Here is a 56,197-nt window from a genome sequence, read left to right on the forward strand (position 1 = left end):
GAAGATGTCCGCCACGGTGCCCTCTCCGTTCAGCGCTCGCTGCAGCGCGGGTGTGAACACCGTCTCGAGGATGGGTCCGCCGGCAGCGATCCCCGGCATCAGCACGCGTGCGCTGTCCGCCACATCGGGAGCGCCGAAGATCGCGGGATACGGGCTCTCGGTCACCTGGTCCGCGACGTCCGCGCGCGTGGGCGGAAATCCGGAGCCGTTGGCCCACGTGATCTGACCCTCGGGCGAATTCCAGAAGGCGAAGAACTCGTAGGCAGCGTTCTTGACATCCTCACTTGCATTCGACGGCACTCCCATCGAGACCACGTCTGCCAGCACGGCGTCGTCGCTGGGGCCGGCGAACGGCTTCGCGAGACCGTAGTTGAGCCCTGCCTCGTCGAATCCGGTCGTCATCCACGGGCCCACGATCTCGATCGCCGCCTTCCCGGTCTGGAAGAGCTTGTCGGCGTCCGCGCCTGACAGCCCGATGGGGCTGGCCTGCTGCTCGGTGACGAGCGAAACCCAGAACTCCAGTGCCTCGATCGTCTCGGGGTCTCCGAGGGTGGATGTCGAGCCGTCCTCCGACACGATGCCGCCTCCGGTGCCCCACAGCAGCGACGGGAAGATCGGCACGGTCTCGTGGTCCGCGAGCGCGATGGCGTACTGCTCGGGCTTGCCGTCGCCGTTCTCGTCCTTCGACAGCTGCGGCACCATCGCGGCGAACTCGTCCCAGGTGGCGGGCGGCGCCTCCGGATCCAGGCCAGCGGCCGTGAACAGATCCTTGTTGTAATACATCATCATCGGTGCGTAGTTCACCGGGACGCCGTAGTTCTGACCGTCGTAGATCGACGCCTCGACAGCGGCCTCGGCGAGAGCGGCCGAATCGTTGTCGGCGTTCTCGTAATAGTCGTCGACGGGCATGAAGAGGCCTTCGTCCGCGAATTGCGGAATACGGGATGCCGACATCGCGATGATGTCGGGGCCACCGTCGCTGGCCACCGAGGTGAGCACCTTCTGGTACAGGGTGTCCCACGGCATGATGTTGGTCTTGACCTCGATGTTGTCCTGAGACGCGTTGAAGTCATCGACCACCTGCTGGAGCGCCGGGCCGTCGGGGCCGGTGAAGCCGTTCCAGAAGTCGAGCACGATCTTGCCGTCGGCGTCGGTGTCGTCACCGCCCCCGGCGCCCTGACCGGCGCAGCCGGCGATCGTCAAGCCGACGAGCGCGAGGCCCGCCGTCGTTTCCAAGAGAATGCGGGCGCGGCCGCGCCGTGCGACCCGGGGCCCATGCTGTGTCGTCATCGATCTTTCCCCTTCGAAGTACCGTTCAACGTTGAACGAACGGATCGATTACTGTTATACATGACCGGTAATCGTTGAACAAGACACGAAGTCGTGACATTGTGAGCGACGCGATGACGCGAAGGGAAGGACGACGATGGCTCGCACCACGTTGAAGGATGTCGCGGCCCGCGTCGGGGTCTCGGCCAAGACGGTGTCGAACGTGGTCAACGGAACCGGCTGGGTCACCGAGGAGCTTGCGACTCGCGTACGGGAGGCCCTGGTCGAACTCGGATACCGGCCGAACGCCGCGGCACGGCAGCTGCGCAGCGGCCGCAGCGGGATGATCGCGCTCGCTCTGCCCGAGCTCAGCCAGCCGTACTTCGCCGAATTGGCGTCGGAGCTCGTCCGAGCGGCGCAGGAACGGTCGATCACCGTGCTGATCAACCAGACGGACGGGCGAGCCGACGCGGAGCGTCGCATCAGCGACGGCATCGACGCCCCGGTGATGGACGGTCTCATCCTCAGCCCCTTGGCACTGAGCGCCCGGGATCTCGAGGGCCGACTCGACTCGACTCCGCTCGTTCTCCTCGGCGAGCACATCGGCGACGGAGTGTTCCCTCACGTCACCGTCGACAACACGGCCGCGGCCAAGAGCGCGGTCGAGCACCTGCTGTCGCTCGGCAGGACCCGCATCGCGGCGGTCGGCGCGCAGCATTCCGGGCCCAACGAGACATCACAGCTCCGCCTCGCGGGCTACCGGTCCGCGCTCGAGGAAGCCGGGATCGAGGTCGACGAGCGCCTGATCTTCTCGGTCGACGAGTTCCATCGCGGTGACGGGGCGCGGGCAGCGGAGTTGATCCTCGAGTCCGGCGTACGTCCCGACGCCGTCTTCGCCTTCAACGACCTGCTCGCACTCGGAGCGATGCATGTGCTGGTGACGGCCGGGGTGCACGTGCCGGACGACGTGGCCGTGATCGGCTTCGACGACATCGAGGAAGCCCGGTACAGCACGCCGGCGCTGAGTTCTGTTTCGCCGGACACCGCCGCGCTGGCGCGCAAGGCGATCGACCTTGTATTCGAGCAGCCGCCTGCCCCCGGCATCCATACTGTCGGCTTCACCATCGCGCATCGCGCGAGCACGAAAGGACCCACTCAATGACCTCCCTCGAAGGAGCCGTCGACGCCACCCGCCAGAATGGTGGATACCCGCGTCCGCAGATGGTGCGCGCTGCGTGGCACGACATGTCGGGGGACTGGGATTTCGCCCGTGACGACGAGATGACGGCAACACTCGGGAACGTCCACTTCGACCGGTCCATCGTCGTGCCCTACCCGCCCGAGTCGCCCGCATCCGGTATCCATGAGGCAGGCTTCCTTCCGTGTGTCTGGTACCGCCGCGTCTTCGGTGTGGACGAGCTCCGCGCCGCCGGGTTCAGCTCGGAGCGCACGCGCACGCTTCTTCACTTCGGGGCCGTCGACCACGCCGCACAGGTCTGGGTCAACGGCGAGCTCGTCGCCACGCACGTGGGCGGACAGTCGCCGTTCACCGCCGACGTGTCGAACGCGCTGCGCCCGGGATCCGACAACGTCGTCGTCGTCCGCGCGGTCGATCTGCCCGACAACGTGTCGGTGCCGCGCGGTAAACAGGACTGGCGCGAAGAGCCGCACTCGATCTGGTACCACCGCACGACGGGCATCTGGCAGCCGGTCTGGCTGGAGTGCGTGCCTCGCTGCGCGATCGACTCTGTCACCTGGAGCAGTGACATCCCGTCGGCGACGGTGGACCTCGCCGTGCGTCTGCAGGGCGACGTACCCCAGAACTCGTGGATACGTGTCGTGCTCGAGCACGAAGGCGAACTGCTCGCCGAGAGCCGAGTGCGCACGATGAGGGAAGGCTCGTGTCGAATCCGCGTCGTGATCCCGCATCAGCTCAACGGCCAGCAGTACGAGGAACTCTTGTGGTCGCCCTCGAACCCCACGCTGATCTCAGCGACGGTGGTTCTGGAACAGGCCGACGCATCACCGATCGACGTCGTATCGAGCTACCTCGGTCTGCGCAGTGTCGCCGTTTCGACAGAGCACCTGCTGCTCAACGACCGTCCCATCGCGGTGCGCGCGATTCTCGCCCAGAACTATTGGCCAGAGACCCACCTCGCAGCCTCCGACGAGATGCTGCGGCGTGAGGTCGAGCTCATCATCGAACTCGGATTCAATACGGCACGGGTTCACCAGAAGGCGGAAGACCCCCGGTTCCTGTACTGGGCCGACCGGCTGGGCCTCATGGTGTGGGCCGAGACCGCCAACGCGTACGCCTTCGACGCACAGGCCGTGAGCGCGCTGATGCAGGAATGGACCACCATCGTCCAGCGGGACCTTTCACACCCCTCCATCGTCGTGTGGGTGCCGCTCAACGAGAGCTGGGGTGTTCAGCACATCTCGCACGATGCGCGACAGCAGGCATTCAGCCGTTCGATCGCCGATCTCACCAGGGCCCTGGACGGGTCACGTCCGGTCGTCTCGAACGACGGCTGGGAACACACCGCTTCGGACATCTGGACGATCCACGATTACGAGTCCGACCCCGAGGTCCTGACCGACCGGTACCGGGACGATCGCCGGCTGCGAACGATGCTCGAGGGATTCGGGCCCGCCGGCCGCCGCATGACAGCGACCGGCCGGCCGGACATGCTGCCCGTCATGGTCACCGAGTTCGGCGGGGTGAGCCTGAGCACCGGGAGCGAGGGCGACTGGGGATACTCCACCGAGACCGACCCCGCGGCGTTCGAAGCGCGGGTCACCGCCATCATCCGAGCCGTGGGCTCGGCGCGCCCCCTCGCGGGATTCTGCTACACGCAGCTCACCGACACCGGTCAGGAGACGAACGGGCTCCTCTACGCGGATCGCACACCTAAGGTCCCCATCGAGCGGATCCGGACAGCCGTGCACGGGAGCGCGTAACCTGGCCGCCGCCCACGATCTCCGCCCTCAGGAGGATGTGGGCGTCACAACGGCCGACCCACCATGGGCGGATGGAGATCGGCGAGGTCGTGATGTGGGGGTTCCTCGCGATGCTCGTCGTGCTGCCGGTCTCGATGATGTGGATGGCCTTCGACACGCACCGCAGGCGGCGCCGTGGCGAGGAGGTGAGCCATTCGTCGGGCGGGCTCCTGGGGATGGACGAGATGTGGCATCCGAGCGCTGAGAACGCGCGCGCGGTGTGGGACGCGGAGCAGATCATCCCTGCGCCCGCGCCCCTTCCCGGCGACGGCCCCGGGGTCATCGACGGCAACCGGATCGTGATCGAGACCGGCCTGCGTCATACCGCCTAGCCTGTCGGCCGAGCGGCCGGCTCGCTCACTGCATCCACGAGGCGCTGGGGGCATCGTCCTCGTGCGGGCGAGGACCGACGCCGATCGCGATGTCGGCGACGACCGGGTAGTGGTCGGACGGCGGCATGCCGTCAGTCTCGTCGCGCACGATCCACGCGCGAGTGGCGGCGGCTCCCTCCGACCCTGGCAGGTACAGGATGTGGTCGATACGCCGGTCGTACTGGTCGTGAGCCTCCACCGGCGCAAAGCGGTTCGTCGCGCTGAGAGTTCGCGGGTCCGCACCGTCGGGCGCCGCGGTCCACGCGTCGTGCAGGTGCAGTCCGGCGAGCGGAGGCTGCGACGGGTCGTAGTTCAGATCGGCGAGCAGGATGCTTGGCCCCGGACGCAGCGAGTGCCCATCCCTGGTGAGTCGCTGCAGCTCCTGGACTTGGAGTGCCGTCTCTTCGATCCGCTCCGGTTCCCAGCTCGTCGCACCGACCACCACACGCACGGCTCCGACCGGATGGGCGATCGTCGCCACGAGGGCGGCGTTTCGCCGGCCGTCGGAGGGCAGGTCGATGCTCTCAGCCGACTCGATCGGCCAGCGGCTCACGAGTCCGAGCCCCATGACCGCTCCGCTCTGCGTCTCTTCCTCGACGGGGTCGGGCGCAGGCGGCAGTCCGACCTCGATGAAAGCCGCGTGAGCGTCGAGCGCTTCCGCGAACACGTCGGCCTGCGTGCGATCCGGCGCTCCCCAGCACTCCTGGATGCCGACGACATCGGGCGCGTTGCGCCGCAGCACCTCCAGCAGTCCTGGCTCACGCTCTCGCCAGTTGCCGCCGAACCGCCACCACACGTTCCACGTCATCGCCCGGATTCTGTCCACATCGCGAAGCTAGACGTTCCCGCCGTGACCGGACAGGGCGTTGACAACGAGGTCTTGGACGATCCCGGCCGATTGCGGTGCCACGCACAGGATCGGAGCTGCCGCGGTACGTCGGCTACGGCGTCCGTTCAGCCGCGTGCCGGGTCGGCGCTCCGATTCTCTGCACGTGCCCGGCGCGCACCCCGCACGAGCGCGGCGACGAGTCGCCAGCCCACGAGCGCGGCGAAGAGGATCACGCAGGCCACGATGACGAACGGGACCGCGGTCCCCTGGCCGGATGTCGCACGCAGGAGCATCCCGACAACAATGGTCGCCGCCCATACGCCCAGCCCGGTGCGCATCGGTGCGGCCGGAGCGCGCCACGCGAGGGTCGCCACCCAGCCGACAGCCAGTCCCACAAGGAACGGCCACGCCGTCTGCCCGAGTCCGGCCCAGATGTCGGAGTCGTGGCTGGCGCGGCCGATCGCGGCGAACGCCACCACCAGTGCGGCATCGAGGACGACGGCGAGGACGATCGCCCCGGTCGACGTGCGAGGACGAGGATCGGAGGTCATGCCGCCTCGGAGCGCGGTGACAGGTCGGGCGCGAGAGCCTCGCGCCCGTCGAACACGAAGCACTCGCCGGTCCAGTGGGCACCGCCGACCTGTTCGAAGTAGCCGAGGATGCCGCCGTCGAGCTGGAAGGCTTCGACGCCCACCTCACGCAGGTAGAGGGCGGCCTTCTCGCACCGGATTCCGCCGGTGCAGTAGCTCACGACCGTCTTGGCCCGAAGATCGGCAGCTGCTGCGGCCGCGGCATCCGGAAACTGGGTGAATCGCTCGAGACGCCAGTCGAGGGCACCGGCGAACGCGCCGTAGTCGACTTCGAACGCGTTGCGCGTGTCGAGCATCACGATCTCACGACCGTCGTCGTCGCTTCCCCGATCGAGCCAGCGCCGCAGTGTGGCGGGATCCACTGCCGGGGCGCGCCCGGCCTCCGGGCGGATCATGGGGTGGTCCATGCGGATGATCTCGCGCTTGACCCTCACGAGCATGCGCCCGAACGGCTGGCGCGGCGACCAGCTCTCCTTCGTGGAGAGCTCCGCGAACCGGGGGTCGTCCCGCAGCCCGTCGATGAATCCGCGCACCTCGGCCGGGTCACCGGCGAGAAAGAGGTTGATGCCCTCTTCCGCGAGGAGGATGGTTCCCCTCAGCCCGGCCGCAACGGCGCGCTCGCGCAGCAGCGGGCGCAGACCGTGGGGGTCCTCGACACGGGTGAACAGATACGCCGAGACGTTGAGAACGGATGCCACGGCCTCCAGCCTACGCGGGGCCCGTCACGTGCCACCTGGCCCGCTACCTCGACGCTTGAGCGGGGTCAAGGGCCTCGCGTCCGCGCGGTGATCGGCGCAGGCTCAGATCCATGACTGATCCCACCCTGCCCCAGCCCTCACCAGGCGAGATGCCTCCGGGACCCGGCACCCCCGGCGCACCCGACCTGCCCGGAACTCCCGGCACTCCTGATACGCCGACACCGGCTCCCGAACGTCCCGGCGGTCCCGACGAGCCTCTCGCCCCGTACCCCGACGAGCCGCTCGCGCCGCATCCCGAAGAACCCACCTTCCCTGCCCCACCAGAGACCCCCATCCCCTGAAGCGTCGCCGCCGAAAACACATGATGAGATCAGGTTTTGCCCAGGACTTCCTTCAGTGCGACCGAGAAGTGGCGGTTCTGAGGGGATCGAGGCGAGCGGGGCCAGGATCGGGTACTTCCCCCGAGAGATGAGAGTCCCCTAACCTGCGGTGCAGTGCTGTCCCAGCAGCCACCATCGCGGCTCCCCAGGGTCGCGAGACGCCTCTGCATTGGAGTGAGATTGCCTAATTCGCTGTGGTCATCCTCGGTAGCGCCGAATGCGAGAGGGGGTGAGAAGCAGCGGAAGCGGGGAGTCCTCCCCACTGTCGCGGCGGGAGTGACTGCAGGGCTCGTGCTCGCACTGTCGAGCGGCGGGGCCGCACTGGCGGCACTGGACGACCGGGCCGAGGCCGAGGGGCTCTTCCTCTCCGGCGGCGGACTGGTCAACCTCGACACGATCGCGGCACTGGCCGGGCCCTATGAGGACTTCCCGCCCGGTGGAGCGACAAGTTCTCCGATCGACCTCACGGCGCTCAGTCTGATCAATCTCGGGCTGGGCGTCGAGCTATTCGGCGGCAACGATGTGCTGACGCTCGGCGCTGTGGGCCAGTATGCGAGCGCAGACGCCGGCGGCGCCTTCGCGTCGTCCGGCCTCATCGGATCCGACGGCGCGATCCAGGTCGGCACCGGCGCGCCGGGCGAGAACACGACCCTCGACCTCGGTCCCGTGCTGTCGGCTCTCGACCTCGAAGAGGTGATCGAAACGTTGTCGCTCGAACTCGGTGCGGTCTCGGCCTCCGCGGAGATGACACGCGGCGACACAGTGACCCTCGCCAGCGACTACCAGATCGCCAGCGGTGAGCTGATCCTCACGTCGCCGGTGCTCGCAGACGTCGCTGCGAGCTTGGACACGACGCTCACCACCTCGAGCACCGAAGTGAATGCGCTCGCGGCCGATGGGGGACCGATCGACACCACGGTGAACGGTCTGCTTGACGGAATCGAGGACATTCTCGACAGTCTCCTGCTCGGCGCGGTGGGTCTTGACGACCCGTCCGTGACCACGACCCTGTCGCTCGACCTCGGTGCCGCGCTTGATGCCGTGTCGGATGATGAGTTCGTCTCTGGTCCCATCTCAATCACGCTCGGCACCGGACAGATCGTCATCGACCTCGATGAGCTGTACGCGCTGAACAACATGGCTCCCAACACGACACTGCTCTCGGACGGCGGGCTGAACCCGACGATCGCCGAGGCGCTCAGTGACATCCTCACCGTGCAACTGCCGGCGGCCCTCGAGACAGCCATCACGAACGTGCTCAACACCACGAGCCTCGACATCGCCATCAACGCCGGCGTCAGCGTGCTCGTTCCGCTCGGCACCCTCGCGATCGGCATCGACGGCACCGTCGGCGGATTCCTCGGCACCGCGGGCTCGACGCCGCCGACGACGTCGCTGGCCGGTACGGAGATCGCCGGCCTGCCGGTCGGAGATCTGCTGGAGCCGATCACCGACTACGTGGTCGCCAACATCCTGCCAGCCGTCGGAACACTCGTCGACGACGCACTCGACCTCGAAGCACTCGAGGCTGCGCTCACCGCGACGCTGACCGGTGCGATCACCGCCCTGCAGCCCGTTCTCGCGGCGGTCAACCAGGTCGTCACGATCACCGTCAACGTGCAGGAGAACCCGGGAGAGTTCCTCGACCCCAACGGTCTCGACACCGGATCGTTCACTCAGCGCGCGGTGAGCCTCGTGGTCGCACCCGGGGTTCCCGGAGGAGCCATAGCGCTCGACCTCGCTTCCGCGACCGTGCGCGCCGTGCCGCTTGCCGCCCCCGCGGGCCTGACCATGACCCCCGTACGCGGTCCTGTGACCGGCGGGACCGAAGTGACGATCTCGGGCGAGAACCTGACCGACGTCACCGAGATCCTGTTCGGTGCGGTTCCGGTGGGTTCATTCACGGTCGAGCCCGACGGTGACATCGTCACCACCACGCCGCCGCAGGCCGAGCCCGGGCTGGTGACCGTCACGGTGACGAACCCGGACGGGTCGAACACGACGCTGAGCTTCGAGTACTACAACGTCACGCAGGTGACCACGATCGAGCCCGACAGCGGCACCACTGCCGGCGGCGACGTCATCACGATCACCGGCGAGTGCTTCACCGGGGCGACGCAGGTGCTCTTCGACGGCGTTCCGGGCACCGGATTCACGGTCGTCAGCGACACAGAGATCGAGGTTACGACGCCCGCGGGCGCGGCGGGCCCGGTCGACGTGACGATCGTCAACCCGACCGAGTGCGGCGATGCCACCGTTCCCGACGGCTTCACCTACGTCGCTCCCGGGGCACCGGTCCTGACCGCACTGGATCCCGACCGGGGTCCTGAGACGGGCGGCACCGTGGTGACCATCACCGGTGACGACTTCACCGGTACCACGTCGGTCACCTTCGACAGTGTCGAAGCGGCTTTCGAGGTCATCAGCGACACCGAGATCCAGGCGACCACGCCGGCGCACGCCCCGGGCGTAGTCGACGTCATCGTCACGAACGGGACCGGCGCGTCCGCCCCGCTCGACTTCGAGTACTACAACATCGCCGACATCACGGGCGTCACGCCGGACTCGGGACCGGAGGCAGGCGGCAACACCGTGACCATCACGGGCGACTGCTTCACGGGCGCAACGGGTGTCCTCTTCGGGGACACCGCGGCGTCGAGCTTCACCGTCGTCTCCGACACACAGATCACCGCGGTCGTCCCCGCCGGAGCGGGCACGGTCGATGTGACGGTGCTCGGCGCAGGCGAGTGCGGCACGGCTGTGGCCGAAGACGCCTACGAGTACATCGAGGCTCCGGTGGTGACGGATCTGGATCCTACGTCGGGTCCGGAGACCGGTGGCACGGTGGTCACGATCACCGGTGAAGGGTTCACCGGTGCCACGGGTGTGGACTTCGGCGACGAGCCGGGCACCTCGTTCACGGTCGTCTCCGACACCGAGATCCAGGTCACCAGCCCGCCGGGCGTGCCCGGTGTGGTGCCGGTCACGGTGCTGCACCCGGGCGGGAACGTCGACGCGGGTGACTTCGAGTACCTCAACGTGCCGACCGTGACTGGAATCGACCCGACCCAGGGACCCGAGGACGGCGGCACGGTGGTCACCATCACCGGTGAAGGGTTCACCGGCGCGACCGCCGTCACCTTCGACGGGATCGACGGTGACGACTTCACGGTCGTGTCCGACACCGAGATCCAGGTCACCACGCCCCCACACGCTCCCGCCACCGTCCCGGTGATCGTGGAGCACCCCGTCGCGGATGCCGACGCAGGTGAGTTCACCTACCTCGCCGGCACCGAGATCGACTCCGTCGATCCCCCGGCCGGACCCGAAGCAGGCGGCAACACCGTCACCATCACCGGAGTCTGCTTCACCGGCGCCACCGGCGTGCTGTTCGGAGACACCCCCGCGACCAGCTTCACCGTCGTCTCCGACACACAGATCACCGCGGTCGTGCCCGCAGGAACCGGAACCGTCGACGTCACCGTCACCGGCTCCCCTACCTGCGGAACCGACACCCTCCCCGACGCCTACGAATACACGAATGAGCCGGTCATCAGCTCGCTTGCGCCTTCGTCGGGTCCGGAGACGGGCGGCACTGTGGTCACGATCACCGGCGCGAACTTCAGCGGAGTGACCTCGGTCACCTTCGATGGGGTCGCGGGCACCGGTCTCACCGTGGTGAGCGACACGGAGCTCACGGTGACGACGCCCCCCGGCACGCCGGGACCGGCGGTCGTCGTGGTGACCAGCCCTGACGGCGCGAGCGATCCCGGCACGTTCGAGTACCTGCCGGTGACCGACGTCGACGGCACGGACCCGGGCACAGGCCCGACCGGCGGCGGAACGGTGGTCACCATCACCGGGCAGTGCTTCACCGGCGCGACGGCGGTGCTGTTCGGCGGAGTCGCCTCGCCCGACTTCGAAGTCGTCAACGACACCACCATCCGGGCGGTGACCCCCGCGGCCGCCCGTCCCGGAGCGGTCGACGTCACGGTGGTCGGCGCCGGAACGTGCGGCACCGGCGTCCTCGACGACGGCTTCACCTACGTCGCCGGCCCGGCAGGCGGCGGGTCGCTCCCGGCGACGGGTGCGACGGTGGATGCCGCTCCGTGGACTCTGCTCGGAGCCCTGTTGCTGCTCGCAGGAGCAATGGCAGTGATCTGGCGTCGACGGATGGCCTGATCCACACCCGCGAGCGCGCGGCGTCACCCGGTGGCGTCGCGCGCTTGCGTGTGTGTCGACGCGTATCGCTCGACTCGGGTGTCACCCCAGCGGACCCGGTGCCGCCGCCGGCAGAGGCATCCGCTCCACGCGCGACTCGACGTCGCGGGCCGCGGCGAAGACGATGTTCTCACCGAACATCGGCCCGATCAGCTGCACTCCCGTGGGCATGCCGTCGCCGCCCAGGCCAGTGGGCAGGGCGAGAGCCGGCAGACCCAGGAAGTTCGCCACGACGGTCAGTCGCAGGTCATACCAGGCACGGTCTGCGGCATCCGTCCCACCCAGGTCGTAATCTGGCTCGCGCATGCGCGACGTCGAGACAGGTCCGAGGATCAGCGGAACGTCGACCTGCAGCCGTCGCCATTGGGCCGCGATCACGGCATGCCGGGCCCAGGCCGTCGCGTAGTCGCTGGCCGACTCATACGGCCTGGCAGCCGCCGTGCTGTCCCGCAGGAACCTCGTCGCCGATCGGCCGAGCGGCCGGCCCAGCGCCTTCGGGTCGAGCGAGACGAGCATGTCGGTGCACGACAGCCGCCGCCACAGCACGGCGGCCTCCTCGAGCATGGGCGGGTCGAGGTCGACGACTTCCCATCCGGCGTCGACGAGGGATGCCTCGGCGCGAGCGATCGCGGCCGTGACGTCTGCAGCGACGCTACCGCCGAGTGGGGCGCGCAGCACGCCGACGCGTCGAGGCACGTCCTCGAGCCGGACGCGCGGAGCATCGATCGACACCGGATCGTCGGCATCCCACCCCGCCATGACACGCAGCGCGAGAGCGAGGTCGTCGACGCTCCGCGCGAGGGGGCCGTTGACCGAGAACTGCTGCAGCGTGAGGGCGACCGGATGCCGCTGCACCGCCGCCCGCGGAACCCTCCCACGCGACGGGCGCAGGCCGAGGGCACCCACCGCATAGGCGGGCAGCCGCAGTGAGCCGCCGAAGTCGTTGCCGAGCCCGATCGTGCTCATGCCCGTCGCCACCGCGACGGCGTCACCCCCACTGGACCCGCCCGCACTGCGTGACAGGTCCCACGGGTTGAGGGTGCGGCCGAACAGGTCGTTGTCGGTGTCCCATCGCATGCCGAAGTCGGGCATGTTGCCGCGGCCGATCGGCACGGCTCCCGCATCGCGCACGCGCCGCACGATGGCGGCGTCGCGGGCGGGGATCGCGCCGGCCAGACCCTGCCAGCCGTTCGTCGTCGCCGACCAGGTCAGGTCGATGTTCTCCTTGACCGAGATCGGCACCCCCGCGAGCGGGCCGGGATCACGGCCGTCCGCCACCGTCGCGTCGACGAGATCGGCCGCCTCGTGCGCACGATCGGCGAAGACCACGGTGAGCGCATCGACCGTCGGATTCACTCCCGCAATCCGCGCGAGGTGGGTGTCGACCACCTCCGACGCCGTGATCTCACCACGCCGCACGGCGGTGGCGATCCCGACGGCGGAGGCAAGCGCGGCGTCTTCGTGGCGGAGGGTTCGGTCGACTGACATGACGGTCCTATCCCACCACGTCCCGCGGCCAGCAGGTCCCGGCGCCGGCATCCGTCCACAACGGCGCATCGGACTAGCACGTCGAAGACGGGAGGGCAATCCCCGGGCGCGAGACCGGCGACGTCGCTAGCCTCTGGAGCATCCCACGAAGGAGCGACAGTGGCCCCCACCACGGCGAAGAAGAGCACGGCCTCGAGCAGCAGCACGGCGACGAAGAAGACCAGCACGCGTTCACCTACGGCGAATTCCGGCATGCGCCGAGCCGCGCGCGGCGGCGCCGGCGCGGAACTGACCCGGGAGCAGAACGCCGAGCGCGGCTTCACGGCCTCCGAGACTCTCAGCGAGAACCTTCAGAAGGTGCTCGTCGATCTGATCGAGCTGTCGCTGCAGGGAAAGCAGGCCCACTGGAACGTCGTGGGCCGCAACTTCCGCGACACCCACCTGCAGCTCGATGAGATCATCGACGCCGCACGCGGGTTCGCCGACGACGTCGCCGAGCGCATGCGTGCGCTTCACGCCCTTCCTGACGGGCGCAGCGACCAGGTCGCGCAGACCACGACGCTCCCCGAATTCCCTCAGGGTGAGATCGCGACCACCGAGGTGATCGATCTCATGACCGAGAGGCTGGATGCCGTCGCCGGCACGTGCCGAGACGTGCACGACGCCGTCGACGAAGAAGACCCCACGAGTGCCGACATCCTCCACGCGATTCTCGAACGCGTCGAGCAGCTCTCGTGGATGGTGAGCGCGGAGAACCGCACCCCCAAGCGGTGATCCCTGGCGCCCTGACGCTGCCCGCCCTCCCCCCGGACCGGCGGGCAGCGCCATGTCCGGCACCGGACGGAACGCGCGCCCACTAGGCTCAGGCGCATGTCATCACGCTCGCAGCAGCGGAAGGACGAGCCACAGCTCCATGGCGGCGTCCTCTCCGGTAACGGCAGCCCGGCCCTGTGGGGTTCGCTGGTCGGACTCATCGTCTTCGCGTTCGTCGCGGTGCCGATCTCGGCAGCGGTGCGCTATGCGACCCATCCGCTGTCACAGCAGCTCTTCGGCGGACGCCTCTCCGAGGCGACGACCGCGGGCTACGTCACGTTCTGGTGGATCGTGGCGATCTTCCTCCTCGCGCTCCCGTTCCTTGTCGGCTGGGCAGTGGCGAAGCTGTCGGGCAAGACCCTCGCGATCGTCGCGGCGATCGTCGGACTGTTCTTCATCGCGACGATGGTGCTCGGGCAGCTCTTCGTCTTCTGAGGCGACGTCAGCCGGCGGCGCTTCAGACCTGGAGGCTGGGCTCTCGCACGCGGTCGGGACGCGAGTACAGGTTCATCGACGGACCTCGCACGAACCCGGCGAGGGTGAGCCCGGATGCCGTGGCCAGCTCGACCGCCAAGGACGACGGTGCAGACACCGCCGACAGGATCGGGATGCCGGCCATGACGGCCTTCTGCACGAGCTCGAAGCTTGCCCGACCCGACACCTGCAGCACCGTGCCGGTGAGGGGCAGGCGGTCCTCGAGCACGGCCCATCCGACCACCTTGTCGACGGCGTTGTGCCGGCCGACGTCTTCGCGCAAGACGAGCAATTCGCCGCTGCTGGCATCGAACAGCGCCGCCGCATGCAGTCCGCCGGTCTTGTCGAAGACCGCCTGGCCTGCGCGCAGCGCGTCGGGAAGGCCGGCGACCAGCGCGGCGTCGACCACGACCTCGTCAGCGCCGACGTCGTACTGCGACTGCTTCTCGATCGCCTCGATCGACGCCGTGCCGCACACACCGCACGAGCTCGTCGTGTAGAAGTTGCGCGCGATGTCGGTGGAGGGCGCCTCGACGCCCGGCGCGAGGCTCACGTCGAGGACGTTGTACGTGTTCTCGGTCGACGTGATCCCGATCGCGCCGGTGCCCGGACCGCCGCAGTGGATGGCGGAGCGGAAGTGCCCACCCGCCGAGATGACGCCCTCCGACACGAGGAAGCCCGCGGCGAGCTCGATGTCGTGACCGGGCGTGCGCATCGTGACCGTGAGAGGCTCCCCCGCGAGACGGATCTCGAGCGGCTCCTCCACAGCGAGCGTGTCGGCGCGGCGTCGCACTGCGGCACCGTCGTCGCCGAGCGTGATGCGCGTGACGGGACTGCGCGAGGTGATGCGCCCCATATCAGCCTCCGATCGCATTCATGCCGCGCGCAGGCTGCAGGAAGGAGGGGTCGTTGATCGCGTGGCCCGGGAGCTTGCCGCGCACGCAGGCGCGCAGCATCCCGTCGATGTCCTGCTCCCACTCGCCCGAGGTGCCGCGCAGGATCGGCAGCAGGTCGTACTCCGTGGTAGAGAACAGGCAGTTGCGCAGCTGGCCGTCGGCGGTGAGGCGCAGCCGGTCGCAGTCGCCGCAGAAGGGCGCCGTCACGGACGCGATCACGCCCACCGTGTGGGGGCCGCCGTCAAGCGTCCAGCGCGCCGCCGGCGCACCGCCGCGACCGGGGACCGGCGTCAGCTCCCAGCGCTGGGCCAGGGCGCCCAGGATCTCGTCTTGCGTGACCATGCGCGAGCGGTCCCACGTGTGGCCGGCGTCGAGCGGCATCTGCTCGATGAATCGCATCTGCGCGTCGTGCGCGATCGCGAACTCGACGAGGTCGACAAGCTCGTCGTCGTTGACGTCGCGCATCGCGACGGCATTGAGCTTGAGAGGACGAAGGCCGGATGCCGCGGCTGCGGCGATTCCCTCGAGCACATCCTCGAGCCGATCTCTGCGGGTCAGCTCGTGGAACCGGTCGCGGCGCAGCGTATCGATCGAGATGTTGAGGCGTCCGAGGCCTGCGGCGGCGAGCCCGGGAAGCACCTCGGGCAGCCGGATGCCGTTCGTGGTCATGGCGATCTCGACCGGTCGTCCGTCGGGCCCCTCGATCGCCGCCAGGCGGCGCACGATCTCCACGATGTCGGTGCGCAGCAGCGGCTCGCCGCCGGTGAGGCGGAACGTGGTGATGCCGTCGGCTGCGGCGACCCGCGCGATGAGCTCGATCTCGTCGAGGGTGAGGATGCTCGTCTTGGCCAGCCATTCGTTGCCCTGCTCCGGCATGCAGTAGGTGCAGCGCAGCGAGCAGCGATCCGTCAGCGAGATGCGCAGGTCGCGGTGCACGCGTCCGTGCGTGTCGACGAGGGGTGAGCCCGCAGGCACGGGCGTCGAGTCGAGCGACAACGCGGCGCGTCGACCGATGGTCACCGGGATCGCGCTCATGTGCGCAGCCCCGGTGCCGCTGCCGCCGCGTCGCTCGCCATGCTCTCGAGGGTAGTCGCGCCATCGGCCATCGGCTCCGCGGATGCCGTGCTCGGGTGGAAATCGACGCTGGCGCCCTGTGGTCCGACCACATGTTACTGTGGTCAGACCACAGGCATTCAGAGCGATCGGAGAACGCATCGTGGATCTGCTGGACCCTCTGCTGCTCGCCCGCTGGCAGTTCGGCCTCACGACGCTGTACCACTTCCTGTTCGTGCCGCTCACGCTCGGCATGGCGCTCACGGTCGCGATCTTCCAGACCGCATGGTTCCGCACGGGCAACGTGAAGTGGCTGCATCTCACGCGGTTCTTCGGCAAGATCTTCCTGATCAACTTCGCAATGGGCGTCGTCACGGGCATCGTGCAGGAGTTCCAGTTCGGTATGAACTGGTCGTCGTACTCCCGCTTCGTCGGCGACGTCTTCGGCGCCCCGCTCGCCTTCGAAGGGCTCATGGCCTTCTTCTTCGAGGCCACCTTCATCGGCCTGTGGATCTTCGGGTGGGACAAGCTTCCGCGCGCCCTGCACCTCGCGAGCATCTGGATCGCGACGATCGGCGCGTGGTTCTCGGCGTATTTCATCCTCGCGGCCAACGCGTTCATGCAGAACCCGGTCGGCTTCCGCATGGCAGAAGACGGCTCGCGTGCCGAGATGACCGACTTCTTCACCGTGCTGTCGAATCCGGTCGCCGTCGCCGCGCTCCCCCACACGCTGTTCGCCGCGTTCATGATGACCGCCGGGGTTATCATCTCGATCTCGGCCTGGCACCTGCTGCGCAAGCAGAACATCGAGATGATGCGCTCGTCGCTGAAGTACGGGCTGTGGGGCATGATCGTCGCGTTCGCGGGCGTCGCGCTCTCGGGCGACCAGCTGAGCCTCGTGATGGTCGCCACACAGCCGATGAAGATGGCGGCGGCCGAGGCCATGTTCGACAGTGCGTGCGGAGCGGATGCGTCGTTCTCGATCTTCACGCTCGGCACGCCCGACGGCACGAGCGAGCTGTTCTCGATCCGCGTGCCGTATCTGCTGGCGTTCCTGTCGACCCACAGCATCGACGGCTGCGTCGAGGGCATCAACGACCTCAACATGCAGTACACGACCGAACTGTTCCCGCAGTTCGCCGACCAGGTCGACGGCAACTTCGCCCCGATCGTGTGGGTGACCTACTGGGCGTTCCGCTGGATGATCGGCCTGGGTGGCGTCGCGGCCTTCACCGCCGTGGTCGGACTGTGGCTCACGCGCAAGCGTGCGAAGCGCGACGTGCCGGCGTGGGCCTGGAGTCTGGCGGTGTGGGCATGGCCCGCGTCACTGTTCGCGATCCTCGTCGGCTGGGTCTTCACCGAGATGGGGCGGCAGCCCTGGATCGTGTTCAGCCTGATGCTCACCGAGGACGGCGTCTCGCCGAGCGTCCCCGGCTGGAGCGTGCTGGTTTCGCTGCTCGCCTTCACGGCGATCTACGCCGCGCTGGCCGTGGTCGAGTTCGGCCTGATCATGAAGACGGCCAAGACGGGCCCCGACCCCCTGCCCGGCCCCGACGATCCCGATCCGCGCGACCTCGCGGTCGAGCACACCCCGACGACGGTCTACTAGGAGCTCGAGATGGACCTTGCCTACCTGTGGTTCTGGATCGTCGGATTCCTGTTCGTCGGTTACTTCGTGCTCGACGGCTTCGACTTCGGCGTTGGCATGTCGCTGCCCTTCCTGGGCAAAGACGACGTCAGCCGCCGCCAGGTGATCAACACCATCGGTCCGGTGTGGGACCTCAACGAGACGTGGATCATCGTCGCCGGCGCCTGCCTGTTCGCCGCCTTCCCGCACTGGTACGCGACGCTGTTCAGCGGCTTCTACCTCGCGCTGCTGCTGATCCTGCTGGCTCTCATCCTGCGCGGCGTCTCGTTCGAGTACCGCCACCAGCGCGACAGCGTGAAGTGGAAGCGCGGCTTCGACCGCATGATCGTGATCGGCTCGGCGCTGCCCGCGCTGCTGTGGGGCGTCGCCGTCGCGAACATCGTGCAGGGTGTCCCGATCGACGAGAACATGGAGTTCACGGGCTCGTTCCTCACGCTGCTAAACCCGTACGGCCTTCTCGGCGGCATCACGATGCTGCTGTTGTTCTTCACGCACGGGGTGTACTTCGTCGCGCTCAAGACCGACGGTCAGGTCGCCGCCGATGCCCGCCGCCTCGCCGGGCGAGCAGGGCTCCTCGCGATCGTGGCGGGTGCGGCTTTCCTGGTGTGGACGGTGGTGATGGCCTTCGCGCAGGGCAGGGATCTGGCCATGATGACCGCAGTCCTCGCGGCGGTGGCCGCCGTGCTGCTCATCGCGTCGTGGATCTCGAACGCCCGCGGGCGCGAGGGCTGGGCATTCGGATTCGGCGCATTCACGATCGTGTCCGCCGTGCTGGCGCTGTGGTTCGCGCTGTTCCCGTACGTCATGCCGTCCACGACCGCTCCTGAGTTCTCTCTGACGATCGAGAACTCCTCGAGCACCGACTACACCCTCACGATCATGTCGTGGGCCGCCCTCATCTTCCTGCCGCTCGTGCTGGCCTACCAGGGCTGGACCTACTGGATCTTCCGCAAGCGGATCACCCGCGCTCGGATCGAGGCCGCGTCGGCCGCGGTGCACGGAACGTGAGCGCCCCGCCTGCCACCGGCATCCGTCCGGTCGACACCCGGCTGCTGAGGTACGCCCGCGCCTCCCGCGGGTTCTTCGTGGCGATCGGCGCGATCTCGGTCGCGCAGACTGCAGTGGTCGTCGCGTTCGCGTGGCTGCTGACGCGCGCGATCACAGGAGCGATCGACGGGATGCCGGTACCCGAGCTGACGACCACGCTCGCCGCGCTGGCGGTCGTGGTCGCACTGCGCGCCGGGCTGGTCTGGGCGCGCGAAGCGGTCGCGATCCGTGCGGCCGCCCGCGTGCAGTCGCAGTTGCGCGCGGCGCTCGTCGAAGCCGTCGGCACGCTCGGGCCGGAGTGGCTCGATGCTCGCAATTCCGCCCAGCTGGCCGTCACCGCAGGTCGCGGGCTGGACGCGCTCGAGGCCTACTTCGGCCGGTACCTGCCGCAGCTCGTGCAGACCGTCGTCGCGACGCCCTTGATCCTTGCCGTGATGTGGTGGCAGGACTGGGTCTCGGGACTGACCGTGCTGCTCACCCTCCCCCTCATCCCGGTCTTCATGGTGCTCATCGGTCTGGCGACCCGTGCGGTGCAGCAGCGGCAGTGGCAGACGCTGCAGCGGCTGGCCGCGCGCTTCGCCGACACCGTCCGGGGCCTGGCGACCCTCAAGGTCTTCGGGCGCCAGCACCGGGCTGCGGCATCCATCGAACGCGTCACCGACGAGTACCGGCGCGAGACCATGCGCGTGCTGCGGGTCTCGTTCCTCTCGGGCTTCGCGCTGGAGTTCCTCGCGAGCATCTCGGTCGCGATCGTGGCCGTGTCGATCGGCTTCCGGTTGATCGACGGTGCGCTCACCCTCGCCGTGGGTCTGTTCGTGCTCCTGCTCGCGCCCGAGGCGTACCTTCCGCTGCGTCAGGTGGGCGTGCAGTTCCACGCCGCCGCCGAAGGCGTCGCGGCGACCGAGGACGTCTTCGCGGTGCTGGATGAGGTGCGGCCGGCGGCTCGTGCTTCGCACCCGCCGCTGCGCGGGATCGTCCTCCGGCGTGCGTACCCGGCCGCGTCGACTTCGTCGGCGGCGCCCCGCCAGTCCCGAACCCGCACGCTCTCCGGACGAGCCCGCTCCGCTGGTTCTGCGGAGGGTGCCGCGTCGGGTGTGAGGCGAGATGGGGAGCTGAAGCTGCGAGGCGTGCGGGTGCAGCGGGGAGAGCGGCTTCTCCCTGCCGTGAGCATCGCTGCGCGCCCAGGCACCGTGACCCTGCTCGAAGGGCCGAGCGGCACTGGCAAGTCGAGCGTGTTCGCGGCGCTGCGCGGCGCCGCCGCGTTCGAAGGGACCGCGATCTTCGACGGCACCGACGTGCGCGAACTCGCACCGTCGGACTGGCTCGCGTGGGCGGGCCAGCAGCCGGGACTCCTCACCGGCAGCATCGCCGACAACGTCGCGCTGGGAGACCCGGCGCCGGATGCCGCGACCGTCCGCCGCGCTCTGGACCTCGCCTGCGGCGAAGCGCTGGATCCCGTGCTCGAGCTCGGCGTGCAGGGCGCCGGCCTCTCGGGTGGGCAGGCGCAGCGGGTCGCCGTCGCCCGGGCCGTCTATCGGCACCTGCGGGGCCGCCCACGCGTGATCGCCCTCGACGAGCCCAGCTCGGCCCTCGACCCCGACACCGAGGCTCGGCTGTGGCGCGGCATCCGTCAGCTCGCCGACGCCGGCGCCACGGTTCTGCTCATCTCGCACCGCGAGTCGGCCCGCGACATCGCCGACGCCGTCGTGCGCCTCGAGGCGAGCGAGGTCCTCGCGTGACCACTTCGCGTGACGTTCGAGCCCGCGCCGGTGCGACGGCCTCCTGGACAGGCCCCGTGACGGCACGGACGGTGCTCCGGGGGGCTATGCCGCCGGCGCGGCGGTTCTGGTGGGCGCTCGCGGCGGGCTTCGCCTCGGAGGCATCCGCGGTCGCCCTGCTCGCGGTGAGCGCATGGCTCATCGTCCGAGCGAGCGAGCAGCCACCGGTGCTCTACTTGTCGGCGGCTGTCGTCGGGGTGCGCTTCTTCGCGCTCTCCCGCGCCGTCTTCCGCTATCTCGAGCGCCTCACCGGTCACGACGCCGCGCTCCGCCGGCTGGCCTCGACGCGGGCAGACCTCGTCCGGCGGCTCGTGCCGCTCGCACCCGACGGACTGGCACGCACGCGCCGGGGCTCGGTGCTCGGCGCGCTCGTCGACGACGTGGACGACCTGCAGAACCTCCCGCTGCGTGTCGTGCAGCCGCTCGTCTCGTCGGCGCTCGTGGCGATCGCTGCCGTAGTGCTCGTCGCTGTCGTGTGGTGGCCCGCCGCGCTGACCCTGCTCGTGTGCCTGGTCGCCGCGGCGGGCATCGCCACCCTGTGGGGCTGGCTCGCCGGTGCACGTGCCGAGCGATCCATCGCGCCGCTGCGCGCGCGGCTCGCCGACGCGATCCTCGACCATCTGGGCAGTCTCGACGTACTGGCCGCGTTCGGCGCAAAGGAGCAGAGCCGCGCGCGCATCGCCGACGCAGACGCGCGGCTGCGCCGCGCCGTGGTCCGTCGCGCGGGCGCACAGGCGGGGACGACCGCTCTGGTCTCGCTGCTCGCGGGTACCGCGTCGATCGTGGCCGTGCTGGCCGCGGCTCCGGGCATCGCGACCACAGGCCTCAGCGGGCCCGCTCTCGCGGTTGTGGTGCTCGTGCCGATGGCCGTGTTCGAGGTGTTCGGCGCCGTGCCCCTCGCCGCCGCCGCATGGCGTCAAGTTCGCGCATCGGCCGGGCGGATCGCGACGGCGCTCCCCTCCGATCTTCCCCCTGGACTCGTCCACGAGAGCGTCGCCCCCACCGGCATCGCACCCGTCCTCGGCGACGGCATCCGTCTGCGGGGCGCCTCCGTGCGTTGGCCGGCCACGACATCGGCGTCGCTGCACGACATCGACTTGGACATCCGCCCTGGCGAGCGGCTCCTCGTGGTCGGCTCCAGCGGCGCGGGCAAGACCACCCTCGCCCACGCACTCGTCCGCTTCCTCGAGACCGACGGGGCGTACGAGATCGGCGGACGTCCGGTGCACGAGCTCGCGGGCGATGACGTGAGGCTCACGGTCGGCCTGTGCGAACAGCATCCGATGCTCTTCGACGAGGACATCCGTCAGAACCTGCTCTTCGCGCGCGAGACGGCGACGGATGCCGAGCTCGAAGCCGTCCTCGATCGAGTCGGGCTCGGCGCCTGGCTGCGCGAGCGCGGCGGACTCGACGCGCGTGTCGGCGAGCGCGGCGCTCTCGTCTCGGGTGGTCAGGCGCAGCGCATCGCGCTCGCGCGGGCGCTGCTGCGCGGCTTCCCGGTGCTCGTGCTCGACGAGCCGACGGCGGGGGTCGACCCCGAGGCATCCGACCTGCTTCTCGCCGATCTGCTCGACGCGGTGCGCGACGACCAGGCGGTCGTGCTGATCTCTCACGTCACCGTGCCGGAGGGCCGCATCGATCGGGTGGTCCGCATCGACGAGGGGCGCATCCGGGCGTAGCCCCGTGGCCTGCTCGCTGGCAGGCTGAGCGCATGACGAGCGTGGTCCGGGTGCGGGAGGCGACGCGCGACGATGCCCGCGCGATCTCGCGCATCCGGGTCGAGACATGGCGCGCCGCATACGCCGGCCTGATCGCGCAGGAGGTGCTCGACCAGCTCGACGTCGAGTCCGAGTCCGAGCGGCGAGCGTTGAGCTGGATCCGGCGTCATGCCGACGCGCGCACGCGCGACCTGATCGCCGAGCGCGACGGCACCCCGATCGGATGGGCCGCCGCGGGCCCCTCGGACGATCGCGAGCGTCCGCACGACGGCCAGATCTACGCGCTCTACGCGCTCCCTTCGGAATGGTCGCGAGGCGTCGGCCACGCCCTGCTGCTTGCGGCAGAGGAGGCGCTCCGCGGGGCCGGCTTCCGTCACGCGCACCTCTGGGTGCTCGAGGGCAACGAACGCGCCGCCGGCTTCTACGAGCGCCACGGCTGGCACGAGGACGGCGGGGTGATGGTGGACGAGCGCGTCATCGGCGGGCACACGGCCTTCGCGCTGCATGAGCGCCGCCGTGTGCGTGACCTCGCCGAGGTGCTCCCCGAGCGGATGGAGCGGCCCGCGTAGGCTCGCCCCATGGCTCCGTCGAACGCCAAGCCCGTTCTCGAGGGCCTCGACGCGCAGCTGCGCCGCGCCGACCGGTTCCGCGACAGCGTCGACCCGGTCGCGGCACTCGTCGCGCGGCGCACCCTGTCGGACTTCCTCGCCCCGCGGGTCACCGACCTCCGCGCCGCGGCGGGCCTGCCGCAGCAAGGCACACGCGCCGACGGACGCGACATCGCCGCGCGTGACGGCGCCCGTGTCGACCGCGATGCCCTGCAGCTCTACACGTTCTGGAACTCGCCGCTCGACCAGGCGCCGCCTCTGGTGCAGGCCTGCATCGCGGACCTGCGCCGGCACCATCCGGATCTGCATGTGCTCGATGGCCGCACGGCACGCGAGTTGGTGGAGATCCCGGATGCCGTCGCCCGACCACTCGAGAAGGACCATCCTGCGCACTTCTCCGACTTCGTGCGCGTGAGCGTGCTCGATGAGCGGGGCGGCATCTGGGTGGACGCGACCTGCTGGGCGCCCCGGCCGCTTCCGGCGGCGGTCGAACCGCTGCTGTCGGCCGGCGCCCTCTATCCCCGCTGGACGCACCGCCAGATCGGCAACTGGTTCATCGCCGCGGTAGCGGGCACCCCGCTCATCCGGCTGCAGCGCCTGGCCCTGAAGGCGTGGTGGACCGAGCACGGGGGCATCCCGGACTACTTCCTCTACCACCGCATCTTCGATGTGCTGCAGGACCTCGTACCCGAGATCCGCGGGCAGTGGGACGCCGTGCCGGCACTGTCCAGCGCCGCGAGTCACCTGCTGCAGCTGGGCATGATGCAGCAGTGGAGCCCAGAAGCGATGGAGTTCGTGGCGGATGCGTCGATCGTTCAGAAGCTCAGCTACAAGTACGACCCGGATGCCGTGCCGCAGGGTTCCGTGCTGGAACGTCTGGTGTCGGACGTACCGCTGATCGGGACGTGAACGGTCAGAGCACCTTGCCGAAGGCCTGGGTGCCATCGGGTGAGGCCAGCGGCTCGAATCCCACTCTCGGGTAGAACGCGATCGCTCCGCTGTTCTCGGCGGACGCGACCAGGTGCAGTCCCCTCACGCCGGCACCGCGCAGGGCCAGCTCGAGACGCGCGATGAGCTGCCTGCCGAGCCCCATGCCCTGCGCCTCGGGGAGCAGGTCGATGTGCAGATGAGCGGGGTACTCCTCACCGAAGGGTTGCGCTTGAGCACCGCGCCGCCCGTACGCGTAGCGGAGGATGCCGGCCTGTCGCGAGTCGTCCGCGCCGGGCTCGGGCCAGCGCGCCGCGTGCCGCGGCCACCACTGCGTCTCGAACCACGCCTCGAACGCCGCGGTGTCGGGCGCGGACACGATGTAGCCGACGACCCGCCCGTGCTCAGCCTCCACCACGAATGCGAAGTCGGGATGACGCTCGACGTAGGGGAGCACGAAGATCTCGGCCCACAGATCGTCGTCGTCGAGGACGCCGCTCGCGTCGGCCCCGGCATCCGCCGTCCTCAGGCAGACCTCGGCGAGCGCCGGCTCGTCGCCGGGGTGGAACGGGCGGATGCGTGTCACCGGGCGAGTCTATTCCGACACGTGAATGGCGGGCCGGCGACGTGACGATGCGCATGTCACACGAAGCGTACGGCGCCGGGTGCGACCGAGAGCCGCACAGCGGTGCCGGGGGTCAGGTCGAGCGCGGCCGCGCGGTCCGCCGCGATGTCGGCGGCGACGTCGGGTTCGCCGGTGCGCACGCGCACGCCGGCGGGCGTCTGCTCGAGCCGCGTGACCCGCGCGATCCACTCGCCGTCCCGCCCGGGCCGGTCGTGCGGCCCGTCGTCGCCGAGAGGTGCCAGCGACACCGCACCCGGGGCGAAGACGGCGGCCGGCGAGCCCGTCGGCGGGACGGATGCCGCGTCCCCGACCGCGCGGGTCAGCGTCAGCGCACCGCTGCGCCAGCGGTCGCCCTCGAGGTGAACCTCCACACGGTTGAGTCCGGCGACGGCTGCCGCGAAGCGGGTCGCGGGAGCCGCGAGCACGTGCCGAACCGGACCTGCCTGCGTGATCCGTCCCGCCTCGAGCACGACCAGGCGAGTGGCGAGTGAGACGGCGTCCACGGCGGCGTGGGTCGCGATGACCGCAGTCGTGCCCGTCGCGACGAGCTGCTGATGCACGAGCGCGCGCACGTCGGCCGAGGTCTCGGCGTCGAGCGAGGTGAGAGGTTCGTCGAGCAGCAGCACGGCCGGGGTCGTGGCCAGCGCTCGCGCCAGCGCGACCCGCTGCTGCTGGCCGCCCGACAACCGTGCGGGGCGCCGGTCCGCCACGCCTGCGAGGCCGACGCGCCGCAGCCACTCGTGGGCGGCCGTTGCCGCCTCGGCCTTCGTGGCGCCGTGCACGTGGAGGCCGAAGGCCACATTCGCGTGCGCCGTGAGGTGGGGGAACAGTCGAGGATCCTGACCGAGCAGCACGATCCCTCGACGTGACGGCGCGACGTGCGTGCCGGCGGCATCCAGCGTCCGCCCGCCCAGCCGCACATGCCCGTCGTCGAGAGACGTCAGGCCGGCGAGCACGCCGAGCAGCGTCGACTTGCCGGCCCCGCTCGGGCCCATCAGGGCGACCACCTCTCCGCGCGACGCGCGCACCGCGGCATCCAGTCGGAATCCATGGCGCTGCACCACGACTCGAGCGTCGAGCCCTGCCGCGCCGGCCGCGCTCATCGGGGCGGCTCCGCGCGCCACGCGCGCACGAGCAGCAGCACGGCGACCGCCGTCACCAGCAGCAGCAGCGACAGGGCGACTGCGGTGCCCTGCGAGACCCCGGCGCCGTTGAACGCGGTGTAGATCGCCAGCGGCATCGTCTGCGTCACGCCGGGCGCGTTGCCGGCGAACAACGCCGTCGCCCCGAACTCGCCGATGGCCCGCGCGAAGCACAGCACCACGCCCGTGATGAGGCCCGGGGCAGCCAGCGGCAGGGTGACACGGCGCAGGATCGTCCAGCGCCCGGCACCGAGTCCGGCAGCGGTCTGCTCGTACCCGACGCCGGTCGTGCGCAGCGACCCCTCCAGCGCGAGCACGAGGAACGGCAGGGCGACGAACGTCTGCGCGAGGACGACGGCCGCCGTGGTGAACGGCACGCGGATGCCCCACTCGGCGAGCATGCCGCCCACGGGGCTCGTCCGGCCGAACAGGAACAGCATGGCCACTCCCCCGACCATCGGCGGCAGCACGAGGGGCACCGTCACGACGGCACGGAGCACGGCCGCCGTGCGGTCGGCGCTGCGCGCGATGAGGAGCGCGAGCGGCACCCCGAGCACGACGCACACCGCTGTGGCGACGAGACCGGTCGCCAGTGAGAGCCCGAGCGCCGACATCGCCTCGGGTGAGGTGACGTCCGGCCATAGGGTGTCCCACTGCACGCGGAACACCAGTGCCCCGAGGGGAAGGACCAGCAGGGCCAGTCCGAGCACCGCGGGCAGAGCGAGCAGGCGCGGGACGAAGCCGCTGCGATCCTCACGACGGCCGCGGCCCGAACGCGTCCCCGAGCCATGCGGCGCCGTGATCGCCGTCTGCGGCGCGGTCACGGCGACGCGAACCCGAGAGATGCGAGCACCGCCTGCGCCTCATCGGACCGTACGTAGGCGACGAACGCCTCGGCCGCTGCAGTGTTGGCGGCCTCGCGCATCGGGGCGATCGGATAGTGGTTGACGACACGCTCTGCCCCTGCCGCGGCGACCGTGCGGACGCCGTCGCTGGCGAGAGCGTCCGTCGCGTAGACGAGGCCGGCATCGGCCTCCCCCGCGGCGACCTTCGTCAGCACGGCCGTGACGTTCTGCTCGAGGCTCGCGGGGGCCACCGAGACGCCGTTGTCGGCGAGAAGTCTCTGGGCCGCGGCACCGCACGGCACCGCCGGCGCGCACAAGACGACGGTCGTGCCGGGCCAGCCGAGGTCTTCGATCGTCTTCACCCCGCCAGGGTTGTCTTTCGGGACGGCGATCACGAGGGTGTTGCCCGCGAACAGCACGGGCTCAGAGGCGAGTCCGGCGTCGACCACCTGCTGCATCGTCCGCTCGTCGGCCGCCGCGAACACGTCGGCGGGAGCGCCTTCGATCAGCTGGGTCGCGAGGGTGGCCGAGCCGTCATAGGCGATGGGGAGGACGTCGACGGACGGATGCCGCTGCTCGAACCGCAACGCGAGCTCGTCGAACGCAGCCGCGAGCGACGCGGCGGCGAAGATCCTCAGCTCGCCGGCCGGCTCGCCGGCGTCACCCGAAGCGGACGGGTCGGGCGCAGATGTCCCCGGGGGGCGACCGGCGGCTGCGCAGCCGCCCAGCGCAAGACAGACCGCTGCGGCGAGCGCGGCTGAGGCGAGGACGGCGTGAGCGTGCGGCATCCGTCAGCCCTTCGGTGTCTCGACGATCACGTGCGTCGCCTTCACCACCGCGGCTGCGAGCGAGCCCACCTGCAGCTCGAGGTCGTCAGCCGCCTCGGCCGACATGAGCGAGACGACGCGGTGCGGTCCGGACTGGATGTCGACCTGCGCCATGAGTCCGTCGCGCTGGATGCGGGTGACCAGTCCGACGAAGCGGTTGCGGGCGCTCGAGAGCACGTCGGCGGGATCGGCGGGCGCCGACGCGAGTTCGGCCGCGCGGGCGGCGAGCGCGTCGCCCGGGACCTCGGTCGGCGAAGCGCCCGTCGTGGGCAGGGCGCCGGCCTCGACCCAGCGCCGGACGGTGTCGTCGCTCACGCCGAGCAGGCGGGCGGCCTCGGCGATCTTGTAGCTGGGCATGCCCGCAAATCTACCACCCGCAGTTGCGGCCCGAATCGGTCAGTTTCTCCGCAGGTGCGACTTCCTGGTCGTGCTCGGGGTGCCGGCCGCCCGCGGAGCATCCGCCGAGGCGCGAAGCCTGCCCGTGTCCAGGCTGGATCCGTCCTGCCGTCTGCGTCGACCCCGGGAATCCGCGGGCTTCGCACCCCCGCTGTGCCCCCAACCTGCTGGCGGGCACGCTTCGCCGCTCGCCCCGGCGCCTCACGCCCGGCGTAGCCTGTGGGCATGGCTTTTCCCCCGCTTGTGGAGCCGGTCGCCGAACTGGCGGACGCCGAGCGCACCCGCACCGCCCGCCACCGCGCACTGGCCGGCTTCGGCGAGCCCGCACAGCGCCGCCTCGCCGCCGCCCACGTCGCCGTGGTCGGCGCCGGCGGCCTCGGATCGCCGGCCGTGCTGGCCCTCGCGGCCGCCGGGGTGGGCACCATCACCGTGATCGACGACGACGTGGTCGAGGCCTCGAACCTCCAGCGCCAGGTGATGCATCGGGTGTCCGACGTCGGCGCCCCCAAGGTCGCCTCCGCCGTGCGAGTCGCGGGCGAACTGTCGCCGACGACCGTCGTCCACGCGGTGGCGTCGCGCATCACCCCGGAATCGGCGCCGTCGCTGCTCGCGGGCGCGCACGTCGTGATCGACGGCACCGACACCTTCGAGACGCGCGCCGCCGTCGCTTCGGCGTGCGAGCAGCTCGGCGTGCCCCTCGTGTGGGGGGTCGTGCAGGAGTTCCACGCACAGGCGACCGTGTTCTGGTCCGCGCCACCCGCCGGGGTTGCGCCGATCGTCCTCGCCGACCTGTATCCCCCGGATGACGTCGGCGAAGTGCCGTCGTGCGCACAGGTCGGCGTGCTCGGCTCGCTGTGCCTGCAAGTCGGTGCCCTGCTGGCGACCGAGGCGATCAAGCTCGTCACCGGCGTGGGCGAGCCGCTGCTGGGGCGGGTGCTCGTGATCGACGCACTGCGCGGCCGCACCGACGAGGTGCCGCTGCGGCCGGCACAAGCGGCGGCGGCTACGGCGTCCGGCGCGAGAAAGCGCGACGAGGCGGCATCAGGATCGACGGATGCTGCGCCCGAAGCGGTTCCGCATCTCGACGTCGCCCAGGCGCGGACCGCACAGGCCGCCGGCGCGATCTTCCTCGATGTTCGCGAGCCGTTCGAGACCGACCTCGGTGTGATCCCCGGATCGGTGCTCGTGCCGCTGGCCGACCTCCTCGGCGATCCGTCGCAGGCGGGCGCCGGACCGGTCGTGGTCGTCTGCCAGGTCGGTGCGCGCGCGAAGCGCGCCGCTCGAGCTCTGCGCGCGGACGGGATCGAGGCATCCGTCCTCGCAGGCGGCATGGATGCCTGGAGCCGCGCCGGCGAAGTCGCAGTGGTGCCCGCGTGAGCGGCTTGCGCACCGTCGAGGAGCACCTCGACGACGTCCTGGCTGCGACCGCGGTCCTTCCCTCAGAGACCGTGCCGCTCGACCGGGCCCGCGGCCGCACGCTGCGGGAGCCGGTGCGCGCGGCGGTCGGCATCCCGGTGTTCGACAACTCGGCGATGGACGGCTTCGCGGTGCGGTTCGCTGATGTCGCCACTGCCTCGGCCTCGACCCCCGTCTCGTTGAGGGTCGTGGCGGATCTGCCCGCCGGCACCGATGCCGATCCGGCGCTGGGCGCGACGGAGGCCGCTCGCATCATGACCGGATCGCCCGTGCCTGCCGACGCCGACGCGATCGTGCCCTTCGAAGACACCGCGGGCGGGCTGGACGATTCGCTCGGCACGATCAGCGTGCTCGCAGCACCGCGCGGAGCGGGCGCCCACATCCGGCGCGCGGGCGAGGACGCTCGGCACGGTAACGAGGTCCTGCCCGCGGGGACGCTTCTCGGGCCGCTCCAGGTCGCCGCGGCTGCGGCGTGCGGGGTGGCGGACGTCGTCGTGGCGGCGCAGCCCCGCGTGGCCATCATCTCGACCGGCAGCGAGCTCGTCGAGCCCGGCGCTCCGCTGCGCCGCGGCCAGATCCCCGAATCGAACAGTCACCTGCTGGCCGGTCTCGTCGCCGAGGCGGGCGCCGTCGTGGTGCGGCGCGCGAGCGTGCGCGACGAGGGCGGCGGCCTCGAACAGCTGCTGGCGGAGGTGACAGATGCCGCGGGCCCTGACCGCGCCGACGTCGTGGTGTTCTCGGGCGGGGTCAGCGCGGGCGCCTATGAGGTGGTCAAGACGACCCTCGCCGAGTCGATGGCCTTCTCGAAGATCGCGATGCAGCCGGGCAAGCCTCAGGGGTTCGGGCGGCTCCCGGAGGGTGCCCTGCTCTTCGGTCTGCCCGGCAACCCGGTGAGCGCCGCCGTCTCGTTCGAAGCGTTCGTGCGGCCGGCTCTCTTGCGCATGCAGGGCCGCGCTGTCCTGCAGCGCCCGATCGTCGCGCTCCGGGCCGGTGCGGCCTGGCGCACGCCGCCGGGGCGCCGCCAGTATCTTCCCGTCACGATCGATCGGACCGATCCCCGCCAGTGGCGGGCGCTTCCGGCGACCGCGGGAGGATCGCACCTCGCGGGCGGACTCGGCAGGGCCGAGGCGTATGCCGTCGTTCCCGCCGAGGTCGAAACGGTGGCCGAGGGCGACGTCGTCGATGTCATGCTGATCTCATGAGCACGGCATCATCCCCCGGATTCACACATCTCGACGAGGCCGGGCACGCCCGCATGGTCGACGTCACGCACAAGCAGCCGACTGTCCGCTCGGCGACCGCGCGGGGCTTCGTCCGCTGCGCTCCGCACGTCGTGGCGGCGCTCCGGGACGGCTCCGTGCCGAAGGGCGATGTGCTGGCGGTCGCGCGTATCTCGGGCATCCAGGCGGCCAAGCGCACGCCGGATCTGCTCCCCCTCGCCCACGTCATCGGCGTCCACGGCGCCGCCGTCGACCTCGCGATCGACGACGACGGGGTGGCGATCGAGGCCACGGTGCGCACGGCGGACCGCACCGGCGTCGAGATGGAGGCCATGACGGCCGTGACGGTCGCGGCCCTGGCCGTCGTCGACATGGTGAAGGGACTCGACAAGGGCACCTCGATCGAGAACGTGCGGATCGTCGCGAAGACGGGCGGCAAGAGCGGCGACTGGCACCGTTCCGACGAGGCGTGATGGCGGGCCCACGCGTGCCTCTCGTGACCGGCGGCCTGGGCGCGATCCTGCTGGCCGGCGGTCGCGCCACGCGCGTCGACGGTGCGACCAAACCCCTCTTCGAGATCGGCGGACGGACGCTGCTGCGCACCGCGGTGGAAGCGGCGACGGATGCTGCGGCCCGGCCGATCACGGTGGTGGCGCCGATGCTCGACGACAGTCTCGAGGTCAGGTGGGTGCGTGAAGACCCGCCTTTCGGCGGCCCGGCCGCCGGGATCGTCGCGGCTCTGGAGTCGTGGGCGGACGGCGACCAGCCCGAGTGGACGCTCGTGCTCGCGTGCGACCTCCCTCGCGCCGATGCAGCGGTGCGGCGGCTGGTGGACGACATCGTGCTCCTCCCCGCCGACGCCGACGGGGTGTGCCTCGGCGATGCGTCGAGCACCCCGCAGTGGCTGACCGGCGTGTATCGCACGCGCGCGCTGCGGGCGGCAGCATCCGCTCTCCCCGATCGCGGGCGCGATGCGGCGGTGCGCGCGCTCGTCGACGACCTCGCGATCACGGTGCTCACCGTGGCCGACGATCTGACCCGCGACGTCGACACGTGGGAGGATCTGGAACAGGCGCGATCCGCCGCGCCGCCGTACAGGGCAACACCCCCGGACCGCAGAGCTGAGGAGCCGTCATGAGCGAGCAGTCCCGTACCCTTCCGCCCGAAGCCCTCGACGCGTGGGCAGCCGCGCTGCGAGAGCGCTTCGGCCTGGCCGACGACGACGTGCCGGTCGCCGCGGTGCTGGATCTGACGCGCGACGTCGCGAACGGCGTCGCCCGGCCCGCTGCGCCGCTGGGCGCCTTCGTCGCCGGCCTCGTCGCCGGGCGCGCGGGCACGGATCCTGCCGAGATCCGCGCCGCCTTGGATGCCGTCGCCGAGGCCGCCGCCGGGTGGGAGCAGTAGTGGCCGTCGTCCGCTACTTCGCGGCCGCGCAGGACGCCACCGGCCGTGACACCGAGCGACGCGCCGAATCGACCCTTGGTGAACTGCGGCGGGCCGTCTCGGACGCGTATCCCGAGCTCGGCGGCATCCTGCCGCGCTGCGCGGTGCTCGTGGCTGGCGCCCGCGTCGGCGACGCCACGCCCCTCGCCGACGATGACCTCGTCGACGTGCTGCCTCCGTTCGCCGGCGGCTGAACCGGGGGGACTCGGGGTCGCTCAGCCGCCGAGGCCGAGCCAGGTGGCCGTGCCGTCGGCCTCGACCTGCCGCTTCCACACCGGCAACTCGGTCTTGATCGTCTCGATGATCGCGCGGCACACGTCGAAAGCCTGGGCGCGGTGCGCGGCGGCCACCGCGATCACGACGGCGGCATCGCCGACCTCGAGGCGCCCGATCCGGTGCGACACGGCGACCAGCGCCCCCGATGAGCCCACGGCGCTCTCCGCGATGCGCCGCAGGGCCGCCTCGGCGTCGGGATGGGCGGAGTACTCCAGTGCGACGACGGCGGCTGCCGCATCCGGATCGTGGTCGCGCACGCGGCCCACGAACGTGGTGACGGCGCCCGCGGTCGTGTCGTCGACGGCCCGCAGGTGCGCATCGAGGTCCAGCGGCTCGGCACTGATCGCGGCGATGCGGACGGCCGCCATCAGTGATCGCCCCCGCCGAGCTGATCGAGAACGTGGCGGGCGACGGACAGGATCACCGGCATCCCGGATGCCACGGCGCCCGGCGAGCCCGGAAGATTCACGACGAGCACGCCGTGCGGGTCGACCACTCCGGCACGCCCCCGTGTCAGCATCCCGGCGGGTTTCTCGGCGGCGCCGCGACGACGCAGCTCCTCCGCGATGCCCGGCACCTCGCGTGTGATGACGCGGGCAGTGCCCTCGGGGGTCTGGTCGCGGAGAGCGACACCCGTCCCGCCGGTCGTGATGAGCAGCTTGACGCCCGCGACGATCTCGGCGGTCAGGGCACGTTCGACGTTGTCGGCGCCGTCGGGCACGACCACGGCATCCGCGCAGTCGAACCCTGCCTCGCGCAGCGCAGCGACGGCGATCGGGCCGCTCGCATCCTCGCGCTCGCCCGCGGCGGAGCGGTCCGAGACAGTCAGGACGGCAGCACGCATGGTCACCGCACCAGCCTAAGACCGCCGGGCGCAGCCGGGCACGCGGGTCTCAGCGCCGATGCTCGAGCCTCACCATGACCGACTTCGACGTCGGCGTGCCCGAGACATCGGCCACGGAGTCCAGCGGCACGAGCACGTTCGTCTCCGGGTAGTACGCCGCAGCATTGCCCCGGGGCGTCCGGTAGGCGACGATGCGGAACTCCTCCGCCCGGCGGTACTCGATCGAGCCGTCAGATCGCGTCCACTCCGAGACGAGGTCGACGATCTCGTCCTCGACGAATCCGTGGGCGGTGATGTCCTTGGCGTTCACCAGCACGACGCGGCGTCCGTTGTGGATGCCGCGATAACGGTCGTCCTTGCCGTAGATGGTGGTGTTGTACTGGTCGTGGGAGCGCAGCGTCTGCAGCAGCAGGCGTCCCTTCGGGATCACCGGATACTCCAGCGGGTTGACCGTGAACCGCGCCTTGCCGTCGGCGGTGGCGAAGCGGCGGGCATCCCGCGGACCGTTCGGCAGGAAGAACGTGCGCCCCTTCTGGATGCGCTCGTCGTAGTCCTCGAACCCTGGGATCACCCGCGCGATGTGACCGCGGATGAGCGCGTAGTCGGCTTCGAGCTCGGCCCAATCGGCGTGCGGGATGTTCGACGGATGCCGCGACCCGGCCGAGGCCAGCGCGTCGGGGGTCTCGACGGCTCCGTGCTCGGGCAGCCCTCGGTCGGACCCGCTGTGAACCTCCGTCGTCGCACCGGCCGCCACCAGATCAGGTGATTTCACCGCGGTAGGACGATTCCCACCCGAAAGGTCCTGCGTACGTGACATCACCTGATCTCGCGACGAGGCTCCGCCGCCGAACACGAGCCCACACAGCCGGGCGATGATCGCGACCTCGCTGAGCAGATCCTCCGCGGGAGGTGCCAGCCGGCCACGCGAGGCGTGCACTGCGCCCATCGAGTCCTCGACGGTCACGCGCTGCTCGCGACCGCCACGGCGGTCGCGGTCGGTGCGGCCCAGTGTCGGGAGGATCAGCGCCCGCCGACCGGTCACCACGTGCGAGCGGTTGAGCTTCGTCGACACCTGCACCGTGAGGCCGACACGGGCCATGCCGGCCTCGACCACGGCGGTGTCGGGCGTCGCCGAGACGAAGTTTCCGCCCATCCCCATGAAGAACCGGACGCCGCCGTCGCGCATCGCGCGGATCGCCTGCACGGTGTCGAAGCCGTGCTCGCGCGGTGCGGCGAACGAGAACTCGGCGTCGAGCGCGTCGAGGAACGCCGCCGACGGCTTCTCGTAGATGCCGACGGTGCGGTCGCCCTGCACGTTCGAGTGCCCGCGCACGGGGCACACGCCGGCGCCGGGCCGGCCGATGTTGCCCTGCAGCAGAAGCACGTTGACGACATCGCGCAGCGTCGCCACCGAGTGCTTGTGCTGCGTGAGTCCCATCGCCCAGCACACGATCGTCGCCTTCGAGGTGCGCACCGCCTCGCCGACGCGGCGCAGCGCCTTCTCGGGAAGACCGGTGGCGACGACGAAGTCGCGCCACGGAGCATCCGTCATCGCCTGTCGATAGGCGTCGAATCCGCTGGTGTGCTCGGCGATGAAGTCGTGATCGAGCACACCGCGGTCGGCGGCCTCGGCCTCAAGCAGGTGCTTGCCGATCGCCTGGAACAGCGCCTGGTCGCCGCCGAGACGGATCTGCACGAATCCGTCGGCCAGCTTGGTGCCGCCGAATGCGACACCGCGGATGGTCTGCGGGTTCTCGAACCGCATGAGCCCGGCCTCGGGCAGCGGGTTGACCGCGATGATCGTGGCGCCGCGCTGCTTGGCCTTCTCGAGCGCCGACAGCATGCGCGGGTGATTCGTACCCGGGTTCTGCCCCGCCACGATCAGCAGCTCGGCCTCATGGACGTCCTCGATCGAGACCGTCCCCTTGCCGATGCCGATCGTCTCGGTCAGCGCCGATCCGCTGGACTCGTGGCACATGTTCGAGCAGTCGGGCAGGTTGTTCGTGCCGAGGCCGCGCACGAGCAGCTGGTAGAGGAACGCGGCCTCGTTCGAGGTGCGGCCCGACGTGTAGAACACCGCCTCGTTCGGGTCGTCGAGAGTCTTCAGCTCGTCGGCGATCGTCCGCAGCGCGTCGTCCCACGAGATCGGGCGATAGTGCATCGCACCCTCCTCGAGGATCATCGGATGCGTCAGCCGGCCCTGTTGCCCCAGCCACCAGTCGTCGTGCCCGCGCAGCTCGTCGATCGAGTGCTCCGCGAAGAACTCGGGTCCGACGCGCCGCAGCGTCGCCTCCTCGGCGACCGCCTTCGCGCCGTTCTCGCAGAACTCCGCGATGTGCCGCTTGTCCTCCTCGGGCCACGCGCAGCCGGGACAGTCGAAGCCGTCCTTCTGGTTCACCCGCAGCAGCGTCTGCACCGAACGCGCGATGCCCATCTGCTCCTGCGAGATCTGCAGGGCGTGCAGCACAGCGGGCACGCCCACCGCGACCTTCTTCGGTCGGGTGGAGCGCACTCGGCTCTCGTCGATATCGGCTTTCGGGGGCTTCGTCGCCATGATCCCAGGCTAAGCCTCTGCCGCGAGGGGTGGCCCCGCGATTCTCAGTGGGTGGAAGTCGAGCTGTGGTGAACGGATGCCGGAGGCACCGGCATCCCGTATGTCAGCCGCCCCACCACGCACGCACGGTGCCGCGAACGTCGGCCCGGGCGACGGCACCGCGTCCGGGTTGGCTGACCGAGAGGCGCGAGTCAGCGGACTCGGACCGGTTGTCTCCCATGACCCAGATGGCCTCGTCCGGAACCGCGACGCGGAACGGGATGTCACCGCCCGGCCGGGTGCCACCGGCGTAGGCCTCGTCGACGGGTTCGTCGTTGACAAGCAGGCGCCCCGTGCCGGCTTCGCAGCAGACGACGACGTCGCCGGCCACGCCGACGACGCGCTTGACGAGCACCGCGTCTTCGTGACCCGACCAGCCCTCGCGGTCGACGAACAGCACGATGTCGCCGCGCTGCGGCGTGCTCCACCGATCGAAGACGACGATATCGCCGCCGTGGAGCGTCGGGCTCATCGACTCGTTGCGCACGGTCGCTGCGCCCAGCGCCGCGACGGTGAGCGCCGCCGCGAGGACGGGCGCGACGACGGCAAGAACCAGACGCGCCGCTGACGTGCGCCTCACGGCATGCTCGCGAGCAGGTCCGTCATCGCCCCGATCTCGCGCGCCTGTTCGACCAGGACGTGCTTGCCGGAGCTGCGGACGAACGCGTTGGACGCCTCGGTGACGGCCCGGGTGGCCATGTCGAGGGCGCCCTCGTGGTGGACGATCATGAGCTCGAGGAAGAGGCGCTCGGCCGCGACGGACTCCGCCGCGTCGAGAGCGGCGAGCTGCTCGGGCGTGGCCATTCCCCTCATCCCGGTGTGTCCGTGATCGCCGCACCCGGAAGGTACGGCACCGGATGCCGGGGCATGGTCTCCATGCCCACCCTCGGTGACGGCGGCCGCGGGGATCGCCTGCCGCCATGCGTCCTGCCACGCTCGCATCGTCTGGATCTCGGCCGACTGGTCGGCGACGATGAACTCCGCGAGAGCCCGCGTGCGCTCGCCGACTCCGCTCGCGTCGAGCACGAGGGAGCTGAGCTCGAGCGCCTGCTCATGGTGCGGGATCATCCCCTCGATGTAGCAGTGGTCCTCGACCGTCGGGTACGCGGCGGTCGCGGCATCCGTCACGGCCGGATCGACGTTCGCCGCCGCGACCGGGGCCGAAGCGGGCGGCGAGGTGAGACCCAGCGTCACGACCGTGACGCCGAGGAGTCCGATCGATGCGGCGAGCACCACCCCGATGCCGGCGACGCGACTGCGCATGAAGGTGTCCTTTCGATGCGGCGGTGGAGGGATGCCGCGGGGCGGCGCGTTCGCGACGCACCGCCCCGCGGTCGGATCAGGCGAGCGCCTTGACGTCCCGGCGCCGCAGGTGCCACGCGGTCGCGGCCAGCCCTGCGCCGGCGACCAGGAGCACGAGGCCAGACAGCGCCCAGCGGTTCGCGTCGGTGCCGGTGCTGGCGAGCGCCCCGAGGATCGCCGACGGCGAGGCCGACGCCACGGTGAAGGTGCCTTCGGCGACGAGCGACGACGTCTGGCCGGTCAGCACGAGCGTGTGCTCGCCGGCCGGTGTGCTCGAGGGCACGATGAACTGCGCGGTCACCGTTCCCTCGTCGTCGGCGACGAACGTTCCGACGTCGACCGGATCGGAGTGCAGCACGGCGCTGACGGTCTCACCGGGAGTGAATCCGCCCGCGGTCGCGGTCTGCGTCGCCCCGGGCGCGACCTCGGCGCTGCCGAACGTCACCGGCGCGGCCGTCGGCGTCTCGCCGCCGCCATTCCCGTTCCCGTTCCCGTTGCCGTTGCCGTTGCCGTTCCCGTTGCCGTTCCCGTTGCCGTTTCCGGGCGTCGTGGTCGGCGTCGGCGTGGGCTCGGCCGTCGGCTCCGTGGTCGGAGTCGCCGTCGGGGTCGGCGATGCCGTCGGGGTCGGCGATGCCGTCGGGGTGGGCGTGATGTTCGGGTTGGGCACCCCGCGCATGTCACCGTTGACCCACTTGCGTCCCTCGGGGATGTTCGGGGCCTGTGCGGCGAAATCGCGCGGGTAGAGGGTGAAGCCCTGCCAGTGGATCGGCATCGGGCTCTGGTCCTCATCGCGGTTGATGTGGTGGAACCCGACGTTGACCCACGCCACCGGGTCTTCGAGCGTCTCGCCGTCGGCGATGTAGTCCGTCACCATCTGCCCCGCCTTCGACGGAATGAGGTTGTGGCTGGCGTGGATCTCGTCCGACTTGGCCGACGTGAAGGCGATGTCGTAGTCGGTCTCGGGGTTGAGGTTGTACGCCTGGTCGCGCGGCACGATGATCTCGTACGAGCGGGCGTGCCCGTCCGCGTTGAGGCTCTCGGGGTTCACGACCCGGTACGCCTCGCGGTTCGCTCCGACGGTCTTGGTCTCGTTCGTGACCTGCGAGATCTGCGTCTCGAGGATCGCGGTGTGGCCGGTGTCACCCGTGGTGCCGTACTCCCCCGTCGGTGTCGTCGCGAACTTCTCGACCAGCTGGTTCTCACCCGCGTCGATGCCGAAGTCCACACGCCAGAACGCCGAGTGGTAGTGGTTGACCGCGAAGTCCTCCTGACCGGGCGCGAGCGGCCAGCCCTGGTTGACGACGTTGACGTAGTCGTTCGGCGACAGGTCGCCGGTCGCGCCGAGGCGCACCGAGATCTCGCCATCGTCGTGGAAGCGGTACTCCGTCTGGTACTCGTACCAGCCGATGCGCGACACGGTGTGCAGCACCAGGTCGGTGCCCTGCGCGGCGTAGAGCGCGTCGTTGCTGATGTTCGAGCGATACGCGAGACCGGAATCCTCCTCGCCGATGCAGATCGCCGGGATCTCACCTCGCGTCGCGTCGACCCACGAGGTGCGCACCTCGCCGACGGGGCAGTCCACCGCCGCGATGGCCTGAAGGCGGCGCCCGCCGACCTGGTACGTCGTGACGTCGTTGTACTCGGTGGCCCCGGTGTCGTACGGCACGTTCAGCTGCGCGAGCGCGATCGAGTCGAGCACGAGCATCGGAGCCTCGTCGTCGCGCGGCTGGTAGGCGACCTTGTCGAGCACGAGGCCGCGATACGAGTCGATGCGCCAGCACATCTGCCAGCCGGAGCCGGATTCGAGCGTCTCCGACACGAGCGAGTCGCCCGAGCAGGATGCCTCGGTGATCGTCTGGGCGGAGGCCGCCGTGGGGGCGGACAGGACCACAAGGCCCCCCGCGAGCAGGGCGACCGCGGTGGCCGCGCTGAGTGTTCGCTTCATTCGGTTTCTCTCTCTGGTCATGAGACGGTCAGGACGGTACGGGTAGACAGGTTGACGACGAACGTGCTGGTGGTGAGGAAGGCGCCGCCGTCGATCTGGGCCAGCAGCTGCACGCAGCGGTCGACGCCGCACGACTCTGCGCCGAACGAGCCGGCATCGGTGATGAACGAGTGCGCAGTGAGCAGGACCTCGGCGGATGCCGGGGTCAGGGCGGAGCCGCCGGTCAGGGCTGCGAACTCATCGACGATCGGCTGAGCGGACTCGGAATCCAGGAGCATCTCCCACGCGCGCGCGGTCTCGGCGTCGGTCGGGGCAGGCTGGGTGCCCGATGCCCTGTCGACCGCTTCGACGGCACCCGTCGTGACGTTCACGATCATGCTGACGGTCTCGTTGGTGCCGTAGTCGTAGTAGAGCGAGAGCAGGCGGCGCTGCCCGTCGCCGTATGCCTGTGGGTCAGCGACGTCGGTCGACAGGAACTGCAGCCCCGGCTCGCCGAACAGGTCGACCCCGGCCGCGAATGCCGGGTCCTGCGCTCCGACGAAGCGGACGTACTCCACCTCGGCGCCCGAGAGCTGGTCGTACGCGGCGGCGATCGCCGCCGGCTTCGCGACCTCTTCCGCCTTCTCGGGTGCGCCGTCGTCCGTGCTGTCGGCCGCGATCGGCGTGGACTCGGGCGCCTCGGGCGAGGAGGTCGCCTGCACCGCGGTCTGGGTGGCGAAGACGAGAGCGACCGCCGCCGCGCCGGCAGCGACGGCCGATCCGACGCCGAGCGTGCGGGGCGTCATGAGTCGCCGGAACTTGGAGGGGCGCCGGCCCGACGAGGGTGGCGAATCCCCCTCGGGAGAGAGCTGTGTGTCAGTCACAGGATTCCTTTCGATGGCCAGGACGCGGCTCGCGCTCACGTCGGGGCCGATTCTTCGCGGTCGCCGTTTCGCCGCGGTGTGCGCACGCGAACGCGGAACGAAATCCCGGTGAGACAGTGCCGCGGCATCCCGCCGATCCGTTCTCACCGCTCGTCACGCGCTCGAAACACGGCCGCCGGTCGCGCGCAACGCACGGTGGATACCCTCGCGACATCAAGGCCGACCGGCTCGAGGAGGACGCGTGAGCGCACTCGCGGATGCGATCAGGCAGGCACGGACGAGGACGGACCTCGGCCCGAGCTCGCCGTTCGCCGGCCTGCGGCGCCGGCATGCGCGCACCGTCGACGTCGTGGCGCAGTCCGTCGCCGCCACGGCGCCGGCCGGAGTGCTGCTCATCCATCCGGCCGCGGCATACGCCCGCAGTGGTTCGTTCGCGTTCCTCGACATCGCGATCACGATCACGCTCGTCGTTGGCGTCGCGCTCGTGATCGGCATGTTCGCGCGCCGCGTGGCGAGCACCGGCTCGCTCTACACTTTCGCAGCCCGCGGCCTCGGAACCCACGTCGGCCTCGTGACCGGCACGGCACTCGGGATCGGCTACCTCGCCGTCGCGATGAACACGCTCAGCTCAGGCGCGAGCCGGGTCGCACAACTCATGACGGGCAGCAGCGAGCCGCCGGCGTCGCTCATGTGCGCGCTCATGGTCGGTTTCGGCGCCGTCATCGCGTTCGTGGTCGCACGGGGTCTGCGCATGTCGACGCGCATCCTGCTCGTCCTGGAATCCGTGGCCGTGGTGACCGTCCTCGGCCTGTCGATCGCGGCCCTGAGCCTCACCCGGTGGGACCTCGGCCTGCTCGTGCCGCATCCCTCCGACTTTTCGCTCGAGGCGATCATCACCGGTGTCGCCTTCGCCCTCATCGGCTTCGTGGGCTTCGAGAGCGGCGCGGCGCTCGGACCGGAGACACGACGCCCTTTCGCCGCGGTGCCGCGCGCGATCCTCGTGAGCGTCGGCGCGACGGGCGTGGTCATGCTCGTCGGCACCGCGGCACAGCTGTCGATCGTCGCCGACCGGCCGGGAGCCGCGTCGCTGTCCGCGGTCACCGGCCTCGCGTCGCTCATCGACGCGATCGTCGCCGTCTCGTTCCTCGCGTGCGCGCTCGCGATGACGAACGCCGCCGCGCGCCTCGCCTTCGCGATGAGCCGCGAGGGACTGCTGCCCACGATGTTCGGACGCGCCTCTTGGCGCGGAGTGCCGGCGCTCGGCGGCATCCTGCTCGCGGCGCTCGTCACCGTCGTGCCGGTGACCGTCATCGCGCTGAGCGGCAGCAGGCAGGCCCTGCGCCTGATCACCTCGCCTGCTTCGATCATCGGCTTCGTCCTCGCCTACGCCCTGGTGTGCGCCGCGGCGCCGGTGTTCCTCGCCCGCATCGGTGAGCTGACCTTGCGGACGGCCCTGCTGTGCACGCTGCCCTTCACGGGGCTCACGGGGGTGCTGGGCTTCTACCTCGCCGCGACGCTGCGTGACAATCCCATCGGCCTGCTGTGGGCGGCCGGCGTCCTCGCGGCCTTCGTCGTCGCCGGCGCGGTGCGGCTCGCACGCCATCCGTCCGTCGCCGCGCGGATCGGCGTGCACGACTGGCCGGTGGACTCCGATTGCATCGACGGCCCGGTCCGCGGATGACCGGGCCGGCCATCGAGCGCGACGCGCGGCTTCCCGAGAGGGGGCCGCTGCCCGAGAGAGGCCTGGGCCTCGCGCTCGAGATCCTCGAGCAGGTGGCGCGGCACGACCACGGCACGACGGCAGCCGACATCGCGCGCGCCGTGGGCGCACCGCGCGCCACCGTGTACCGCGTCGTCAATTCGCTCGTCCGCGACGAGTATCTGGTGCGGCGAGCGGACTTCTCGGGCTTCATGCTGGGCGCTCGCGTGCTCGACCTCGCCGCCGTGGTGGGCGCCCACGCCCGCCCCGACTACGCAGCGGTCGTCGACCGGCTGCGTGCAGAGACGGGCGAGGCGGTGCATCTGTTCGGCTTCCACCGCGCCGGTCTCATGATCCTCGACGAGGACCCCGCCCAGCCGTTGGCCGATCGCGACCTGCTACTCGCCGACCCCGCCCGGTCGGCGAGCGGGCACCTCTGGCTCCTCGCGCATCCTGAGCGTGACCTCCCCGGCGCTCCGCACTGGCGGGTGCACCCCTCGGCAGACGAACTCCAAGGGATCCAGGACGCCTTCGCGGTCCGCGGCTATACCGAGCAGGTCGCGACGCTCGCGCCGGACCGCGGCTGCCTCGCCGTCCCCATCCACGACGAGCGATCCCGTCCGCTCGGCGCCGTGACCCTCTCCATCGCCCTCGCGCGGCTCTCGGTCGCCGCTCGCCATATCGGCGCGCTGCGGGAGGCTGCCGAAGCTCTCGCGCGGTCGGCTCCCCTCAGCCGGTGGTGACGGATGCCGCGGGTCCCGGCATCCGCGCACGCCGACGCATCCACTCGCGCTGTCGAAACCGTCACTCGCGGCCGTCCTGATCCAACCGCATCCACTCGCGCTGTCGAAACCGTCACTCGCGGCCGGCCTGATCCAACCGCATCCGCTCGCGCTGTCGAAACCGTCACTCGCGGTCGTCACATACGGGCGCGTGCGACGGTTTCGACCGCGTGAGCGTGACGAGCGCCGCGCTCATCGCAGCGCCGCGAGCAACTCCTCCAGCGTCTCGGCGTCTTCCGCCGCGCGCACCAGAACGCACTCCGCCGATTCCCGCACATCGGGGTGCGGGTCGCCGTCGAGGACCAGCGACGCGAGCGCGACCCTGCCGGTGCCCTGCGCCTCGAGGACGCCGATGAACTCGCGTTCGGCGACGGGCGGGACCGCCTCCGCGAGCGCGAGCTGACGGCTCCACGACGGCATCCCGGGCATCCGGGCGTGATCGGCTCGTTGTCCCGCGCACGGCCCGTCGGAGAGCAGCTCACCGGCCGGGCATCGGCCCACGACAACGACCGCTCGCGCAGGTGGTCGAGCTCGGCGGCATCCCGCTCCGCCATCTCGGTCGTGAACGCCCGCGGGCGGGTGGGTTCAGCGTTTGCCGGTGCCGAACATCCCGCGGATCACCCCGCCCAGTATCGTCTGGGTCGTCTTGGAGTTCAGAATCTGCTCGATCGGCGACTTCTCCGCCGCCCGCGAGCGACTCGAAGTGCGTGTGGTGCCCGAGGTCTTCTTGAGCAGCCGTTCGTACTCCTGCTGCGCCTTCTTCTCCGCGGCGGCGTTCGCCTTGTCGATCGCGGCCTGCTGTTTGGCGAGCTCGGCGTCGATCCTGGCTTTCTCGAGCGCCGCTTCCTCTGCCGCGGCCGCCTCGTCGGCCGCCTTCATCTTGGCCGTCAGGATCTCGCGAGCCGACTCACGGTCGATCGCGGTGCCGTACTTCGCCAGCAGCGGGGATGCCTTCACGGCCGCTTCGATCGCGGGATCGGGCGTCGGAGACATCAGGCCCAGCGGCGCGCGCAGACGCGTCCAGGCGACGGGCGTCGGCGCGCCCTTCTCGCTCATCACGGTGACGATCGCCTCGCCCGTGCCCAGCTCCTGCAGCACGCGCTCCAGGTCGTAGCCCGACGTCGGATATGTGCCCACGGTGGCCTTGAGCGCCTTCGCATCGTCGGGGGTGAATGCGCGCAGCGCGTGCTGCACGCGCGAGCCGAGCTGGGCCAGCACATCCGACGGAACGTCCTTGGGAGTCTGCGTCACGAAGAACACACCGACCCCCTTCGATCGGATGAGCCGCACCGTCTGCACGATCGCGGCGAGGAAGTCCTTCGACGCGTCCTTGAACAGCAGGTGCGCCTCGTCGAAGAAGAACACCAGCTTCGGCTTATCGGGATCCCCCACCTCGGGCAGCAGCTCGAACAGCTCGGCGAGCAGGTACATCAGGAACGTCGAGAACAGCGCGGGCTTGTCGATCACACCGGGCACCTCGAGCAGACTGATGACCCCGCGTCCATCCGATGCCGTGCGCAAGAAGTCGGTCACCTCGAACTCGGGCTCGCCGAAGAACACGTCGGCGCCCTGGTCGGCGAAGGTGATGAGCTCGCGCAGGATCACGCCGGCCGTCGCGGCCGACAAGCCGCCGAGGTCCTTCAGCTCGGCCTTGCCCTCATCGCTCGTGAGATGCGTCAGCACCGCGCGCAGATCGGACAGGTCGACGAGCGCGAGACCGTTGGCATCGGCGTAGTGGAACACCAGGCCCAGGCTCGACTCCTGCGTGTCGTTGAGACCCAGCACCTTGCTCAGCAGCAGCGGCCCGAATCCCGAGACCGTGGCCCGCACCGGCACGCCCTTGCCGATGCCGCCGAGCGCGAAGTACTCCGTGACGGACGCCTCGGGTTCCCAGTCCTGCCCGATGCCCTTCGTGCGCGCCAGCAACTTTTCGCTCGGCTCACCCGGGGTCGCCACCCCCGAAAGGTCGCCCTTGATGTCGGCGGCGAAGACGGGCACGCCCTTCGCAGCCAGTTGCTCGGCGAGACCCTGCAGCGTGCGGGTCTTGCCCGTGCCCGTCGCGCCGGCGACGAGCCCGTGCCGGTTCATCATGCCCAGCGGGATGCGGATCTGCGCAGACGGGACAGCGTCGCCGTTGACGAGGGCGCCGAGGTCGAGGGTCGTGGAGGTGAACGTGTATCCGGTGGTGATCTTTTCGATCTCTTCGGGGGTCAGCGGGCCGGGTTCGGTTTGAGAGGTGGCTGGTTGCGTTTGAGACGTGGCTGGTTGCGTTTGAGACGTGGCTGGTTGCGTTTGAGACGTGGCTGGTTGGGGAGTTTGTTCCTGCGTTGCTTCGAGCCCGGCGGGCGCTCCCGCGGGCCCTGACGTCGTGGCGACCGAGGTCTGCCCCGGGGCCGGCGCATCAGACGGATCTGCGGGCTCCGAGGTCGTGGCGTCCGGAGGCTGTTGGGCGGGCTGGGCGGTGGCGGCGCGGGATTTCGCGGCGGCGGCTTCGGCGGCGGCGAGGGCGGCCTTGGCCTGGGCCGCTTTCAGCTGGGCCTCGGCCGCTTCGGCCTCGGCGCGCAGACGCGTCAGTTCAGCCTCGGCGGCGGCGACAGCGCTGTCGGCGGCGGGATCGGACGATGCGGGCGACTCGGGCGCTGGGCCCACGCGCCCGGAGGCTCCGGGCGACGCGCCAGCGGCGGCTGGAGGGGGCGTGGGGATCATGCGCTCAGCCTAGCCACGGGCCTCTCGCCGGGGCATCCGTTCTCTCCCGCGTCATCGGCACCGCGAATGCCGCGGCCACCAGAAGCGCCGCGCCCGCCCCGATGAGGGCCCCGCCGAGGGTGTCGCTCAGCCAGTGCGCATGCAGGTACGTGCGGCTGAACGCCATCAGCACGACCCAGGCCGCTCCGACCACGGCGACCCAGATCCGGGGGAAGATCACCACCGCGGCCACCGCGAGCGTCGCGGCGTTGGCGACGTGACCCGACGGGTACGAGCCGTAGTCCGACACGACGAGGATCTCGTCCGGGCGCACCCGGCCGAACAGGTGCTTGAGCACTTGCACGCCGCCGGCCGACACCGCCTCCGCAGCGAGGAAGTAGGCCGCCGCCCACGGCCTTCGCAGCAGGACGAGCCCGATCGCGCCGCCGATCGGCACCACCAGCACTCCGAACCAGCCGCCGCCGACCCAGTTCATGACGCGCGAGAAGCCCAGCAGCGCCGGGTGGAACCACGCGGTGACCTGTGCGTTCCACGCGATGTCGATGCCGAACGGCTGATCGCCGCGCGCGAGGATCCACCATCCGAGCAGACACGCCAGCACGGTCAGCGCGCCGCCGACCACGAGGAACGCCGTGACGTTCCCCGCGACCCGCCGCTGCCCTTCGGTCATCGCCCCATTCTGCCTGTCGCGCCCCGCTCCCCGCCCGACCTGCATGCGAAAACACCAGTCCGTCACGGCGACACGCCGCGCCGCGGTGACGATCACGGCGTGTTGCCGTCACCGACCCGTGTTTTCGCACCGCTACCCCCGCCCGCCCCCTGTCCCGGCACCCGTCCCCCGTCCCGGCACCCGGCCACGTGTCCCGGCCGCCGTCACCGACCCGTGTTTTCGCACCGCTACCCCCGCCCGCCCCTGTCCCGGCATCCGTCACCCGTCCCGGCCGCCGTCCCCGTCCCAGCCCGAGTCACAGCCCCAGCCCCAGCCCCGAGCCCCCGGTGCGAAAACACCAGTCCGTCACGGCGACACGCCGCGCCGCGGTGACGGTCACGGCGTGTCGCCGTCACCGACCCGTGTTTTCGCACCGCCACACCGGACCGGACCCATCTGTGAGGATGAGTGCCATGACCTCCGTCGTCGATGTGGTGCGCGCCGCCATCGCGCCGCTCACCCGCACCCGCCTGTTCCGCCGCGTGCTCGGGCCCGCACTGCTCCCTCCACTCGAGCGATTCGTCACGTGGGTCTCGCGCGGACGCGTGCAGGTGAGCGCGCTGCTCGTCCCCTCGCTCGTGCTCCACACGGTCGGCGCCCGGTCGGGCGAGCCGCGCGACGCCCCGCTCATGTACACACCCGACGGTCAGGGACGCGCCATCGTGGCCGGCACGAACTTCGCCGGCGCCCGGCATCCCGCGTGGACCTCGAATCTCATCGCGAATCCGGATGCCGCGATCACGGTGCGCGGACGCCGCATGCCGGTGCGGGCGAGCCTCGTGCCCGATGACGAGCGCGACGCGGTGTGGGCGCGCATCGAGACGCAGTGGCCGGGCTACCGCAACTACGAGAGGTCGTCCGGGAGGCAGGTGCGCCTGTTCCGACTGCAGCCCGTGCGGGAATCGCAGCCCTGAGTCAGGGCGCGAGCCGCTCGACAGTGCGCGGGCGCACCACGAGCCACAGTGAGAGCACGCCGACGACGGCGCATCCCACCATCACCGTGGCCATCGTGGTCGCGGTGATGCCGGCATCCTTCGCGATCCAGCCGACCAACGGCGAGATGATGCCTGCCACGCCGAAGTTCGTCGCGCCGACGACCGACTGCGCGGTGCCGGCCGCCTTGCCGTGCCGGTCGAGAGCGAGCACCTGCACGCACGGGAACGAGAAGCCGCACGCCGTCATGAAGACGAACAGCGGCACGACCGTTCCCCACAGGCCGAGGCCGAGCTGGTCGGCGAGGATGATGACGGATGCCGCGACCAGCAGCACCGCGGTCGACCAGGCCAGCACCCATTGCGGCCCGAAGCGCGCCGCGAGGCGGGCCGCCGCCTGGACGCCGAGCACGACGCCGAGGGAGTTGACGGCGAACAGCACCCCGTACTGCTGTGGGTCGAAGGCGTACGTCACCTGGAACAGGAACGGCGAGGCCGAGAGGTACGAGAACAGTCCCGAGAAAGTCATGCCGCCGATGATGAGAACGCCGATGAAGACACGGTCGCTGAAGACGCTGCGATAGCGCTGCCAGACGGTGGTCGCGCCCCTCTCGTGCCGGCGCGCCTTCGGAAGCGTCTCGGGGAGGAAGACGATCGCCGAGACGAGCATCACCGCCCCGTAGATCGCGAGCACGACGAAGATGCCCCGCCATGACACGACGAGGAGCAGGGCCGAGCCGACCAGCGGCGCCAGGACGGGCGCGACGCCCGAGACCAGCGCGAGCCGCGAGAGCATCACGACCAGCCGGCGTCCGCCGAACAGGTCGCGCACGATCGCCGCGGCGACGACGCCGCCGGCCGCCGCGCCGGCGCCCATGAAGACGCGGGCGACCGAGAGCAGTTCGAGCGACGGGGCGAGGGCCGCCGCGACGCTCGCGACGACGTGGAGCGCGGTCACCACGAGAAGCGGCAGGCGCCGGCCGACCTTGTCACTGAGCGGACCCACGATGAGCTGACCCAGCGCGAAGCCGATCATCGTTCCGGTGAGGGTCAGCTGGATCGCCGCGGCCGTGGTCTGGAAGTCCTCCTCCAGCGCGGGGAACGCGGGCAGATAGAGGTCGATCGTGAAGGGGCCGAGGGCGGTGAGCGCTCCGAGCAGGATGATGTAGAGCACCCGGCGACGGGTCGTGATCGAGTCCCCCGGGTGCAGGACGATCGGCGCGGTGGCCGGATTGCTCCCGAGGGTGCGGATGGCGCCGGTCGCGGTCGGCGGGAGTTCGACCGGGTTACGGTCGTCGGGGCGCTGGACGGGAACGGAGGCAGTGTCGAGCAACGTATGTCGTTTCGAGAGAGGCGGCGGAGTCGAATCGATTCGAGTTTTCGATGCTATCGCACTGTCGGTCGCCTCTCAGTCGGCATCGCATGCGCTCGCATAGGATGAGGGCAGTCCGTCGCCTGCCCGCGGGCTGCCATGCCGGGCGCCCGAGCCCTTCGCCGATAGTGGAGATCACGCACACATGACCCCCGCCGACAAGCGCAACAGCGGCAACCCCGCGACCCAGGCTCAGATCAACCTGACGGTCAAGCAGCAGCGCGAGCAGAAGCGCCAGGAGAAGCTGGCCGAGTACCAGAAGCAGCTCGCCAAGCGCCGCCGCAGCAAGCTGGTCTGGTGGATCGTCGGCTCGACGGCCGCGGTGGCGATCATCGGCCTGATCGTGGCATCCATCGTCTTCGCGCCGCCGCCGCCGAAGGAGTACGAGGCAGGCAGCGATGGCGTCGAGATCGAGGGCGTCGAGACGTTCGAGAACGCCACCGAGCACGTCGAGGGCGAGGTCGACTACGAGCAGTCGCCGCCCGCCGGCGGCCCGCACAACGCCGTGTGGCTCAACTGCGGCATCTACGACCAGCCCGTCCCCGACGAGAACGCGGTGCACTCCATGGAGCACGGCGCGATCTGGGTCACCTACGACGCCGACGCCCTGTCGGACGAGGAGCTCTCGACACTCAGAGGGGAGCTTCCCTCGAGCTACGTCGTGCTCTCGCCGTACGAGGGCCTCGACTCTCCCGTCGTGCTGTCGGCCTGGAACCACCAGCTCAAGCTCGACTCTGCTGACGACGAGCGCATCGGCCAGTTCTTCGAGGAGTACTGGCGCAGCCAGAACGTGCCCGAGCCGAACGCGTCCTGCAGCGGGGCGCTCAACGCCCCCGGCAAGCAGTAACGGGCGTGAGCGACGCCGCGACGCCGAACCAGCGCCCGCTGCGCTGGTGGGCGATCGCGCTCGTGCTGCTCGCGATCGGCGCGATCGCCTTCGCCGTCGGCCGGTTCTCGACCTTCGGCGCGCAGGGGTCGGCCGCCCCCGGCACCAGCTCGCCCGAGGCGGGGTTCGCGCGCGATATGCAGGTACACCACTCGCAGGCCATCGAGATGGCCATGGAGATCTACCGCAAGACCGACGACGAGGAAATGCGCGTCCTGGCGTACGACATCGCCACCGGTCAGTCCGGCCAGCGCGGCGAGATGTACGACTGGCTGGTGCAGTGGGGGCTCTCGCAAGCCGGCTCCGAGCCGATGATGGCCTGGATGTCGGACTCCGACGCGGGCCACGCACACGGCGTGCCCGCCGACGAGCCGATGACCGACGAAGAGGCGCGCGAGGCGATGGGCATGGCGTCGGACGATGAACTCGACGCGCTCGAGGACGCGACCGGCCAGGAGGCGGACTGCCTGTTCCTCTCGCTGATGATCCGGCACCACGAGGGAGCGATCCCCATGGCAGAGGCGCTCGTCGAGCTGGGCACCGACGCCCGCGCACTCACTGTCGCCGAGAGCATCGCCGCCGGTCAGACCGCCGAGATCGACGCGATGCAGGCGGTCCAGGCGCGGCTCGGCTGCGCGAGCTGAAACGAGCCCGTTGCCTCGGCGCCAGGCCGGGCTCACGCGCCGGGAGTCCAGGCCGCTGCGGTGCCGGATGGAGCCTATGTCGGGACCGTCACCCCTTCGTACTGCCGGCGAGTAGGCCCCGTACGAAGTAGCGCTGCAACGAGAAGAACACGATCAGCGGCACGACCAACGACACGAACGCACCCGCCGTCAGGCGCTGCCAATCCTGTCCGCGGGATCCGACCATCTCGGCCAATCGCTGCGTGAGCGGTGCGACGTCCTGTGTGCCCCCGGAGAAGATCAGCGCCACGAGCAGGTCGTTCCACACCCACAAGAACTGGAAGATCGCCACCGACGCGATCGCCGGCGTCGCCAGAGGCAGGATGACGCGGAAGAAGATCTGGCTGTGGCTGGCGCCGTCGACGCGTGCCGCCTCGATCACCTCGCCGGGGATCTCCGAGATGAAGTTGTGCAGCAGGAAGATCGTCAGTGGCAGCGCGAAGATCGTGTGCGCGATCCACAGCGGAAGGTAGTTCTGCACCGGGATGATGGGAATGATGTCGTGCAGCCACTCCTGGCCCGGCCGCAGCCAGGTCGAGAAGGTCTGGAGGAGCGGAACCAGGGCCATCTGGATCGGCACGATCTGCAGCGCGAAGATGAAGACGAACAGCCAGCCCGAACCGCGGAACCGGATCCAGGCGAACGCGTAGGCGGCCATCGAGGCGAACACGAGCGGGAAGATGGTCGCCGGGATCGCGATCGCCAGCGAGTTGACGAAGTATGCGCCCAGCTGCGGCGACGACTGCGACGGCGAGAACAGCACATCGCGATAGTTGTCGAGCGTGAAGCCGGGGTTCTGGAAGATCGTCCACCAGCCGGTGGTCTGGATGAGCTCGGCCGGCCGGAACGAGGAGATGAGGAGCCCGAACGTCGGGATCGTCCACAGCACCGCGATGATCAGAGCGGCCACGGTGGCCGTCCGGGAGGTCAGGCGCGTTTTGGCCCGTCCACCCCTCGTTCCGGCGATGGCCTCCTGGTAGGCATCCTGATCCTTGTCGACGGGCAGGTCGACGGGGGCCACGCTCATCGGATCTCCCTCTGCTTGCGGAGCACATTGACGTTGTAGATGACGATCGGCAGCACGAGGACGAACAGGATCACCGCGAGCGCCGACCCTCTGCCGATCTCGCTGGCGCGGAAGGCCTGCACGTACATCTCGTTGGCCACGACGCTGGTGTTGAAGTTTCCGCCGGTCATGGTGCGGACGATGTCGAAGACCTTCAGCGTCGCGATCGAGATCGTGGTCAGCACCACGACCAGCGACCCGCGGATGCCGGGAACCGTGACGTTGCGGAACCGCTGCCAGGGATTCGTGCCGTCGAGCATGGCCGCTTCGATCTGCTCGGTCGGGATGCCCTTGATGGCAGCGCTGAGCACCACCATCGCGAACCCGGTCTGGATCCAGATCATGACGACGATGAGCAGCACGGTGTTGATCGGGTCGGACTGCATCCATTGGACCGGGTCTCCGCCGAACGCCACCACGAGTGCGTTGAGAAGGCCGATCTGCTCGCGCTCCCCCGAGCGGTACTCGTACACGAAGCGCCAGATGATGCCGGCGCCCACGAACGAGATCGCCATCGGCATGAAGACGAGCGCTTTGTAATAGCGCTCACCGCGGGACTTGTCGATCCAGACCGCGTACGCGAGGCCGAGTGCGGTGGAGAACGTCGGGACCAGCAGCACCCACACCACCGTGTTGATCAGCGTGCGGATCGCGGCAGGCTGGGTGAACATCCACACGAAGTTCGCCCAGCTGAAGTTGCCCGATGAGTCCAGGAACGCCAGCCCCGTCGTGCGGATCGCCGGCCACACCAGCCCGATGGCGAGCAGGACGAGGGCAGGAAGCAGGAACCACAGCAGCTGCCAGTAGTCCCGGCCCTTCTTGGGTGAGCGACCCATCAGCAGGATGAGCACCCCGACGATCGCGGCAAACACCGCGAGGCCCATCACCACCTGGAGGATCTTGCCCAGCAGATCGCCGGTAGTCATCGATCGCCTCTCTTGCTTCGTCTTCGAAGGGAGCACGCGACGGCCGCCGGCCGCGCGAGGGGTGGGAGTTGTCCGAGGCGGGCACGTCCCGCCTCGGACAACTCACCGGCGAGCTAGCTGGCGGGCCAGCTCGCATCGATCTCGTTGACCACCGACTGGGTGTCTGCGCCACCGACCCATTCGACGATGCCCTGCCAGAACGACGCGGCGCCCACGGCACCGGGCATCAGGTCGGATCCGTCGAACCGGAACGTGGTCTCGGGATCCTGGAGGATCTCGATCGACTGCACGAGCAGTTCGCTCGACGCGTTCTCGGGGTCGACGCCCGTGTTGGCGCTGATCACGCCGCCGAGGCTGACGCGGTTGTTCGCCCACGTGTCGCTCGACAGGTACGCGCGCACCGCCTCCACCTCTTCGGCGTCGCGGAACGCCACCGGGAACTCGCCACCGCCGGTGACGGACAGCGGGTCCCCTGCGTTGGCAGGAGGCAGGAGGAAGCCGAAGATGTCGCCGTTGGACGCCACCTCCACCTCGTCGCCACCCTCGGGGTTCCAGAACGTCTCGTAGAACGACGCCTGGTGGTGCAGCGAGCACTCGCCGTCGAGGATCGGCAGGCCGGCCGTCTGGAAGGCCTCGCTGATCTGCGTCGACACGTCGCCGATGCCGCCGTTGACCATGTCGTCGTTCTTGAGGTACTCCCCGACAGCGTCGAACGCCTCGACGACCTGCGGGTCGTTGAACGGGATGCCATGCGTGACCCACTGGTCGTACACGTCGGCCCCGTGCAGGCGGAGCATGTAGTCCTCGATCCAGTCGGTGCCGGGCCAGCCGGTGGCCTCACCGGACTCCAGACCCACGCACCACGGCTTGTGGTCGCCGGCATCGGCGATCTCCTGCGACAGCGCGGACAGATCGTCCAGCGTCGCGGGGATCTCCCAGCCGTTCTCCTCGAACTCGGTCGGCGAGTACCAGATGTACCCCTTGATGCTCGCCATCAGCGGCGCCGCGTAGAACGTGCCGTCGTACGTGCCGTAGGTCTTCCAGTCCTCGGACCAGAACTCGTCCACGTTGGCCTCGACCGCCTCGGACGCCGGGATCAGCCAGCCGCCCTGAGCGAGACGTGCCAGCAGACCGGGCTGCGGCACGATGCCGATGTCGGGCGCGTTGCCGCCCTCGGCGAGCACCGCGATCTGCGCCTCGAACTCGCTCGATCCCTGGTAGTCGATCTCGATGCCGGTGCACTCGGCGAAGTCGCTCCACGACTCCACCAGGCGGTCCGCCTCGAGGTCGAGGATCGTGCCGCCGATGGTGACGGCCGCGTCCTCGAAGGTGCCGTACTCCTCGTAATCGGAGCAGTCGGCCTCGCCGCCGCCCTCTTCCATGTCGCCGGTGCAGCCGGCGAGTGCGAGCGTCGCGATTCCCACGCCCGCCACTGCCGCAAGCACGCGACCGCGTCTGTGAATCCTCATGCGTCCTCCTCATCGAGATCGCGGAGCGTCCGTGCCGGCCTCCGCGCGTTCCTTCGGGAACCGATTCCATGCTCACGCTAGGGGATGTGCGGGAACGGCACAATCGTCTTGGATCACAACTCGGTAAACAGCGGGATCAGGGTGGCGTACCAGAAGGGCACGCGGCACAATGGGCGCTGGAACCGGTTCCATTCACCCGCGCGACGGCGGCGTCCGCGGGACCTCGAGGAGGACCCGATGGCGGGGATCGCCGACGTGGCGCGTCTGGCAGGCGTGTCGAAGTCGACGGCGTCCCGCGCACTGACCGGAGCGGGGTACGTCTCGCAGGCGACCAGGTCCCGGGTGCAGGATGCTGCGGCCGCCCTCGGCTACGTCCCCACCACCAGCGCGGTCAGCCTGGTGACCGGTCGCACCCAGACCGTCGGCGTCGTCATGCCCTCGCTCGATCGCTGGTTCTTCGCTCAGGTGCTCGAGGGCATCCAGGACGCGCTGCTGGAACGCCAGTACGACCTCGCCCTGTACGGCGCTCCCCCGGAATCGGTCGCGCGACGCCAGATGTTCGAGCACTTCCTCGCACGTAAGAGGTTCGACGGCCTCATCGCGGTGGGCATCGAGCCGAACGCCCGAGAGCTGGAACGACTGGTGGCCTTCGGCAAGCCGGTCGTGAGCGTCGGAGGCTACGACGCCGGCACCAATGCCGTCTCGATCGACGACGAAGCGGCGGGACGCATCGCCACCGACCACCTGATCGGGCTCGGGCACCGGTCCATCACGTTCCTCGGCGGCGACCCGGAGGGGCGGCGGACGAGCTTCGGCGATGCACGCCGTCGCGAAGGGTACCTCGCGGCGATGCGGGATGCCGGGCTCGAGGCATCCGCCCGGCACGTGCAGTCCGAGGTCACCCTGCCGGGCGGATACGGCGCGGCCGTCGAACTGCTCGGCGACCGCCGGACGCGCCCGACCGGGATCGTCGGCGTCTGCGACGAGGTCGCCGTCGGGGCGATCATCGCCGCGCGCCGGCTCGGTATCCGCGTGCCCGACCGGCTGAGCGTCGTGGGCATCGATGATCACGCCTACGCCGACATGTTCTCGCTGACGACGCTGCAGCAGCGCCCGCACCAGCAGGGGCGTGCCGCCGTGCAGCTGCTCATGTGGCAACTGGATGATCCCGCCGCGCCGACGCACCGCATCTACGAGGCCTCGCCCCTGGTGGTGCGCAACTCCACCGCCTCCGTAGACGACGACGCGTCCGCGATCGTCGGCGTGGGACCGCGCCGCTGACCGGGACGCTCAGAACGCGCCGAGCTCGCGGAACGTCCTGGCCTCCCACGCCACGCGCTCAGCGGCATCCTCGATTCCATCGACGATGCGGAAGGTCTCGTCGCCGACGGTGGCGACCCGCACCAGGGACGGATCGATGCGGGCGGGCGCCGGAGAGTCGACGATCTCCTCGAGAACGCGGGTGAATGCGCCGGTGCGATGCAGTGGCGCCAGCAGCGGGGCTCCCCTGCGGGCGTGCGCCACCAGATCGGCAAGGAGCCCGGTGCGCGTGAACTCGTACGTGCGGGGCAGCGGCGCACCGTCACGGAAAACGTGCAGCGTGTCGGCCGTGTAGTGGTAGACGATGTGCCCCCGCGTGCCCCGCACCAGCACGTACGGCTCATGCCTCCGCGGCGCCGTCACCGCGAGTCCGGCAGCCATACGCTGCCCGGCTCGCAGCTCCACCACGAGGGAGGAGGTGTCGTCGGTCTCGATGTCGTTCGCGCGACGCAGATCGGTGTGGACGGCCACGACGTCGGCGGGTGCGTGCGCACCCGCGATCGCGAAAGCCGTCGCCACGGCATGCGCCAGAGGATTCGTGACCACGCCGTCGGCGACCAGCCGGCCGTCCTGCACCCGGTGACCCGCCCACGCCGTCCGGCGCCAGTACTCCTCCGACCTCGACCACAGTCCGACCGCGCCGTAGTGGAGCACGTCGCCGATGACCCCGGATGCCACGGCTTCCGCCGTCGCCGGTACACCGGCGCTCCCCAGCGACTGGAACCCGACCTGCACCGCGCGGGCTGCGGCATCCGCTGCGCTCGTCAGCCTCATATGATCGGCGACCGACGGCACCGGCGGCTTCTCGAGCAGCACGTGTGCGCCGCCGGCGAGAGCCCGCAGCGCGAGTTCGGTATGCGTGGGGATCGGTGTGCTCAGGACGACCACGTCGAGACCGGCCCCGTCGATCATCTGTGCGGCATCGCTGAAGACCCTCGTCGACGGGGGTACGTCGCCGCCGCCCCGGGGGTCGGCGACGGCGACGAGCTCCACATCCGCGGGCATCGCCAGCACGGCGTCCACGTGGCTGCGGCCGTGCCCGTGCACACCGGCGACCCCGACGCGCAGACCATCGGTCACAGTCCCGCCTCGGCGCGCAGGCCGGGAAGCGCCGCCTCGACGGCGGACGCGTCGGCGAGCTCTTCGTCCAGGACGAACGCCGTCAGCTCGAGGGCGAGCTCACCGCCCTCGGGGATCATGCGCGGCGAGTCCCACGCGACGGCCGGGCCTGCGCCGAGGTACTCCGCGAAACGCACGAACCACGGCAGCTTCACCTCGCCCTGCAGAAGCACAGTCGTCGTTCCCCGATCCGGGAAGGTGAAGGCCAGCCATGGAGTGATCGCGCCGTGCACGTCGCGTTCGGTGTCGCCCGCCGGGCTGAACACGCGCGCGATCTCGGGCGCGAAGCGCCAGAAGATGCCGCCGTAGCCGGCGCCCTCGCGCCCGTTGGTGGCCGGCGAGCCGAACGTGATCGCGTCGAGCGTGGCTTTGAGCCGGCTGCGCCAGCGCAGCGCCCAGCCGTTCGCGAGCTCGGCCGAGCGCAGCTCGCGCACCTCGACGAGCTGTGTCGTGCCGTGCTGGTCGACCCAGCTCAGCCGCTCGTCGAGCGAATGCCCGTCGATGTGCAGCCTGTCGCGGCGCTGCCGGCCGTGGTTGGGCACCATGATCGACCCCTCGCCGCGCACGTATGTGCGTCCACCCCAGTACGAGGTGCCGTTGACGTCGGGGATCGCCAGGCTCACGCCCAGGTGGTGCGGGTGATCGGTGGGCTCGGTAACCGACAACGGCGTGCCGGCACGCGAGACGACGCGGTCGAGAAACGGGCGCGGCGACAGCACCGAGTCGACGCTGGTGCCCTCCTCGTACTGCGCCACGACGGTGGACCCGAGGCGCAGAACCGGACGGGCCGGGCCCACCCAGCCGCTCGCATGGGAGGCGGGGCCGGAGCTGCGGCGCGGAACGAGGACGGGACGATAGAAGAGGGGGTGGTCGGCACTCTCGCCTTCCAATGCTTGACGCATGCGATTCCAAGCCTGCCGCCCGATCTCGATCCTCGGGACCGACATGGTCGTCAGCGGCGGGGCGGCGAAACGCGACTGCGG

Annotated in this window: 53 protein-coding genes (2 of these 53 only partly in view); 25 read left to right on the forward strand and 28 right to left on the reverse strand. The window is 70.3% G+C overall.

Going from position 1 to position 56,197, the window contains the following annotated elements; translation table 11 throughout:
• Positions 1–1,290, reverse strand: the 5' portion of a protein-coding gene (locus ACLKM7_RS02935) for an ABC transporter substrate-binding protein (protein ID WP_436445528.1). 42 nt of this gene lie to the left of the window's left edge; 1,290 of the gene's 1,332 nt are visible here — the first part of the coding sequence; the start codon lies at positions 1,288–1,290; the stop codon falls past the left edge of the window.
• Between the two features lie 136 nt (positions 1,291–1,426).
• Here ACLKM7_RS02935 and ACLKM7_RS02940 point away from each other — a divergent pair, with 136 nt between their 5' ends.
• From ACLKM7_RS02940 to ACLKM7_RS02950, 3 genes are all read left to right on the forward strand, one after another.
• Positions 1,427–2,431, forward strand: coding sequence for a LacI family DNA-binding transcriptional regulator (locus tag ACLKM7_RS02940; protein WP_436445530.1), 1,005 nt, complete (start codon positions 1,427–1,429; stop codon positions 2,429–2,431).
• Positions 2,428–4,230: a glycoside hydrolase family 2 protein gene (locus ACLKM7_RS02945; protein ID WP_436445532.1), complete on the forward strand. Its 1,803-nt coding sequence runs from the start codon at positions 2,428–2,430 to the stop codon at positions 4,228–4,230. Before ACLKM7_RS02940 ends, ACLKM7_RS02945 begins: the two co-directional genes overlap by 4 nt.
• A gap of 71 nt (positions 4,231–4,301) precedes the next feature.
• Positions 4,302–4,601 carry a hypothetical protein gene (locus tag ACLKM7_RS02950; RefSeq protein ID WP_436445534.1) on the forward strand — a complete coding sequence of 100 codons (300 nt, stop codon included), beginning with the start codon at positions 4,302–4,304 and terminating at the stop codon, positions 4,599–4,601.
• A 25-nt stretch (positions 4,602–4,626) separates the two neighbouring features.
• Here ACLKM7_RS02950 and ACLKM7_RS02955 read toward each other — a convergent pair whose 3' ends face one another.
• From ACLKM7_RS02955 to ACLKM7_RS02965, 3 genes are all read right to left on the reverse strand, one after another.
• Positions 4,627–5,466, reverse strand: a complete 840-nt coding sequence (locus ACLKM7_RS02955) for an endonuclease/exonuclease/phosphatase family protein (protein ID WP_436445536.1) — start codon at positions 5,464–5,466, stop codon at positions 4,627–4,629.
• A gap of 128 nt (positions 5,467–5,594) precedes the next feature.
• On the reverse strand, positions 5,595–6,020 hold the full coding sequence (locus ACLKM7_RS02960; RefSeq protein ID WP_436445538.1) for a DUF3054 domain-containing protein: 426 nt from the start codon (positions 6,018–6,020) through the stop codon (positions 5,595–5,597).
• Complete coding sequence (locus ACLKM7_RS02965) at positions 6,017–6,757, reverse strand: sulfurtransferase (RefSeq protein ID WP_436445540.1); 741 nt, start codon at positions 6,755–6,757, stop codon at positions 6,017–6,019. The genes ACLKM7_RS02960 and ACLKM7_RS02965 overlap by 4 nt, the downstream gene beginning before the upstream one ends.
• A 110-nt stretch (positions 6,758–6,867) precedes the next feature.
• Here ACLKM7_RS02965 and ACLKM7_RS02970 point away from each other — a divergent pair, with 110 nt between their 5' ends.
• A complete protein-coding gene (locus tag ACLKM7_RS02970) occupies positions 6,868–7,098 on the forward strand; it encodes a hypothetical protein (protein ID WP_436445542.1) in 231 nt (76 codons plus the stop codon).
• Positions 7,099–7,413: 315 nt separating this feature from the next.
• Positions 7,414–11,319 carry an IPT/TIG domain-containing protein gene (locus ACLKM7_RS02975; protein WP_436445544.1) on the forward strand — a complete coding sequence of 1,302 codons (3,906 nt, stop codon included), beginning with the start codon at positions 7,414–7,416 and terminating at the stop codon, positions 11,317–11,319.
• An 81-nt stretch (positions 11,320–11,400) separates the two neighbouring features.
• Here the strand turns inward: ACLKM7_RS02975 and ACLKM7_RS02980 are convergent, their stop codons facing one another.
• Positions 11,401–12,846 carry an amidase gene (locus ACLKM7_RS02980; RefSeq protein ID WP_436445546.1) on the reverse strand — a complete coding sequence of 482 codons (1,446 nt, stop codon included), beginning with the start codon at positions 12,844–12,846 and terminating at the stop codon, positions 11,401–11,403.
• Positions 12,847–13,098: 252 nt separating this feature from the next.
• On the opposite strand from ACLKM7_RS02980, the gene ACLKM7_RS02985 reads away from it, so the two are divergent.
• Together ACLKM7_RS02985 and ACLKM7_RS02990 are read left to right on the forward strand one after the other, a co-directional pair.
• Positions 13,099–13,620, forward strand: coding sequence for a Dps family protein (locus ACLKM7_RS02985; RefSeq protein WP_436445772.1), 522 nt, complete (start codon positions 13,099–13,101; stop codon positions 13,618–13,620).
• A 96-nt stretch (positions 13,621–13,716) separates the two neighbouring features.
• Positions 13,717–14,094: a hypothetical protein gene (locus ACLKM7_RS02990; protein WP_436445548.1), complete on the forward strand. Its 378-nt coding sequence runs from the start codon at positions 13,717–13,719 to the stop codon at positions 14,092–14,094.
• Between the two features lie 22 nt (positions 14,095–14,116).
• On the opposite strand, the gene fdhD is transcribed toward ACLKM7_RS02990, so the two are convergent.
• Both fdhD and moaA read right to left on the reverse strand, forming a co-directional pair.
• Positions 14,117–14,989 (reverse strand): formate dehydrogenase accessory sulfurtransferase FdhD, encoded by an 873-nt coding sequence (fdhD, locus tag ACLKM7_RS02995; protein ID WP_436445550.1) that lies wholly within the window; start codon positions 14,987–14,989, stop codon positions 14,117–14,119.
• Position 14,990: 1 nt separating this feature from the next.
• Positions 14,991–16,064: a GTP 3',8-cyclase MoaA gene (gene moaA / locus ACLKM7_RS03000; protein WP_436445552.1), complete on the reverse strand. Its 1,074-nt coding sequence runs from the start codon at positions 16,062–16,064 to the stop codon at positions 14,991–14,993.
• Positions 16,065–16,245: 181 nt separating this feature from the next.
• Here moaA and ACLKM7_RS03005 point away from each other — a divergent pair, with 181 nt between their 5' ends.
• The 6 genes from ACLKM7_RS03005 (at position 16,246) to ACLKM7_RS03030 (ending at position 23,790) form a co-directional block, all read left to right on the forward strand.
• Entirely contained in the window at positions 16,246–17,691 is a 1,446-nt protein-coding gene (locus ACLKM7_RS03005; RefSeq protein ID WP_436445554.1) for a cytochrome ubiquinol oxidase subunit I, read from the forward strand.
• Positions 17,692–17,700: 9 nt separating this feature from the next.
• A complete protein-coding gene (gene cydB / locus ACLKM7_RS03010) occupies positions 17,701–18,738 on the forward strand; it encodes a cytochrome d ubiquinol oxidase subunit II (RefSeq protein WP_436445556.1) in 1,038 nt (345 codons plus the stop codon).
• Positions 18,735–20,516, forward strand: a complete 1,782-nt coding sequence (cydD, locus tag ACLKM7_RS03015; RefSeq protein ID WP_436445558.1) for a thiol reductant ABC exporter subunit CydD — start codon at positions 18,735–18,737, stop codon at positions 20,514–20,516. Before cydB ends, cydD begins: the two co-directional genes overlap by 4 nt.
• 86 nt (positions 20,517–20,602) lie before the next feature.
• The gene (gene cydC, locus ACLKM7_RS03020; RefSeq protein ID WP_436445774.1) at positions 20,603–22,234 is read left to right on the forward strand and encodes a thiol reductant ABC exporter subunit CydC; all 1,632 of its coding nucleotides are present in this window, start codon (positions 20,603–20,605) and stop codon (positions 22,232–22,234) included.
• A 32-nt stretch (positions 22,235–22,266) separates the two neighbouring features.
• A complete protein-coding gene (locus ACLKM7_RS03025) occupies positions 22,267–22,842 on the forward strand; it encodes an N-acetyltransferase family protein (RefSeq protein WP_436445560.1) in 576 nt (191 codons plus the stop codon).
• A 9-nt stretch (positions 22,843–22,851) separates the two neighbouring features.
• The gene (locus ACLKM7_RS03030; protein WP_436445562.1) at positions 22,852–23,790 is read left to right on the forward strand and encodes a capsular polysaccharide synthesis protein; all 939 of its coding nucleotides are present in this window, start codon (positions 22,852–22,854) and stop codon (positions 23,788–23,790) included.
• Between the two features lie 4 nt (positions 23,791–23,794).
• Here the strand turns inward: ACLKM7_RS03030 and ACLKM7_RS03035 are convergent, their stop codons facing one another.
• Genes ACLKM7_RS03035 through ACLKM7_RS03055 form a run of 5 tightly spaced genes read right to left on the reverse strand, consistent with a single transcriptional unit; the run spans position 23,795 to position 27,604 of the window.
• Positions 23,795–24,394, reverse strand: a complete 600-nt coding sequence (locus ACLKM7_RS03035) for an N-acetyltransferase family protein (protein ID WP_436445565.1) — start codon at positions 24,392–24,394, stop codon at positions 23,795–23,797.
• A gap of 56 nt (positions 24,395–24,450) precedes the next feature.
• Entirely contained in the window at positions 24,451–25,536 is a 1,086-nt protein-coding gene (locus ACLKM7_RS03040; RefSeq protein WP_436445567.1) for an ABC transporter ATP-binding protein, read from the reverse strand.
• Positions 25,533–26,378, reverse strand: coding sequence for an ABC transporter permease (locus ACLKM7_RS03045; RefSeq protein ID WP_436445776.1), 846 nt, complete (start codon positions 26,376–26,378; stop codon positions 25,533–25,535). Before ACLKM7_RS03045 ends, ACLKM7_RS03040 begins: the two co-directional genes overlap by 4 nt.
• 17 nt (positions 26,379–26,395) lie before the next feature.
• Positions 26,396–27,208, reverse strand: a complete 813-nt coding sequence (modA, locus tag ACLKM7_RS03050) for a molybdate ABC transporter substrate-binding protein (protein ID WP_436445570.1) — start codon at positions 27,206–27,208, stop codon at positions 26,396–26,398.
• Positions 27,209–27,211: 3 nt separating this feature from the next.
• Positions 27,212–27,604: a TOBE domain-containing protein gene (locus ACLKM7_RS03055; protein WP_436445572.1), complete on the reverse strand. Its 393-nt coding sequence runs from the start codon at positions 27,602–27,604 to the stop codon at positions 27,212–27,214.
• A 264-nt stretch (positions 27,605–27,868) separates the two neighbouring features.
• Between ACLKM7_RS03055 and ACLKM7_RS03060 the strand changes: the two genes are divergently transcribed.
• The 6 genes from ACLKM7_RS03060 to ACLKM7_RS03085 are packed head-to-tail and all read left to right on the forward strand — an operon-like array spanning position 27,869 to position 31,916.
• Positions 27,869–29,020, forward strand: coding sequence for a ThiF family adenylyltransferase (locus ACLKM7_RS03060; protein WP_436445574.1), 1,152 nt, complete (start codon positions 27,869–27,871; stop codon positions 29,018–29,020).
• Positions 29,017–30,261, forward strand: coding sequence for a molybdopterin molybdotransferase MoeA (locus ACLKM7_RS03065; protein ID WP_436445577.1), 1,245 nt, complete (start codon positions 29,017–29,019; stop codon positions 30,259–30,261). Before ACLKM7_RS03060 ends, ACLKM7_RS03065 begins: the two co-directional genes overlap by 4 nt.
• A complete protein-coding gene (moaC, locus tag ACLKM7_RS03070; RefSeq protein ID WP_436445579.1) occupies positions 30,258–30,752 on the forward strand; it encodes a cyclic pyranopterin monophosphate synthase MoaC in 495 nt (164 codons plus the stop codon). The genes ACLKM7_RS03065 and moaC overlap by 4 nt, the downstream gene beginning before the upstream one ends.
• Positions 30,752–31,417 carry a molybdenum cofactor guanylyltransferase gene (gene mobA / locus ACLKM7_RS03075; RefSeq protein WP_436445581.1) on the forward strand — a complete coding sequence of 222 codons (666 nt, stop codon included), beginning with the start codon at positions 30,752–30,754 and terminating at the stop codon, positions 31,415–31,417. The genes moaC and mobA overlap by 1 nt, the downstream gene beginning before the upstream one ends.
• Positions 31,414–31,683 carry a DUF6457 domain-containing protein gene (locus ACLKM7_RS03080; RefSeq protein ID WP_168911356.1) on the forward strand — a complete coding sequence of 90 codons (270 nt, stop codon included), beginning with the start codon at positions 31,414–31,416 and terminating at the stop codon, positions 31,681–31,683. Before mobA ends, ACLKM7_RS03080 begins: the two co-directional genes overlap by 4 nt.
• Positions 31,683–31,916, forward strand: a complete 234-nt coding sequence (locus ACLKM7_RS03085) for a MoaD/ThiS family protein (protein ID WP_436445584.1) — start codon at positions 31,683–31,685, stop codon at positions 31,914–31,916. Before ACLKM7_RS03080 ends, ACLKM7_RS03085 begins: the two co-directional genes overlap by 1 nt.
• Before the next feature lie 21 nt (positions 31,917–31,937).
• Here ACLKM7_RS03085 and ACLKM7_RS03090 read toward each other — a convergent pair whose 3' ends face one another.
• The 7 genes from ACLKM7_RS03090 to ACLKM7_RS03120 all read right to left on the reverse strand — a co-directional run bounded on the left by ACLKM7_RS03090 (position 31,938) and on the right by ACLKM7_RS03120 (position 39,545).
• Positions 31,938–32,366: a molybdenum cofactor biosynthesis protein MoaE gene (locus ACLKM7_RS03090; protein ID WP_436445586.1), complete on the reverse strand. Its 429-nt coding sequence runs from the start codon at positions 32,364–32,366 to the stop codon at positions 31,938–31,940.
• The gene (locus ACLKM7_RS03095; protein WP_436445778.1) at positions 32,366–32,842 is read right to left on the reverse strand and encodes a MogA/MoaB family molybdenum cofactor biosynthesis protein; all 477 of its coding nucleotides are present in this window, start codon (positions 32,840–32,842) and stop codon (positions 32,366–32,368) included. Before ACLKM7_RS03095 ends, ACLKM7_RS03090 begins: the two co-directional genes overlap by 1 nt.
• 49 nt (positions 32,843–32,891) lie before the next feature.
• The gene (locus ACLKM7_RS03100) at positions 32,892–35,396 is read right to left on the reverse strand and encodes an FdhF/YdeP family oxidoreductase (RefSeq protein ID WP_436445588.1); all 2,505 of its coding nucleotides are present in this window, start codon (positions 35,394–35,396) and stop codon (positions 32,892–32,894) included.
• A gap of 103 nt (positions 35,397–35,499) precedes the next feature.
• Positions 35,500–36,015, reverse strand: coding sequence for a signal peptidase I (gene lepB / locus ACLKM7_RS03105; RefSeq protein ID WP_436445590.1), 516 nt, complete (start codon positions 36,013–36,015; stop codon positions 35,500–35,502).
• Positions 36,012–36,698: a DUF305 domain-containing protein gene (locus ACLKM7_RS03110; RefSeq protein ID WP_436445592.1), complete on the reverse strand. Its 687-nt coding sequence runs from the start codon at positions 36,696–36,698 to the stop codon at positions 36,012–36,014. The genes lepB and ACLKM7_RS03110 overlap by 4 nt, the downstream gene beginning before the upstream one ends.
• A 76-nt stretch (positions 36,699–36,774) precedes the next feature.
• On the reverse strand, positions 36,775–38,682 hold the full coding sequence (locus tag ACLKM7_RS03115; protein WP_436445594.1) for a hypothetical protein: 1,908 nt from the start codon (positions 38,680–38,682) through the stop codon (positions 36,775–36,777).
• Positions 38,683–38,699: 17 nt separating this feature from the next.
• Positions 38,700–39,545 carry a hypothetical protein gene (locus ACLKM7_RS03120; protein WP_436445596.1) on the reverse strand — a complete coding sequence of 282 codons (846 nt, stop codon included), beginning with the start codon at positions 39,543–39,545 and terminating at the stop codon, positions 38,700–38,702.
• Positions 39,546–39,786: 241 nt separating this feature from the next.
• On the opposite strand from ACLKM7_RS03120, the gene ACLKM7_RS03125 reads away from it, so the two are divergent.
• Positions 39,787–41,226 carry an APC family permease gene (locus tag ACLKM7_RS03125; protein WP_436445599.1) on the forward strand — a complete coding sequence of 480 codons (1,440 nt, stop codon included), beginning with the start codon at positions 39,787–39,789 and terminating at the stop codon, positions 41,224–41,226.
• Complete coding sequence (locus tag ACLKM7_RS03130) at positions 41,223–41,987, forward strand: helix-turn-helix domain-containing protein (RefSeq protein ID WP_436445601.1); 765 nt, start codon at positions 41,223–41,225, stop codon at positions 41,985–41,987. Before ACLKM7_RS03125 ends, ACLKM7_RS03130 begins: the two co-directional genes overlap by 4 nt.
• A gap of 231 nt (positions 41,988–42,218) precedes the next feature.
• Here ACLKM7_RS03130 and ACLKM7_RS03135 read toward each other — a convergent pair whose 3' ends face one another.
• From ACLKM7_RS03135 to ACLKM7_RS03145, 3 genes are all read right to left on the reverse strand, one after another.
• Positions 42,219–42,446, reverse strand: coding sequence for a hypothetical protein (locus ACLKM7_RS03135; RefSeq protein WP_436445603.1), 228 nt, complete (start codon positions 42,444–42,446; stop codon positions 42,219–42,221).
• Positions 42,447–42,611: 165 nt separating this feature from the next.
• The gene (locus ACLKM7_RS03140; RefSeq protein WP_436445605.1) at positions 42,612–44,732 is read right to left on the reverse strand and encodes a helicase HerA-like domain-containing protein; all 2,121 of its coding nucleotides are present in this window, start codon (positions 44,730–44,732) and stop codon (positions 42,612–42,614) included.
• 4 nt (positions 44,733–44,736) lie between these two features.
• On the reverse strand, positions 44,737–45,402 hold the full coding sequence (locus tag ACLKM7_RS03145; protein ID WP_436445607.1) for a phosphatase PAP2 family protein: 666 nt from the start codon (positions 45,400–45,402) through the stop codon (positions 44,737–44,739).
• Between the two features lie 452 nt (positions 45,403–45,854).
• On the opposite strand from ACLKM7_RS03145, the gene ACLKM7_RS03150 reads away from it, so the two are divergent.
• Entirely contained in the window at positions 45,855–46,355 is a 501-nt protein-coding gene (locus ACLKM7_RS03150; protein WP_436445609.1) for a nitroreductase family deazaflavin-dependent oxidoreductase, read from the forward strand.
• Between the two features lies 1 nt (position 46,356).
• Here ACLKM7_RS03150 and ACLKM7_RS03155 read toward each other — a convergent pair whose 3' ends face one another.
• Positions 46,357–47,706, reverse strand: coding sequence for a multidrug effflux MFS transporter (locus tag ACLKM7_RS03155; protein ID WP_436445611.1), 1,350 nt, complete (start codon positions 47,704–47,706; stop codon positions 46,357–46,359).
• Between the two features lie 184 nt (positions 47,707–47,890).
• On the opposite strand from ACLKM7_RS03155, the gene ACLKM7_RS03160 reads away from it, so the two are divergent.
• Together ACLKM7_RS03160 and ACLKM7_RS03165 are read left to right on the forward strand one after the other, a co-directional pair.
• Positions 47,891–48,592 carry a DUF3105 domain-containing protein gene (locus ACLKM7_RS03160; protein WP_436445613.1) on the forward strand — a complete coding sequence of 234 codons (702 nt, stop codon included), beginning with the start codon at positions 47,891–47,893 and terminating at the stop codon, positions 48,590–48,592.
• Positions 48,593–48,597: 5 nt separating this feature from the next.
• Positions 48,598–49,275: a DUF305 domain-containing protein gene (locus ACLKM7_RS03165; RefSeq protein ID WP_436445615.1), complete on the forward strand. Its 678-nt coding sequence runs from the start codon at positions 48,598–48,600 to the stop codon at positions 49,273–49,275.
• A gap of 88 nt (positions 49,276–49,363) precedes the next feature.
• On the opposite strand, the gene ACLKM7_RS03170 is transcribed toward ACLKM7_RS03165, so the two are convergent.
• From ACLKM7_RS03170 to ACLKM7_RS03180, 3 genes are all read right to left on the reverse strand, one after another.
• Positions 49,364–50,341, reverse strand: coding sequence for a carbohydrate ABC transporter permease (locus tag ACLKM7_RS03170; protein WP_436445617.1), 978 nt, complete (start codon positions 50,339–50,341; stop codon positions 49,364–49,366).
• Positions 50,338–51,306 carry a carbohydrate ABC transporter permease gene (locus ACLKM7_RS03175; RefSeq protein WP_436445619.1) on the reverse strand — a complete coding sequence of 323 codons (969 nt, stop codon included), beginning with the start codon at positions 51,304–51,306 and terminating at the stop codon, positions 50,338–50,340. The genes ACLKM7_RS03170 and ACLKM7_RS03175 overlap by 4 nt, the downstream gene beginning before the upstream one ends.
• Before the next feature lie 113 nt (positions 51,307–51,419).
• Complete coding sequence (locus tag ACLKM7_RS03180) at positions 51,420–52,775, reverse strand: ABC transporter substrate-binding protein (RefSeq protein WP_436445621.1); 1,356 nt, start codon at positions 52,773–52,775, stop codon at positions 51,420–51,422.
• Between the two features lie 237 nt (positions 52,776–53,012).
• Here ACLKM7_RS03180 and ACLKM7_RS03185 point away from each other — a divergent pair, with 237 nt between their 5' ends.
• Positions 53,013–54,056 (forward strand): LacI family DNA-binding transcriptional regulator, encoded by a 1,044-nt coding sequence (locus tag ACLKM7_RS03185; protein ID WP_436445623.1) that lies wholly within the window; start codon positions 53,013–53,015, stop codon positions 54,054–54,056.
• A 9-nt stretch (positions 54,057–54,065) separates the two neighbouring features.
• Here the strand turns inward: ACLKM7_RS03185 and ACLKM7_RS03190 are convergent, their stop codons facing one another.
• Positions 54,066–55,175 (reverse strand): Gfo/Idh/MocA family protein, encoded by a 1,110-nt coding sequence (locus ACLKM7_RS03190; RefSeq protein ID WP_436445625.1) that lies wholly within the window; start codon positions 55,173–55,175, stop codon positions 54,066–54,068.
• On the reverse strand, positions 55,172–56,197 hold the 3' portion of the coding sequence (locus ACLKM7_RS03195) for a DUF6807 family protein (RefSeq protein ID WP_436445627.1). Its footprint extends 831 nt past the window's final position; the window shows 1,026 of its 1,857 coding nt (coding positions 832–1,857); its start codon lies beyond the right edge, outside the window; the stop codon is at positions 55,172–55,174. Before ACLKM7_RS03195 ends, ACLKM7_RS03190 begins: the two co-directional genes overlap by 4 nt.

The organism is Microbacterium sp. I2 (genome assembly GCF_051364985.1).
Lineage (GTDB): Bacteria > Actinomycetota > Actinomycetes > Actinomycetales > Microbacteriaceae > Microbacterium.

Bases quoted from the DNA above. Each gene is read 5' to 3' on its own strand.
- ACLKM7_RS02970 (WP_436445542.1), top strand. From the start codon at position 6,868: ATGACTGATCCCACCCTGCCCCAGCCCTCACCAGGCGAGATGCCTCCG.
- ACLKM7_RS03115 (WP_436445594.1), bottom strand. From the start codon at position 38,682: ATGAAGCGAACACTCAGCGCGGCCACCGCGGTCGCCCTGCTCGCGGGG.
- mobA (WP_436445581.1), top strand. From the start codon at position 30,752: ATGGCGGGCCCACGCGTGCCTCTCGTGACCGGCGGCCTGGGCGCGATC.
- ACLKM7_RS03030 (WP_436445562.1), top strand. From the start codon at position 22,852: ATGGCTCCGTCGAACGCCAAGCCCGTTCTCGAGGGCCTCGACGCGCAG.
- fdhD (WP_436445550.1), bottom strand. From the start codon at position 14,989: ATGGGGCGCATCACCTCGCGCAGTCCCGTCACGCGCATCACGCTCGGC.
- ACLKM7_RS03160 (WP_436445613.1), top strand. From the start codon at position 47,891: ATGACCCCCGCCGACAAGCGCAACAGCGGCAACCCCGCGACCCAGGCT.
- ACLKM7_RS03140 (WP_436445605.1), bottom strand. From the start codon at position 44,732: ATGATCCCCACGCCCCCTCCAGCCGCCGCTGGCGCGTCGCCCGGAGCC.
- ACLKM7_RS02960 (WP_436445538.1), bottom strand. From the start codon at position 6,020: ATGACCTCCGATCCTCGTCCTCGCACGTCGACCGGGGCGATCGTCCTC.
- ACLKM7_RS02945 (WP_436445532.1), top strand. From the start codon at position 2,428: ATGACCTCCCTCGAAGGAGCCGTCGACGCCACCCGCCAGAATGGTGGA.
- ACLKM7_RS03025 (WP_436445560.1), top strand. From the start codon at position 22,267: ATGACGAGCGTGGTCCGGGTGCGGGAGGCGACGCGCGACGATGCCCGC.
- ACLKM7_RS03100 (WP_436445588.1), bottom strand. From the start codon at position 35,396: ATGGCGACGAAGCCCCCGAAAGCCGATATCGACGAGAGCCGAGTGCGC.
- ACLKM7_RS02950 (WP_436445534.1), top strand. From the start codon at position 4,302: ATGGAGATCGGCGAGGTCGTGATGTGGGGGTTCCTCGCGATGCTCGTC.
- ACLKM7_RS02980 (WP_436445546.1), bottom strand. From the start codon at position 12,846: ATGTCAGTCGACCGAACCCTCCGCCACGAAGACGCCGCGCTTGCCTCC.
- ACLKM7_RS02940 (WP_436445530.1), top strand. From the start codon at position 1,427: ATGGCTCGCACCACGTTGAAGGATGTCGCGGCCCGCGTCGGGGTCTCG.
- moaC (WP_436445579.1), top strand. From the start codon at position 30,258: ATGAGCACGGCATCATCCCCCGGATTCACACATCTCGACGAGGCCGGG.
- ACLKM7_RS03185 (WP_436445623.1), top strand. From the start codon at position 53,013: ATGGCGGGGATCGCCGACGTGGCGCGTCTGGCAGGCGTGTCGAAGTCG.
- ACLKM7_RS03110 (WP_436445592.1), bottom strand. From the start codon at position 36,698: ATGCGCAGTCGCGTCGCCGGCATCGGGGTGGTGCTCGCCGCATCGATC.
- ACLKM7_RS03170 (WP_436445617.1), bottom strand. From the start codon at position 50,341: ATGAGCGTGGCCCCCGTCGACCTGCCCGTCGACAAGGATCAGGATGCC.
- modA (WP_436445570.1), bottom strand. From the start codon at position 27,208: ATGCCGCACGCTCACGCCGTCCTCGCCTCAGCCGCGCTCGCCGCAGCG.
- ACLKM7_RS03180 (WP_436445621.1), bottom strand. From the start codon at position 52,775: ATGAGGATTCACAGACGCGGTCGCGTGCTTGCGGCAGTGGCGGGCGTG.
- ACLKM7_RS03040 (WP_436445567.1), bottom strand. From the start codon at position 25,536: ATGAGCGCGGCCGGCGCGGCAGGGCTCGACGCTCGAGTCGTGGTGCAG.
- moaA (WP_436445552.1), bottom strand. From the start codon at position 16,064: ATGAGCGCGATCCCGGTGACCATCGGTCGACGCGCCGCGTTGTCGCTC.
- ACLKM7_RS03055 (WP_436445572.1), bottom strand. From the start codon at position 27,604: ATGCCCAGCTACAAGATCGCCGAGGCCGCCCGCCTGCTCGGCGTGAGC.
- ACLKM7_RS03060 (WP_436445574.1), top strand. From the start codon at position 27,869: ATGGCTTTTCCCCCGCTTGTGGAGCCGGTCGCCGAACTGGCGGACGCC.
- ACLKM7_RS03135 (WP_436445603.1), bottom strand. From the start codon at position 42,446: ATGCCGTCGTGGAGCCGTCAGCTCGCGCTCGCGGAGGCGGTCCCGCCC.
- ACLKM7_RS03130 (WP_436445601.1), top strand. From the start codon at position 41,223: ATGACCGGGCCGGCCATCGAGCGCGACGCGCGGCTTCCCGAGAGGGGG.
- ACLKM7_RS02985 (WP_436445772.1), top strand. From the start codon at position 13,099: ATGCGCCGAGCCGCGCGCGGCGGCGCCGGCGCGGAACTGACCCGGGAG.
- ACLKM7_RS03080 (WP_168911356.1), top strand. From the start codon at position 31,414: ATGAGCGAGCAGTCCCGTACCCTTCCGCCCGAAGCCCTCGACGCGTGG.
- ACLKM7_RS03145 (WP_436445607.1), bottom strand. From the start codon at position 45,402: ATGACCGAAGGGCAGCGGCGGGTCGCGGGGAACGTCACGGCGTTCCTC.
- ACLKM7_RS03150 (WP_436445609.1), top strand. From the start codon at position 45,855: ATGACCTCCGTCGTCGATGTGGTGCGCGCCGCCATCGCGCCGCTCACC.
- ACLKM7_RS03175 (WP_436445619.1), bottom strand. From the start codon at position 51,306: ATGACTACCGGCGATCTGCTGGGCAAGATCCTCCAGGTGGTGATGGGC.
- cydC (WP_436445774.1), top strand. From the start codon at position 20,603: ATGCCGCCGGCGCGGCGGTTCTGGTGGGCGCTCGCGGCGGGCTTCGCC.
- ACLKM7_RS03095 (WP_436445778.1), bottom strand. From the start codon at position 32,842: ATGCGTGCTGCCGTCCTGACTGTCTCGGACCGCTCCGCCGCGGGCGAG.
- ACLKM7_RS02990 (WP_436445548.1), top strand. From the start codon at position 13,717: ATGTCATCACGCTCGCAGCAGCGGAAGGACGAGCCACAGCTCCATGGC.
- ACLKM7_RS03090 (WP_436445586.1), bottom strand. From the start codon at position 32,366: ATGGCGGCCGTCCGCATCGCCGCGATCAGTGCCGAGCCGCTGGACCTC.
- cydB (WP_436445556.1), top strand. From the start codon at position 17,701: ATGGACCTTGCCTACCTGTGGTTCTGGATCGTCGGATTCCTGTTCGTC.